Here is a 57,671-nt window from a genome sequence, read left to right as displayed (position 1 = left end):
TGTATATTACGTATCTCGTTTCTGCGTTTTCGCCAAAGAAACAAGGGATTCACGATTTCTTTGCGGACACTGCGGTTATCCATGAAAAACTGTATCGAAAAAAAGACTGAGTGTTTCAAACCCGGCTGCTAAAAGACAGCCGGGTTTTTTGCTGCCTGTGAATCGGCGGAATTCCGGCTATGTTTATTTTTCCAGTTTTCTTCCTATAATGCTTAGTATAAGAGGAAGTGAAATCATGATTTACATATGGATTGCGGGAGTTTTCATTCTTTTAGCAGCGTTGATGATGATGAAAATCCGCGTAGCGATCGAATATCTTCATTCAGACGATAACGACCAGCTGACCGTCAAAGTTCAAACAGCTTTTGGCCTTCTGCGCATCAAAAAAGAGATTCCTGTGATTAAAATCAACCAGGAGGATATGACCGTTGATGTGAAAGAACAGACGAATTCGGCTCAGAAAAAAGATAAAAAGAGGAGGAAAATCGGCTATCGGGAAGTGTTCGATAATACGAAGCAAATCAAAAAATTGGTGGAGCAGGTCATCAATATGCAGCCAATCATCCGCCGGTTTATGAAGCGGATTCACGTCACGAAGCTTGAATGGATCTCGGTTCTCGGCTTTCCTGACGCCGCTTTAACCGGAATCGTCACGGGAGGCGCCTGGTCTTTGAAAGCCGGCACGATGGCTCTCTTACATCAGCTTTTTTGCTTTGACAGCCAGCCGGAATACGAGGTGATTCCAGCCTTTAACAGTCGTTCCTCCAAAACACATCTGACATGTATATTCCATTTCCGGGTTGGACATGCTATAACCGCAGCTTTCAGAATCGTGATGAACTGGAAAGGGAAAATGCGCGGCTTATTTAAGCTGCCAAAAAATCTGTCAGGTTCAACAAAGAATGATTCATCAGTATAGGAGGAATAGAATATGGCTGAACATCCAATTCAAGGTTTGATGAAAACCGCGATGGAAAATTTAAAAGAAATGATCGATGTCAATACCATTATCGGAGATCCTGTAGAAACACCTGACGGCAGCGTCATCCTAACCGTCTCCAGAGTGGGGTTCGGTTTTGCAGCTGGCGGGAGTGAGTTCGGCGGAAATAAACCGGCCGAATCAAAAGCGAGCGATGGAGATCGCGAACGAAAAGAACCGAAGCTCCCGTTTGGCGGGGGAAGCGGGGGAGGCGTATCGATTACGCCGATTGCTTTTTTGATTGTCGGATCATCAGGCGTTAAAATCCTGCATTTGGATGAAAACACGCACGTCATCGATAAGATTTTAGACTCAGCTCCGCAAACGATCGAACGGATTCAGCATATGTTTAAGAAAAACGATAAGCAGAAGCAAAATATGAATGGTCAAAACCAGACGCCTCCATTTTAAAAGCTTTGGCTTTCCGGTAACAGAGCCACAAAAGTTAACTGTTCCTGCAGCAGTTAACTTTTTTTGTCTAGGGCCGGACTTAAGCTTTGCAGTTTGTCCTAAACTCTTTTATAGTAGAGTCATACATAAATGAAGGAGGAATGATGATGGCTTCAATTACATTTAAAGGAAACCCGGTGACACTGGTGGGTTCAGAAGTGAAAGTCGGAGACCAGGCGCCTGATTTCACGGTTTTATCCAATTCGCTTGAGGAAGTCACACTTCAAGACATCAAAGGCCAACCGGCGGTTATTTCGGTGATTCCGTCTATCGATACAGGTGTTTGTGATGCACAGACCCGCCGCTTTAACGAAGAAGCCGCAGGCCTCGGTTCAGTGAAAGTGTATACGATCAGCGCTGATCTGCCGTTTGCACAGGCGCGCTGGTGCGGAGCAAACGGAATTGAAAATGTGGAAACATTGTCAGATCACAGGGAGATGTCTTTTGGGGAAGCATTCGGGGTTTACATTAAAGAATTGAGATTGCTTGCCCGCGCCGTATTTGTATTAGATGAAAACGGAAAAGTCGTCTACACTGAATACGTCAGCGAAGCGACAAACCATCCGGACTACGACAAAGCCATCGAAGCTGCCAAATTACTCGTTAAGTAAATTCAACTCAACTCATAAAAGGGCTCCAGGTGATCATCTTGCCGGAGCTCTTTTCATGGCTTTGATTTTTTGATAAGGAGAGACATCATCATGCAAAACTATCCAGTCGAAACGATTTATGAATGGCTTGACAAAGGAGCGGAAGTCATCGCTCGCGACCGGCAGATCCCTTATATAGAAGGATTGGCGGAAGCCGGAGAGGCATTCTTTACAGGTTCTGCGGACCGCGGTCTTTCCGAAAAAGCCGAACAGAAGGTGAAAGATCTGATCGATCGTGCACGCTTTTCAGAATGCAGCCATGAGGCGATACGGAAAGCCTTCCAGCTTGCCATACTGAAAGGCCAGAAAGATATTCCCCATCCGAACAGGCAGATGACACCCGATACGATCGGTTTATTTATCGGATATCTTGTGAACAAATTTATGGGACCCAAAAAAGGATTGACGCTGTTTGATCCGGCGGTCGGCACTGGAAACCTGCTGCTTGCCGTCTTGAACCAGCTGGCTGAGGAAGCGGGAAAAGCGTTCGGCTCTGAGATTGATGACGTCCTGATCAAGCTCGCCTATGTCCAGGCAAACCTGCAGGAAAAGGAAATCGAGCTTTTTAACCAGGACAGCCTGCAGCCGATTTTTATGGAACCTGCCGATGCGGTCATCTGCGATCTTCCCGTCGGCTATTATCCTGATGACGAAAGTGCGCGCGCTTTCGAATTAAAGGCAGATGAAGGCCACTCTTTTTCACACCATTTGTTTATTGAACAAAGCTTGAGCTATACAAAACCGGGCGGCTATTTATTTTTTATGATTCCAAACCAATTGTTTGAAAGCAGCCAAAGCGAAAAGCTGCGCACCTTTTTAAAGGACAATGCGCATATGAATGCAGTGCTTCAGCTTCCGCTGTCCATTTTCAAAGATGAAGCACACGCAAAGAGCATTTTGGTTTTACAAAAGCATGGTGAACAGGCGAAAGCGCCTAAACAGGTCTTGCTCGCGCAAGTTCCGTCATTCGCCAATCAGGATGCGATGCTGAACATGACAGCCAAACTTGACAACTGGTTCAAGGCTGAAAAAAGATAAGCAGATCAGAGAAGATATATTCTCTGATCTATTTTTATATTCAGAAAATAATAATTTCTTTGTGAAAGCGTTAACATGTCGGATCGCGACTTGAAATGCACTCTTTTGAGTGTTTAAATGAGAAAGGCAGATATTTTTTGAATTTACTAAGAACGATTTTATACATATTTTTTATGATCCGGGTTGAACATAATGTCACCGGACTATAGGTAAAAAGGAGCGTCATTTTATGTCCAAAATTATTGCAATCAATGCTGGAAGCTCATCACTAAAATTTCAACTGTTCGAAATGCCCAGCGAAAAAGTATTAACAAAAGGCCTTGTTGAGCGAATCGGGCTGGATAACGGCATCTTCACGATTTCCGTCAACGACGAAAAAAAGACTGAAACAACGGATATTCCGGATCATTCCGTTGCCGTAAAAATGCTGCTGGATAAACTGACAAAATTCGGCATTATCAAAGATTTAAATGAAATCGACGGAATCGGACACCGCGTCGTACACGGCGGAGAAAAGTTCAGCGACTCTGTTTTATTGACGGATGATATGATCCATGAGATCGAAGAGATTTCAGAACTTGCACCGCTTCATAATCCGGCCAATATTGTCGGAATTAAAGCGTTTAAAGAAGTTCTTCCGAATGTTCCTGCCGTGGCCGTTTTTGATACGGCATTCCATCAAACGATGCCGGAACAATCTTATCTATACAGTCTGCCATATGAATATTATGAGAAATTCGGCATCCGTAAATACGGTTTCCATGGCACATCTCATAAATATGTGACTGAACGTGCGGCAGAGTTGCTTGGCCGTCCGATTGAAGAACTTCGCCTGATTTCCTGCCACCTTGGAAACGGAGCAAGCATCGCAGCTGTTGAAGGCGGCAAATCAATCGATACATCAATGGGCTTCACACCGCTTGCAGGTGTAGCGATGGGTACTCGTTCAGGAAACATCGATCCTGCGCTTATCCCGTTCATTATGGAAAAAACGGGTCAAACAGCTGACGAAGTCCTGAACACGCTCAATAAAAAGAGCGGCCTTTTAGGTATTTCTGGATTCTCAAGCGATTTGCGCGATATCGTTGAAGCAACTAAAGAAGGCAATGAGCGTGCAGAAACAGCCCTTGAAGTATTCGCAAGTAGAATTCATAAATACATCGGTTCTTATGCAGCGAGAATGAGCGGAGTAGACGCGATCATTTTCACTGCCGGCATCGGGGAAAACAGCGTCGAAGTCAGAGAGCGCGTGCTGCATGGTTTGGAATTCATGGGTGTCTATTGGGACCCTGCGTTGAATAATGTCCGCGGACAAGAAGCGTTTATCAGCTATCCGCATTCACCTGTGAAAGTCATCGTCATCCCGACGAATGAAGAAGTGATGATTGCAAGAGACGTCGTCAGACTGGCTCACTAAAAATAAAAAAACAGCCTTCTCTTTACAAGGAGGGCTGTTTTTTTATGCATCTTCCCCTTTATAATGAAAAAAGACTGTATAAAGGAGGCTGTATAGCCATGAGCGTTGAAGAGCATAAAAAAGAAGCGCCTGACCGCGTCAACTGCAAAGTCATTACCGTCAGCGATACAAGAACGGAAGACACAGATAAAAGCGGCCGGCTCATGAAAGAGTTTTTAGCGGAAGCCGGTCATGAGATCGTTTCTTATGAGATTGTAAAGGACGAAAAGGAAATGATTCAAAAAGCTGTGCTGGAAGGCTGTCTCGATAACCGGATCGATGCCATCCTATTAAACGGAGGGACGGGCATTGCCTCAAGAGATGTAACAATCGAGTCGATCGTTCCTCTTTTTTCGAAAGAAATTCCGGGGTTCGGAGAGATATTCCGCATGCTGAGTTATACCGAGGATATCGGGGCGGCTGCGATCCTCTCAAGGGCTGCAGCAGGTGTTATTCAAAACAAAGCCGTGTTTGCAACACCCGGTTCAAGCGGTGCCGTAAAGCTTGCAATGTCAAAGCTGATTGTGCCTGAGCTTGCCCATGTCATCAGAGAACTGAGAAAAGATATGAAAAAGTAAGGCGGAAAGCCCTCCGGCCGAACGCTGAATATGCACTGAACTTCATTCATAAAAAATGAATGAAGTTTTTTTTATAAAAAGGTTGAAAAAACCAGACTTCCTTGTTAAAGTGTATACATATTAAATGTATTTTTATTAAATAAAACTTATTTTTATACAAAAAGAGCACCGAGATGAGAGGAGTTTTTCAAAATGACGCAAAAGAAAAAAGTGGTTTTAGCATATTCAGGAGGACTTGATACTTCTGTCGCGATAAAGTGGCTGCAGGAACAGGGATATGATGTAGTGGCCTGCTGCCTTGACGTCGGGGAGGGAAAGGACCTCGCATTTGTTCAGCAAAAAGCGCTTCAAGTCGGGGCCTCTAATTCATATGTTATCGATGCAAAAGAAGAATTTGCGAAAGAGTTTGCGCTGACCGCCCTCCAGGCTCATACGCTTTATGAAGGAAAGTACCCGCTCGTATCAGCCCTGTCCAGACCGCTGATCGCCAAAAAGCTCGTCGAAGTGGCTGAGAAAGAAAACGCGCAAGCCGTGGCTCACGGCTGCACAGGCAAAGGAAATGACCAAGTGCGCTTCGAGGTGTCCATTAAATCGCTCAATCCGGATTTGGAGGTGCTGGCACCTGTGCGCGAATGGAAATGGTCGCGCGACGAAGAGATCGCGTATGCAGAAAAGCACGGCATTCCGATTCCGATCAATCTTGACAGCCCGTATTCCATCGACCAGAACCTGTGGGGCAGAAGCAATGAATGCGGAGTCCTGGAAGATCCATGGGCGGCGCCTCCAGAAGGGGCTTATGATTTGACGAAGCCGCTTGAAAAAACACCGGATACCCCTGATGTGATCGAAATCGCTTTTGAAGAAGGCGTTCCGGTATCCATTGACGGCGCTCACTACCCGCTGTCAGACTTGATTTTAAAGCTGAATGAACTGGCAGGCGCGCATGGAGTGGGGCGCATCGACCATGTTGAAAACCGCCTTGTCGGCATCAAATCACGTGAAGTGTACGAATGCCCGGGTGCGATGACTTTGATTAAGGCGCACAAAGAGCTTGAAGATTTGACATTAGTAAAAGAAGTGGCGCATTTCAAACCTCTGATCGAACAAAAAATGGCTGAAGTGATCTATAACGGCCTGTGGTTTTCTCCGCTTAAAGACGCGCTTTCCGGTTTCCTGAAAGAAACGCAGAAACATGTCACAGGCGTCGTCCGCGTCAAACTGTTCAAAGGCCATGCGATCGTTGAAGGGCGTAAATCCGAATACTCTCTGTATGATGAAAAACTGGCGACGTATACAAAAGACGATGCATTTGATCATCACGCTGCCGTCGGTTTTATCGAGCTGTGGGGACTGCCGACGAAAGTAAACAGCATCGTCCAAAAAAAGGAGCAGATTAAAGCATGAAAAAGCTGTGGGGAGGCCGGTTCCAAAAAACACCGGAAAAATGGGTCGATGAGTTCGGCGCATCGATCCACTTTGACAAAACGCTCGTGAAAGAAGATATCGCAGGGTCTCTCGCTCATGCTTCCATGCTTGAAAAATGCGGCATTTTAACCGAAGCAGAAGCGGTCAAAATAAAAGAAGGCCTGACATCTCTTTTGCATAAAGCTGAAAAAAACGAACTCGATTTTTCAGTCGATTACGAAGATATTCACCTCAACCTTGAAAAAATGCTCATTGACGAAATCGGACCTCTCGGCGGAAAGCTTCATACGGCCAGAAGCCGAAACGACCAGGTAGCGACGGATATGCACCTGTATTTAAAAGGGCACACTGAGCACATCATCGGGCTGATTACGGCTTTTCAACACGTACTTATCGAAAAAGCGGAAGAACACGTGGAGACGATACTGCCGGGATACACCCATTTGCAGCGGGCCCAGCCGATCTCGTTCGCGCACCATTTGCTGGCTTACTTCTGGATGCTGGAGCGCGATAAAGAACGCTATCATGATTCATTCAAGCGGATTAACAAGTCTCCTCTCGGATGCGGGGCGCTCGCCGGAACGACATTTCCGATCGACCGTGAATATTCCGCAGGCTTGCTCGGCTTTGATTCGATATATGAAAACAGCTTGGACGGCGTCAGCGACAGGGATTTCATCCTTGAATTTTTAAGCGCGAGCAGCATTCTGATGATGCATCTGTCAAGATTCTCCGAAGAAATCATTCTTTGGTGCTCACAGGAATTTAAATTCATTGAGCTTGATGACACCTATGCTACGGGAAGCAGCATGATGCCGCAAAAGAAAAACCCGGACATGGCGGAGCTCATCCGCGGGAAAACCGGACGCGTATACGGTGATCTGATCGGCCTCCTGACGTTGATGAAAGGGCTCCCGTTAGCATACAATAAAGATTTGCAGGAAGACAAAGAAGGTATGTTTGATACTGTGAAAACGGTCGAAGGCAGCCTTGAGATTTTTGCCGGCATGATTAAAACGATGACAGTGAACAAAAATATGATGAAAAAAGCAACGGAGCAGGATTTTTCAAATGCAACTGAACTTGCCGACTACCTGGCGAAAAAGGGCATGCCGTTCAGAGAGGCGCACGAAGTCGTCGGAAAACTTGTCTACACCTGTATCGAAAAAGGCATTTATCTCAGCGGCCTGCCGTTTGAAGAGTTCAAAAAGGCAAGCGGGCTGTTTGAAGAAGACGTCTACATCGTGCTCGACCCGCACCATGCCGTCGAAAAAAGAATGAGTGAAGGCGGGACGGGATTCAAAAAAGTAGAAGAAGCCATTCAAAAGGCGAAGCATTGTTTGAACAATTTTTAACACTTCCCGATTCGATTCATAACTGTGCGGCTTCATACGCAAAATATATTTGTGAATCGAAAAGGGGTGTGGCAATGAAACAAGATCAGTCAAAACACGCATTTATGTATGATGCCGACGGGGATAAAGAAACCGTTCAGCAAATCTCTGATGCTTATTTCAGCGGGTTTGTCGCGCATGATGACGCACAGCCGTTAGCTGATGCAGATAAACAATAGAAAGCTGGAGCCCGTAACAGCGGGCTCCAGCTTTCTTCTGTCTGCCGATTGTTTTCGAGCAGCGATTGACACTTCCCGATGCTCCAAATGTGATATCCTAAGGGTTTTGTAGTAAAGTATAGGTAGATTCATGCAATCATTTGCGAATACCGAGAACCAATGCCTGGGAGGGAAAGATGTGCGCCATGCGTTAATTACTGCCGGTTCAAAAGGTTTAGGGCGTAAAGTGACGGAAGCCCTACTTGAAAAAGGCTACTCAGTGACGGTGAATTACAGGCAGGACGAAGAAGCTGTCAGCCGCCTCAAAGAAAAATGGCGGTCATCCCTTGACCGTTTGCAGTTTGTAAAGGGAGATGTCACAAGGAAAGAAGACCTGCTCCGGATGGTGAATGCCGCTCTTGAACGGTTTGGAAAAATTGATCTTCTGATCAATAATGCCGGCCCATACATATTTGAACGAAAAAAGCTCGCAGATTATACTGATGATGAATGGTATGACATGCTTGAAGGCAACTTAAGCTCTGTCTTCCATCTGTTTAAAGCGGTTGTTCCGGTCATGAGGCGCCAGCGGTTCGGCCGCATCATCACATACGGGTTCCAGGGGGCAGACCATGCGCCGGGCTGGCTGCATCGTTCCGCTTTTGGAGCGGCAAAAGTAGGGCTGGCTTCTTTAACAAAAACGATCGCCATTGAAGAAGCGGGCTCAGGCATTACAGCCAACATGGTCTGTCCAGGCAACATCGTCGGGGATATGAAAGAGGCCTCGATTTCAGAAGCGAGGGCGTCACTTGATGAGGAAACGCCGATCGGCAGGTCGGGAACCGGTGAAGATATCGCAAGGATCATCACTTTTCTGTGCGATGAACATTCCGACTACATTACGGGAACAGTCATTGAAGCGACAGGCGGCTTGAATGTGATTAACCGTCATTCTCTCTAGATGTGCGAAATTAAAAAACAGGGGTGGATATGATGAAAGTGACATATCATGGTCATTCAGTGGTAACAGTTGATACGGGAAATCATCAGTTGATCTTCGATCCGTTTATTACAGGAAATTCTTTAACCGATTTAAAGCCGGAAGAGGTCAAAGCGGATGTCATCTTGCTGACCCACGGTCATAACGATCATGTCGGCGATACCGTCGAAATCGCCAAGCGAAACAATTCTCTCGTTGTAGCTCCGAATGAACTCGCGGTCTATCTAGGGTGGAAAGGCCTGAATGTACATCCGATGCATATCGGCGGCTCCCATCAGTTCGATTTTGGCAAAGTCAAGCTGACACAGGCTTTCCACGGATCGGCTTATACGGAAGAAGACAGCCAAAAGATCGTCTATACCGGCATGCCGGCGGGGATCCTGCTGACTGTGGAAGGAAGGACGATTTTTCATGCCGGCGACACAGGGCTTTTCTCAGATATGAAGCTGATCGGTGAATTAAATCATATCGACCTCGCCTTCTTGCCGATCGGCGATAATTTTACGATGGGCCCGGAGGACGCCAAACTGGCCGCAGAATGGCTCAGGGCGAAACAGGTTGTCCCGGTTCACTATTCGACGTTCCCCGTCATCGAACAGGATCCGCATGCATTTGCGGACAGCCTTCCTGGCGGAGTCGGAAAAGTGCTTGAGGTCGGTGAATCAATCGAATTTAAATAAACTTGTTTTTAGAGGGCCCGAATCCGGGTCCTTTTTTCGGTTGAACCGGTTATGTGTCTATCAATACATGTCAACCATGATATAATGTAGGAATCGGATTCATCTTGGAGGGTGATTATGAGGGTATTGAAATACGCGATTTTGGGGCTCCTTGATCACGGGAGTTTAAGCGGCTACGATATGACAAGCCGCTTTAAAGCCGAATTGGGCCAATTTTGGAGCGCCAAACACAGCCAGATTTATCCCGAGCTGAAAAAGCTGACGGATGAAGGATTTATCGAATATGAAACGGTAATCCAAGGCTCAAAGCTAGAAAAGAAAATGTATTCCATCACAGAAGCCGGAAAGCGTGAACTTCACGGGTGGCTTACGGAATTCAAGCCGGCCCCCGATACGGTAAAAGATGAATTTATGCTGAAAGCTTATTTTATCTCTTCGATGGAACCTGATGAAGCGAAAAGACTTTTTGCCGATCAGCTTCAAAAGCGGCAGGAGAAAGCTGCTTTTTTAAAAACCAAGCTCGAAGAATTGAAGCGTGAAGCGGGTGAATCGATAACTTTCCGCTCGCCTCATTTCGGCCATTACCTTGTACTGACCCGGGCGCTTGAGAGGGAAAACGGCTATTGTTCATGGCTTGAAAAAGCGCTTCTCCTGATGGAGAATGATCAGTCTTAGGCGGCCATGATGTTACGAAGGCGGATTGCGGTTCAATCGCACAACGATTTATAATAAACATATCTAGCAGTCAGAGGATGAAGGTGAAACGATTGGCGACAAAACACGAACAGATTTTAAAATATATTGATTCTTTGTCCGTTGGCGAAAAAATCTCCGTCAGGCGGATTGCCAAAGAAATGAAAGTCAGTGAAGGAACTGCTTACAGAGCGATAAAAGAAGCTGAGAATAAGGGATTTGTCAGCACGATCGAAAGGGTCGGAACGATCAGGATCGAGCAAAAGAAAAAAGAGAATATTGAAAAGCTGACATACGCTGAAGTGGTCAATGTCATTGACGGCCATGTGCTTGGCGGAAAAGCAGGGCTTCATAAAACGCTCAACAAATTCGTCATCGGAGCGATGAAGCTTGATGCGATGATGAGATATACCGGAGCGGGCAACCTGCTGATTGTCGGCAACCGGATCGATGCGCACCGCCAGGCTCTGGAAGCGGGTGCTGCCGTGCTGGTGACGGGCGGTTTTGACACGGAGCCGGAGATTATTGAGCTTGCCGACAGGCTCGAGCTCCCGGTCATTTCTACAAGCTATGATACGTTTACTGTAGCGGCGATGATCAACAGGGCGATTTATGACCAGCTCATCAAAAAAGAAGTTGTGCTTGTTGAGGATATTTTGACCCCTTTGGAAAAAACAGTCTGCTTATCACCTCATGAAAAGCTCGAAAGATGGTATGAGAAAAACTTTGAAACGGGGCACGGACGCTTTCCCATCGTTGACGAGCAGATGAAAATTCACGGCATTTTAACTTCGAAAGATGTTGCCGGATATGACCGCTCTGTATTGATTGAAAAAGTCATGACGAAAAACCCGATTACAGTGATCGGCAAAACGTCTGTCGCTTCAGCGGCGCAGATGATGGTCTGGGAAGGGATCGAAGTGCTTCCTGTCGTTGACGAGCGGCAGAAGCTGATCGGCATGATCAGCAGGCAGGATGTATTAAAGGCGCTTCAAATGATTCAGAAACAGCCCCAGGTCGGCGAAAAACTCGACGACATCGTGACCGGCGGTTTCAAAGAATCAGACAATGACAAAAATAAGCCGGCTCCGGTCTATCAATACGAAGTAACACCGCAGATGACAAACCACTTGGGGACGATTTCCTACGGCGTGTTTACGACGATTTTGACCGAAGCGGCAAACCGCTTTTTGCGATCGCGCAAAAAAGGCGAACTCGTGATTGAGAGCATGACGATTTATTTTTTAAAGCCTGTGCAAATGGAGTCTGTCATTGAAATAAAACCGAACATTCTCGAAGCCGGGAGAAAGTTCGGAAAAATGGATATAGAAGTTTTTCACCAGGGTGCTCTCGTCGGTAAAGCGATGATGATGGTTCAGCTGATGGAAAGAAGCTAAGGGACGCGGTCAGTGTCCCTCTTTTTGCTTATGCGTTCTCCCGTTCGTTTTCTTTCGCAAGCAAAGGGACATAGTGCTTATAGGCTTTGTAGCCGGCCCACATGCTCCCGAGCCCGGTCAGCATAAAAATAACGCCGATGACGACAGCCAGTGTGCCGCGGTTTAAAAGCAGCTGATTGGCGCCAAAAAACATGATAAACAGGCCCAGACTCATGCTTGACTTGGCCGAATAGTATTCCCGTTCAACCGCTTTTTTGGTGCGCACATACCTTACTTTGAAATACACATAAGCTATCGCTGAAACCACAATGAAAAAAACAAAAAACGGCATAATCGACATCCTCCATTGTAAGTTTTACAAACCCATTGTATACATAATCGGGTTCGCTTTCTACAATAAAAAGTCATAACTTTCACTTTCCACCAACAACAGATTATGATTTAATGGTTAAAAACAAAGTAAAGAAGGGGCGCGCGTCATGAAAAAAGAAATCATCAGAACCATATCATTATATGACACGATCATTATACATAGACATGTGAGACCGGATCCTGATGCCTACGGATCTCAATGCGGTCTTACGGAAATCCTGAGGGCAACCTATCCCGAAAAAAATATTTTCGCGGTCGGAGCGCCTGAGCCTTCCCTCGCTTTTTTGTATACCCCCGATGTAATTGAAGATCAGGTGTATGAAAATGCACTTGTCATCGTCTGTGACACGGCCAATCAAGCGAGAATTTCCGATTCTCGCTACAACCTGGGCGACAAGCTGATCAAAATCGACCATCATCCGAATGAAGACCAATACGGCGACCTTTTATGGGTGGATACGAGTGCGAGCTCGACGAGCGAGATGATTTACGAACTGTATTTAGCGGGTAAAGAACAAGCGGGATGGACGCTTCCGACAAAGGGTGCCGAACTGATCTATGCCGGCATTGTGGGGGATACAGGGCGCTTCCTATTTCCGAACACAACAAAAAAGACATTGAAATATGCCGGAGAGCTGATTGAGTATCCTTTTTCTTCACAGGCGCTTTTTGATCAATTATATGAGACGAAATTAAATGTTGTGAGGCTGAACGGCTATATTTACCAGAATGTTTCTCTGTCTGAAAACGGTGTTGCGTCGGTTTTCATCACCCGTGACATTTTACATCAATACAATATTACGCCGTCTGAAGCTTCACAGCTTGTCAGCACGCTCGGCAATATTTCAGGGATCAAAGCATGGGTGTTTTTTGTGGAGGAAGCCGATCAAATCAGGGTAAGGCTTCGTTCAAAGGGGCCGATTGTCAATGAAGTCGCTAAAAAATACAACGGCGGGGGACATCCGCTCGCAGCCGGAGCGTCCATCTATGACTGGAAAGACGCTGATCTTGTCATCGCTGACTTGGAGCACATATGCAAAGAAAACAAATAAGAGGGGGAAATCCCTCTTTTTTTGTGCAGTTCAACTGCAAGCGTTTGCATAATATCTTGCGAAAAAGTAAACAGCAGCAAAGTGTAAGCGGATCATTTTACGCACGACAGCTGCTGTTTATTCAGGTATAAACCATGATCCGATATCTGTTACATCCTCATAAACATGGATGTTTTGGGCTTTTAACTCTCTTTTGATAAGGGACGCGAGACTTTCGGTTTCCGCATAAGCCGAGTAGCCCAGCTTGATCCGGTTGACTTTATCTCTTGCCAGCTGATGGTAACTGTAAATGTACATTCTGCTTTCCTCCCTTTTTAAAAAAACTTACATATCACTTACTGTCAGTTTAAATTAAAATATGGAAAAAAGCGACGAATGCATGTAAATCGTAAAAAAAAATCCATAATTTTTATTCGGAAAAAGAGATTTTGATTTCAACGGAAAGCCGCGTATAAATCGTCAGTTCGGTGACTTTCGCCTTGTACTTTTTATCGTTTATCGTATACTCTTTATTTTCAATTGTCCGCTTTAAAAGCTCCTTCGTCCGGTGGACGCTTTCGATATCCTTTGTGATGACATCCGAAATGTTATCCCGGATATGCTCTTCAAAGTTCATCATGTCGGGCTGTGACAGCTTGTATTGCTTGCCGTTGATCAGCTTGACATCGACGCTTTGAATCAGCAGTTTTCTTTTATTATCTTCATTCAGCTTATGAAGGTCCTCCCGGTAAATGGTGATCTGGTCATTTAAATCATTGATGCGCTCTTTCTGTTCCCTTATCAAGACGACTTGCTTCTCCTGAAAGGTGCCGTATGTAAACAGGAACACGAACCAGCTGATGATGGCTCCGCACATCATTCCCGCAAAAAAACGCTGCCACCCCGGCTTTTTATAATAAGGAGGGATTCTCATGAGGAAAGATGCTCCTGTGTGAGCCAGTTGATGATCAGATAACCGGTCTGCGCTCCTCCCATCGCCGAAAGAATCAGGAGAAGCTGCTTTACGATGTCTCTCGTATTGCCTTCAATAATGCCCCTCTCAAAGCTGTAGACCGCATCAAACGTGCCGCCGATTGCCGCAACCAGCGCCCAGATTTTCAGGCGGTTTGCGAGGCTTGTAATGATCGTTAAAGGGGGCTGCCCCGACAGATAGGCGCCGATCCCCCCGATTAAGCAACCGCCGAGAAGCACGCCAAGCGCAATAAAATAACAGCTGATAAAGTTTGGGAAAAAGGGCTGTTCAGGATCCATTCCGATCACCTCACCTTATCACACTATATGGATAAAGAGAGACAAGTATGATTGTTGATCAAAGAAAGAACATTTGTTTCTCATTCGATCCCATCATATAATGAAAAGAGACGGCTCGAAAAAGGAAGGGGTGACAGAAATGCCTTTTGTTCACCTGCAAGTACACAGCGGTTACAGCTTATTAAACAGCGCCGCTTCCGTAGAGGATCTCACGGCCAAAGCCAAAGAGCTGGGCTACAGCGCAATGGCGCTGACGGATGACGAGGTCATGTACGGGGCGGTGGAATTTTATAAATCATGCAAAAAACGCGGCATCAAGCCGATTATCGGGCTGACGGCTTCTGTTTTAACGGATGAAAAAGAAGAGCTTTCATATCCGCTCGTTCTTTTGGCGAAAACAAACAAAGGCTACCAAAACCTGCTGAAAATCAGCAGCGTGTTGCAGTCAAAATCCAAAACCGGCATCAAGGAAAAATGGCTCAAAAGCTATCATGAAGGTCTCATCGCGCTGACAACGGGCGGGACAAGCCATGTTGAAGCGCTGTTGAAAGAAGGGCTGATCGAAGAGGCGAAGGACGCCGCCCTCCGCTGCCTTTCGATCTTCGGAGAGGGCAGCTTCTATTTGTCGTATCAGCCGTACAAGGGCGATCCGCTTCTTTCTGAACGCATTCTTGAGCTCAGCGAACATACGGGGATTCCGATTGCCGCAACCGGCGATGTACGCTACATCGAAAAAGAGGACGCGGCAGCTTATACGTGTTTAAAGGCGATTAAAGCGGGTGAGAAGCTGAACGAAGACATGAAGGCCGAAGGAGATCTGCATCTTGAGCTTAAGCCGCCCGCTGAAATGCTGGACGTTTACAGGGATCGTCCGGACGCGTTGGAGAATACAGTCAAAATCGCGGACCGCTGCCGGGTGGACCTAAGCCTTGGCCAGACGCGCCTGCCGAAATATCCGGCGCCTTCCGGCAAGAATGCCGACGATTATTTGGCCGAGCTTTGCTTTCTCGGATTGGAAAAACGGTTCGATGCCGCTCCAAGGGAGTATGTCGAACGGCTTGAGTATGAGCTGAAAGTGATTCGCGACATGGCGTTCAGCGATTATTTTTTGATCGTCTGGGATTTCATGAAGTTCGCCCACGATAACGGCATTATTACAGGGCCGGGGCGCGGGTCGGCGGCCGGTTCTCTCGTCGCTTATACGCTGTTTATAACCGATGTTGATCCGATCAAGCACAAATTGCTGTTTGAACGGTTTTTAAATCCGGAACGCATCAGCATGCCCGATATCGATATCGATTTTCCCGATACGAGAAGGGATGAAGTCATCCAGTATGTGAAAAATAAATACGGGGCACTGCACGTAGCACAAATTATCACGTTCGGTACATTGGCTGCAAAAGCTGCGCTCCGGGACGTCGGCAGGGTGATGGGCATCAGTCCGAAAGAAGCTGACCAGCTGGCGAAACTGATTCCGTCCAAACCCGGAGTGACGCTGAAAGAGGCGAGAGCTCTTTCTCCTGAACTGGGCAAGCGCCTAAACGGGTCAAAAAAGCTTCAGGACATATTTAAAACGGCGCAGAAAATCGAAGGGCTGCCGCGGCATACGTCTATTCATGCGGCGGGCGTCGTGTTGAGCGAGGAGCCGCTGACGAATATCATACCGATACAGGAAGGACATGACGGCGTATATTTAACGCAATATTCGATGGGCTATCTTGAAGACTTGGGACTATTGAAAATGGATTTTCTCGGCTTGCGCAATTTAACGCTCATTGAATCGATCAAAACGCTGATCGAAAAAAGCGAGCGGGTCACCATCGATTTCTCGGCGATTCCCTATGAAGATGAACAGACGTTTAAGCTGCTGTCTGAAGGAGATACGACAGGTATTTTCCAGCTCGAATCAGCCGGCATGAGAAACGTTTTAAAAAGGCTCGAGCCATCGAGTCTTGAAGACATTGTCGCCGTCAATGCCTTGTACCGCCCGGGCCCGATGGAAAACATCCCGCTGTATATCGAAAGAAAGCATGGACGGGTTCCTGTGTCTTATCCGCACGAGGATTTGGCCGATATTCTGAAAGATACGTACGGGGTTATCGTTTATCAGGAACAGATCATGATGATCGCATCCCGGATGGCGGGTTTCAGGCTTGGAGAAGCCGACCTTTTGCGAAGGGCGGTCGGCAAAAAAAACAAGGAAATTCTCGATACAGAGAGAAATCATTTTATTAGTGGATGCTTGAAAAAAGGGTATTCCGAACAAGCGGCTAATGAGGTATACGATCTGATTGTAAAATTCGCCAATTACGGTTTTAACCGGAGCCATGCGGTTGCATACAGCATGATCGGCTACCAGCTCGCTTATTTAAAAGCGCATTACCCCCTCTACTTTATGTGCGGCCTCTTGACGAGTGCGATCGGAAATGAGGAAAAGCTTGCTCAGTACATCTATGAAGCAAAAGGGAAAGGGCTGAATGTTTTAGGACCTTCAATCAATAAGAGCGGCTATCCGTTCGTCGTGGAAAACGGGGCGCTGCGCTACAGTTTAAGGGCTGTTAAAGGCGTCGGGATATCGGCTGTAAAAGAGGTCTACAGGGCGAGAAAAGAAAAGCCGTTCGCAGATTTGTTTGACTTTTGTGTCAGGACTTCTGTGAAAAGCGTAAATCGGAAAACGATTGAAGCTTTAATTTTTGCCGGAGCAATGGATGAATTCGGTGAAAACCGGGCTACTTTGCTCGCTTCTGTCGATGTCGCGCTGGAGCATGCCGAATTGTTTGCGGGAGACAATGATCAGCTCGGCTTCTTTCTCGATGAAGGCTTGACGATCAAGCCGAAGTACGCCGAGACGGAAGAAATGCCGCTCGTCGACCTGCTGGCACACGAGAAGGAAACGCTCGGCATTTACTTTTCTGACCATCCGCTGAGCGTCCACCGCAAGAAACTGGACCATGCAGGTGCGCTGCCGATTATTCAGCTGCTCGCCTCCAGCCGTAAAAAGGCGGCTTTGGGCGGACTTTTGACGAAGATGAAGACGATCCGTACAAAAACGGGACAGACGATGGCTTTTCTGGAGCTGAGCGATGAAAGCGGGGAAATGGAGGCGGTTGTTTTTCCTGAACAGTTCAGGCAGCTTTCCCCGATCCTTGAAGAAGGCGTATCGCTTTTTGCAGAAGGACGCCTTGAGACAAGGAATGAAAAGCGCCAGCTGATCATTGCCGCGGCATCGCTCGTCGAATCGCTTCATGCAAAAAAGCAGCCGTCCGTCTATATTAAAGTGGAGGAAAGCCAGCACACCCACGATATCTTCAAGAAGATCAGCAGCATTCTGCTTGAACACAAAGGGGAAACGCCGGTCTGCGTCTATTATGAAAAACGGAAGCAAACGGTGCAGCTGCCGGAAAGCTACAATATCAAGGCTGATCACGCTGCCCTCTACAGGCTTAAAAGCGTTGTAGGTGAGAAAAATGTCGTGCTCAGATAACAGGTATCCTGAGCATTTTTGATCAAAAAAGCGGTCAACTGTGTTATCATTTTTAAGATTCTAGGGTTCGTCTTACAAGAATCTTAAGCAGAAAACGAAGCAAAGTTTTTGGCAAAATTCCCTTGAAGGAGTGTTTGTTAACATGTCATTGAAAGAAAAAGCGCTGCATATGCACAAAGTAAACCAGGGCAAATTGGAATCAAAATCAAAAGTGCAGGTTCGCAATGCGGACGATTTAAGCCTTGCATATTCTCCGGGTGTGGCTGAACCCTGCAAAGCGATTTACGATGATAACAGCAAAGTATATGATTATACAATGAAGGGAAACATGGTAGCAGTCGTCTCGGACGGAACGGCTGTGCTCGGCCTCGGCAATATCGGCCCTGAAGCCGCCCTCCCTGTTATGGAAGGAAAAGCGGTTCTTTTCAAAAGTTTCGCCGGTGTGGACGCTTTCCCAATCTGTTTAAATACATCTGATGTCGACAAAATTGTTGAGACGGTCAAGCTGCTTGAGCCGACATTCGGCGGCGTCAACCTTGAAGACATTGCAGCGCCGAACTGTTTTGTTATTGAAGAACGTCTCAAAAAAGAAACGAAAATTCCGGTGTTTCACGATGACCAGCACGGTACAGCAATCGTAACGGTAGCAGGTCTCGTCAATGCGCTTAAGCTGTCCGGCAAAACGATGTCTTCCGTCAAAGTTGTGGCGAACGGAGCTGGCGCAGCGGGAATTGCCATCATTAAGCTTCTTTATCATTTCGGCGTGCGCGACATCATCATGTGCGACACGAAAGGCGCGATTTACGAAGGCCGTCCGAACGGTATGAATGCTGTTAAAGAAGAAGTTGCAAAATATACGAACAAAAACCGTATAGACGGATCGCTCAAAGACGTGATCAAAGACGCCGATGTCTTTATCGGGGTTTCCGTCGAAGGCGCTCTGACAAAAGAAATGGTCGAAAGCATGGCTGACAAACCGATCATCTTCGCCATGGCGAATCCAAATCCCGAAATCATGCCTGCTGAAGCGCATGAAGCCGGAGCAAGCGTCGTTGGAACGGGACGTTCTGACTTCCCTAACCAAGTGAACAACGTTCTCGCATTCCCCGGCATCTTCCGCGGGGCGCTCGACGTCCGCGCGACACATATCAACGAAGAGATGAAAATCGCTGCGGTTGAGGCGATCGCATCACTCGTTTCCGATGAAGAGCTGAGCCCCGAATATGTCATTCCGGCTCCGTTCGATCCAAGGGTCGCACCGGCCGTTGCCAAAGCGGTAGCCAAAGCCGCGATGGAAACAGGCGTTGCACGAATCGATGTCGATCCTGAAGAAGTCGCTGAAAAAACAAGAAAGCTTGCAGTGATTGAAGGGAAATAAAAGTCCATTTTTTGATCAGCGCGTGATTGCTCTGGCCTAAAGAGCCGTCACGCGCTGTTTATCGAATATGATGTTCGGTTTTTCCTCTTATTGGGGACACTTGTAAGGGAATATGCGGGTTGTGAAAATTTTTTTCAAATCGCTTTTCCGGACTTTTGTATCCGCTCTCAAGGCTGATATATCAATTTGTCAGTCTCTAACCGCATAAAGTGCGATTCGGCTGTTTGCCGGTCAAAAATGTCGAATTGAGGATGACACCGTTTGACAAAAAAAGTACAATAGTTTCGGTATAGTGATGTTCTAGTCTATAAACAGGACAGGCATACATGAAGAAAACCCTTCAGAAAAGGGAGGTAATCTTTTGTTAAAAGATATATTCAGCAAAAAGAAAAAAAAATACGCTTCCGTTCCCGCGGAATCAGCGAAGCAAGATGTACCGGAAGGGATCATGACAAAATGCCCGGATTGCAAAAAAATCATGCTCACAAAAGAGCTGGATAAAAACTTAAGGGTCTGCATGAACTGTGGTTACCATCTTCAAATGAACGCGAAGCAGCGTATAAAAAGCCTGCTGGACAATGGCTCCTTTGAAGAATTCAATCAGGATATGATGTCTGAAAACCCGCTGGAATTCCCGGGATACCTTGAAAAACTGCAAAAAGACCGGGAAAAAACGTCGCTGAATGAAGCGGTTGTCACCGGAAAAGGGACGATTGACGGATCTCCGGCAGTCGTGGCCGTAATGGATTCATCTTTCAGAATGGGAAGCATGGGATCTGTCGTTGGCGAAAAAATTACGCTTGCAATCGAAAAGGCAAGAGAAGAAAAAGTGCCTTTCATCATTTTTACCGCATCAGGCGGCGCAAGAATGCAGGAAGGCCTTCTCAGCTTGATGCAAATGGCTAAAACAAGCTCCGCTTTGAAGCTGTTCAGCGAAGAGCAGGGCTTGATCATTTCAGTGATGACGCATCCGACAACCGGCGGTGTATCCGCAAGCTTCGCATCCCTCGGTGACTACAACCTTGCCGAGCCGGGCGCGCTGATCGGCTTTGCCGGCAGAAGAATTATCGAACAAACCATCCGTGAAGAACTGCCTGAGGATTTTCAGACTGCGGAATTTCTGTTAAAGCATGGCCAGCTTGATTCCGTCGTTCACAGAGCTGACATGAAAAAAACGCTCGGCAGCATTTTGAAAATGCACCAAACTGGAGGTGATCTCGAGTGGCTGGAGAATTAGAATTTGAAAAACCGGTGGTCGAACTGCGTGAAAAGATCGCCGAATTGAAAAGGTTCACACAGGATTCCGATATGGATTTAAGCTCTGAAATTACGAAGCTTGAAGCTCGTCTTGAAAGGCTTGAAGAAGACATTTATACAAATCTGAAAGCCTGGGACAGAGTCCAGATTGCAAGGCATCCGAACCGTCCGACAACGCTCGATTATATCGAACATCTCTTTACCGATTTTTTTGAGTGCCACGGAGATCGTTATTTCGGTGATGATGAAGCGATTGTCGGCGGAATTGCCAAGTTCCGGGGCCTTCCTGTGACAGTGATCGGTCAACAGCGCGGCAAGGATACAAAAGAAAACATCCGCCGCAACTTCGGAATGCCGCATCCGGAAGGCTACCGCAAAGCGCTCAGGCTGATGAAGCAGGCCGATAAATTTAACAGGCCGATCATCTGCTTTATTGATACAAAAGGAGCATACCCGGGAAAAGCAGCTGAAGAGCGGGGGCAAAGTGAAGCAATTGCCAAAAACCTTTTTGAAATGGCCGGACTCTCTGTGCCGGTCATCTCGATCGTCATCGGAGAAGGCGGCAGCGGGGGAGCGCTTGCGCTCGGCGTCGCAAACCGCTTATTGATGCTGGAAAACTCAACTTATTCGGTGATCTCTCCCGAGGGAGCGGCTGCTATCCTCTGGAAGGATTCAGGACTCGCGAAAAAAGCGGCAGAAACAATGAAAATCACCGCTCCGGACCTTAAAGAATTGGATATTATAGATCATGTTATAAAAGAAGTAAGAGGCGGAGCACACCGCGATGTGGAGCAGCAGGCTGCCTACATCGACGAAGCGCTGAAAGGCGAGCTCAAATCCCTGCTGAAGCTGGATAAGAACGAGCTGATCCAACAAAGATATAACAAGTATAAATCAATTGGAAAAATTTCGACTGAAAACCAATATGTTGGGATAAAATAAATAAACGTGAGGCCTTTGGCTCACGTTTATTTTTTATGGGCAAAGGTGAAAAGTGAAAGGATTGTGTCTGTCACCCGCGATTTTTCAAAGAGTTTGCTTAAAATTTATTTAAAAACTTTTTGTTTAATTGTATAATGAGTAAGGTTTTATAGGGATTTTCGGAAAATTTTCATCCCTTTTTCATTGTTTTAGCGGCAATGAACGTGTTAAGGTAAATTATATATGTTTTAGAGGTGAAAAAGATGAAACGTATCGGAGTATTGACGAGCGGCGGAGATTCCCCGGGAATGAACGCGGCGGTCCGCGCGGTTGTCAGGAAAGCGATCTACCATGACGTAGAAGTATACGGAATTTACAACGGGTATTCAGGTTTAATCAGCGGGAAAATAGAAAAGCTTGAAATCGGTTCTGTCGGAGATATCATTCACCGCGGAGGAACGAAGCTATATACAGCAAGGTGTCCTGAGTTTAAAACGGTAGAAGGACGGGAAAAAGGAATAGCGAATTTAAAAAAATATGGTATAGAAGGATTAGTCGTCATTGGCGGCGACGGTTCTTATATGGGAGCCAAAAAGCTGACAGAACACGGTTTTCCTTGTGTGGGAGTACCGGGAACGATCGACAATGACATCCCTGGAACTGATTTGACGATCGGATTTGATACGGCATTAAATACCGTTATCGATGCCATCGATAAAATCAGGGATACAGCTACATCCCATGAACGTACATACGTGATTGAAGTAATGGGCCGCCATGCCGGGGACATTGCTTTATGGTCAGGTTTGGCCGGAGGCGCGGAATCCATTTTGATTCCTGAGGCTGACTACGATATGGAAGAAATTATTGCGAGGCTGAAAAGAGGGCATGAGCGCGGCAAGAAACACAGCATCATCATTGTGGCGGAAGGCGTCGGAAGCGGCGTTGAATTCGGTAAAAGAATTGAGGAAGCCACAAATCTCGAAACTAGAGTATCGGTACTTGGACATATCCAGCGCGGCGGTTCTCCGACTGCAGCAGACCGCGTATTGGCAAGCCGTCTAGGGGCATTTGCGGTTGAACTGCTTCTTGAAGGAAAAGGCGGACGCTGTGTCGGAATTCAAAATAACCAGCTTGTGCATCATGATATCATTGAAATACTCGAGCAAAAACATACAATTGATCAAAGCATGTACCGCTTGTCTCAAGAACTGTCAATCTAGTGTAAAACCCGAGGAGGAAGCAATATGAGAAAGACTAAAATAGTTTGTACAATTGGACCGGCCAGCGAAAGTGTCGAAAAGCTCACCCAGCTGATGGAGGCCGGAATGAACGTGGCGCGCCTGAACTTTTCCCATGGAGATTTTGAAGAGCACGGCGCAAGAATTAAAAACATTCGCGAAGCAGCCGGCAAGCTGGGAAAAGATATCGGTATCCTTCTTGATACGAAAGGGCCGGAAATCCGCACGCACACTATGGAAGGCGGTTCAATCGAACTGGATGCTGGTTCCCAGCTGATCGTTTCAATGGACGAAGTCATCGGTACGCCTGCCAAAATCTCAGTTACATATGATGGGCTGATTCACGATGTGTCAATTGGTTCAACGGTTTTGCTTGACGATGGATTGATCGGACTTGAAGTCACAGACATAAACAAGGACAAGCGTGAAATCGTCACGAAAGTGATGAACAGCGGAACGCTGAAAAACAAAAAAGGCGTGAATGTGCCGGGCGTCAGCGTCAATCTTCCGGGAATTACGGAAAAAGACGCAAACGACATCGTGTTCGGTATCGAGCAGGGCGTTGATTTCATCGCGGCATCTTTTGTACGCCGTCCGTCGGATGTCCTTGAAATCCGCGAACTTCTTGAAGAGCACAATGCGGCAGATATTCAAATCATTCCAAAAATCGAAAACCAGGAAGGCGTTGACAACATCGATGCCATTCTTGAAGTATCAGACGGTCTGATGGTTGCACGTGGAGACCTGGGTGTAGAAATCCCTGCCGAAGAAGTGCCGCTCGTTCAAAAAGAACTGATCAAAAAATGCAATGCACTTGGCAAGCCTGTCATCACGGCTACCCAAATGCTTGACAGCATGCAGCGCAATCCGCGTCCGACACGCGCGGAAGCGAGCGACGTCGCCAATGCGATCTTTGACGGAACTGACGCGATCATGCTTTCAGGTGAAACGGCTGCGGGAAATTATCCTGTTGAAGCCGTTCAGACGATGCACAATATCGCTTCCCGTTCAGAAGAAGCGCTCAACCATAAAAAGATCCTTTCCGCACGAAGCAAGCAAGTCAGCATGTCAATTACAGATGCGATCGGCCAGTCTGTGGCGCATACGGCAATCAACCTTGATGTGAATGCCATCGTCACACCGACAGAAAGCGGCCATACGGCGAGAATGATTTCCAAATATCGCCCGCAGGCGCCGATTGTCGCAGTTACTGTAAACGATGCGGTTTCAAGAAAGCTGTCTCTTGTCTTCGGCGTTTTTGCAACAAGCGGACAAAACCACAGCTCCACTGACGAAATGCTTGAAAAAGCGGTGCAAAAATCTCTTGATACAGGCATCGTACGCCACGGCGACTTGATCGTTATCACGGCTGGAGCTGTCGGTGAAGCCGGTACAACAAACTTGATGAAAGTGTATGTTGTCGGAGACGTGGTCGCAAAAGGCCAGGGAATCGGACGCAAATCTGCGTTTGGTGAAGTTGTCATCGCTCAAAATGCACAAGAAGCGGACAAAAAAATGAAAGATGGCGCCGTTTTGGTTACAAAAAGCACGGATCGTGACATGATGGCATCCCTTGAAAAAGCGGCTGCACTGATTACGGAAGAAGGCGGTTTAACAAGCCACGCGGCAGTCGTAGGCTTAAGCCTCGGCATTCCTGTCATCGTCGGAATGGAAAATGCGACTTCCATTCTGAAAGAGGGAGAAGACATTACGGTCGACTCTGCCCGCGGAGCTGTTTACAAAGGACGTGCAAGCGTACTTTAATCGCTTATTGAGAAGAAGGGAATCTTTCCCTTCTTTCAGATTGATGACAAAATCCTAAAACGTTTTTCAGTTTTAGGATTTTGTCATCCTTTAATACAGCGTGATTGAAAACCCTTGCAGTCTAGGAAGGCCGAGCATCGGAGCGGAGCGAATGTTTGAATTCGTGAGCACCGACGCGCAAGCCTGACAACGAATGCGAGGGTTTGACAATACGCTGGAAGAAGGGAAGCTTTTCCCTTCTTTTTTTGCAGGCGGCACAAGCAAAATAGGGCGGCCGTTCGCTTCCATTTTAGAATTATGAGGTGAAGACAATGAAGTTTTTCTTATTATTTCTCGTCATTTTTCCAGCGAGTGAAATCGGTCTGTTCCTCTTGTCCGCTAATTGGATCGGTGTACTGCCGACCGTTTTGCTGATCATTTTGACGGGATTTCTCGGGGCCGCTCTCGCCAAAAAACAAGGAATCGAAGTCTACTACAAAGTTCAGCGCGATCTTCAGTACGGAAAGATGCCGGGAGATGCGATTTTGGACGGGCTTTGTATTTTCATAGGCGGCATGCTGCTTTTGCTGCCCGGTTTTTTATCGGATATCATCGGTTTACTGCTGCTGCTGCCGGCAACGCGCAGCCGTTTCAAACCGTTCATATCCCGCAAGCTGAAGAGGATGTCTGAAGGCAGGCGGATCAACATCATCAAATAACCCGATAAGCGGCATCCCGCATGGAAAATGCAGGATGCCGCTTATTTTTCATTTCCTTTAATAAACAGCCATATGTCTTTAAAAATACCTGTTGTAAAGAGAGCCTGAATGAGAACGAGAAGGGCGGGGCCCATGATCAATCCGAGAAAGCCAAACAATTTGAAACCGGCAAACAGCGCGATCAATGTTCCCAAAGGGTGAAGTCCGATTGACCGGCTCAAAATCTTCGGTTCGGCAAGCTGCCTGAAGACGAGCACGACGATGTACAGAACTCCGAGGCCGATCGCGAGCGGCAGCTGCTTTGACGCTGCTAGATAGACAATCCACGGGACAAATACAGATCCTGCTCCCAAATACGGCAGCAGGTCGACCAGCCCGATGAGAAAAGCGATGGCCACAGCATGATTGACCTTCAACACGGAAAGCCCGATCAACACGAGCACCATCGTCATCGACACAAGGGTAAGCTGGGCCTTCACAAAGCCTGCCAGCGCTCTTTTCAATTCTGCATAGACAGCCGCTGTACCCGAGATCAGCCGATCAGGAAGAACAGACCGCGCCTTGTTTTGTATTTTATGCAGATCTTTGCTGATAAAAAAAGTGGCCAGGAGCGAAAAGATCAGCACGGCTGCCGTATTCGGCAGAATGGCGAAAAAAAGGGGCACCATCTCAAGAATTTTTGAAAGAAACAAAGCGGTGCCTGAAGCGAGTTCACTGCCCAAATTTTGGACCTGTGTAATGATCGATTCCTGCTGGGCGGCTTCAAGCCCGTCAAAAAAAGCGGCCAGCTGATTATACAGCGGCATGATTTGATTCGTAAAAAACGATTCGATATAAAGAGCGGCTTTATTAAACTGGACGGGGAGTATTTTAGCTAAATAAGCCGTTCCAGAGACGATCTCGGCAACGACCAGTGTCAAAAAGCCCGCGCCGGCGATCAAAAAGCCGCACAGCACAATGCCGACATTGACGCCTCTCGGGAACCCGGTCCGCTTATCGAGCCATTCCACAAAAGGGTTGATCATGACGGCGAGAATAAGCGCAATCACAAAAGGATAGGTTAACGGAAAAGAGTAGTAGCCGACCGCTCCGCAAGCAGCGGCCAAAAACAACACATACACGGCCCGAAGCGCAGCTGTGAGATAGGATTGGTTCAATTCGCATCCTCCTGATATTAGAAAGCATGTCCTTATTTCATTTTATTCTTGAGTCCTGTTATTATGAGAAAGGTCATAAAAAAATGGAGTTGAATACAGCATGTTTACTCAAGCCAATTTATTTTTGATCCTGCTTTTGGCCATCGCTTTAATCGCGAAAAATCAGTCGTTGATTATCGCCGTATCCGTACTGCTTTTAATCAAGCTGATCGGCCTCGATCAAAAGCTGTTTCCGGCCATCCAATCCAAAGGGATCAACTGGGGTGTTACCGTCATTACAATAGCGGTCCTTGTGCCGATTGCGACAGGAGAGATCGGCTTTAAACAGCTTGGCGAAGCGATGAAATCATATTACGCATGGATCGCACTCGGAGCGGGCATTCTCGTAGCATTGATCGCCAAAAACGGGATCACATTGCTTGCAGAAGACCCGCATATCACGACCGCTCTTGTATTTGGAACGATTTTAGCGGTCGCTTTATTCAAAGGCGTTGCCGTCGGTCCGCTGATCGGTGCCGGGATCGCCTATCTTGTCATGCAAGCCGTCCAGCATTTCACATCTTAGAAATGTGCGCGGTCCCCCCTGTTTCAGGGGGTTTTTAGTTTGAAAAAAACTTTCACAACTAAAAATAAACATAAATAACGCAGTTAAAGCTACTAAAAATCTGTAAATAGAAGTCAGCTGGTGCAAAAAAATAAGGCCCTCTATAAAAAGAGGGCTCAGTTTGTCGAAAATCCGTGTGGGTAAATATGACAATTTATTTCAAATTTGTAGGTTTTGATTTGTGGAGACTTCAGCAGGTAAGCTTGGATAAAAAGAAAAAATGATCTATCGTCTCTTTCGGGCTGAAACGCTTGCATCAGTTATTGCATCCTTTATTATGATGGCTGTCGACTGCGAGTGCTGTTCAGCGCCGGAGAATCTATTTTTTTCTGCTAAACAAGAGACGCCGGATATGAAGATGTCACTTTAACAAAAGAAAGAGAACTAAAGAATCAAATAAAAGCAAACCCAGTCATATGAATAAAAGAGGGCTGACATCATCTCGATAAGATTCGTATAAAAGACTATTCATACCAACAACTTCTCATTACAATCATAAGAGCCTGGTTATGATATTGAGGCAGCAGGCTCTTATCATATTTGACATTATTTCTTTGTATAACGCACCCAGTCGTAATGAGCGTATAGGGGTGTTACACCATTGTAGGAACCGAGCCAGTCATCAACACCAATACCATTCCACAAGTTCATCATGATCTTTCCTGGCGTAGTCGGAATTTGGCTCGTCGCGGTATGTTTTAATTGCCCATCGACATACCATTTAATCGACTTTGGCTGCCAATCGAACGCATACGTATGATAGGCATTGGCTGCATCAAATCCGAGATCCACAAGCTTCTCATGGTTTCCTACACCATTCGTATAATAGTTAAATTCAACCTTTGTTGTATCTTTTCCTAAAAATTCGATATCAATCTCATCCCAAGGCGTTCCATCCGTTGGACCTGTGTAAGTGAAGAACGATGAAACGATCCCTACGTTTTTAGCTGGTTTCATTCTGACTTCATAAAGTCCATATCCATATATTTGAACAGAGCGATTTTCCCCGCAGTCAAACTTGTTATGAGATGGACTTGTTAACCCCAAACGCATTTCACCTAATGATGTCATTGATACGTTATTTGCACGCCACGTGCAGTTGAACACATCTCCATTCGAATAACCATTTGCTTTTTGCCATAAACCGGAGTTATAGCTGTTAAAAGGGTCATAAAACGATCCGCCTGCTTGAGCCGAGGCAGTAGAAGTGACTGCATACAAACTCAAAAACAATCCAGTGACAAGAAGCAACAACACTCGTTTCATACGAAAAGGCATGTTGGCATTCCCCTTTCTTCAAAAGCGTTTTCTTTACCGATCATACCTGATTCTTTTAAAAGGGCACATCGGTCAAAATAATGATAATAACTTTTCATTAATAAAGCCCTCCCGTTTGTTTTAAAACGAACGAAGGGGATTTTCTATGAAGTAACAAGCTAAAAGATTTTTATCGCCTTTTCTTTTGTTTATAAATTTATTATAGGTGAAAATCATAAACCGATTAGTATGAAAGAACTGGAGGAATACGTCTGTCCACTTTTAATAAAAATCCCTCCCCAAAACCTCCCCCAAATAGATACAGAAGAATACATGATTCTACAAAGCTGTCGATTGATAATAAATAACTACGAACCCTTGATTTATAAGGCTTTAAAAGCATTTTTGATCAAAAACCTACAAATTTATCAGATTATTGTTTATAATATAAATATGCTTAATCTTTATTGAGCATATCGGAGTATCGAACGGTATATAGAAACGCACGATTGTTTTATTCGAAAAACGATTTAATGTAAGCATTTTCTTTTTGGATTAAAGAAGATGTATACATCATGCGTTGTTTTTGCTCCTGGGTTTTGGTTTAATTTTAAAAGGGGAAATTTTTAAAAAAGGGAGAGATGAGTATGACAGCAACACGCGGCCTTGAAGGGGTAGTCGCCACTACATCATCAGTAAGTTCAATTATTGATGATACTCTTACATATGTAGGGTATAACATCGATGATTTGACAGAAAAAGCTAGCTTTGAAGAAGTTGTTTATCTGCTTTGGCATTTAAAGCTGCCGAACAAAGAGGAGCTTGCCGAGCTTAAAAAACAGCTTTCTGAAAATGCCGGTATCCCCACAGAAGTCATTGACCATTTCAAATCCTACTCGAATGGAAAAGTCCACCCGATGGCAGCTCTTCGGACAGCCGTTTCTTTACTCGGACTGTTTGACGAAGAAGCAGATCAAATGGATGCGGAAGCAAACTACAGAAAAGCGGTGCGTCTCCAAGCGAAGATGCCTGCGCTTGTCGCTGCTTTTTCAAGAATCCGCAAAGGGCTCGAGCCGATTGAGCCAAATCCGGAACTCGGTTTTGCCGCCAACTTTCTCTACATGCTGAATGGAAAAGAACCTTCACCTGTTGAAGTGGAAGCGTTTGACAAAGCTTTAATTCTGCATGCGGATCATGAGCTGAACGCATCTACCTTCACAGCCAGAGTATGCGTCGCGACGCTTTCAGACGTCTACTCAGGGATAACGGCCGCAATCGGGGCCTTGAAAGGTCCGCTTCACGGCGGAGCAAACGAAGCAGTTATGAAAATGCTTTCAGAGATTGGCGAGGTCGAAAACGTAGATTCATATATTCACGCCAAGCTTGAAAAGAAAGAAAAGATCATGGGATTCGGCCACCGCGTATACCGTCAGGGCGATCCCCGCGCAAAACATTTGAAGGAAATGAGCAGACGTTTGACGAATTTAACGGGTGAAAGCAAATGGTATGAGATTTCAGAGCGGACTGAGGAAATCGTCACGTCTCAGAAAAAGCTGCCGCCAAACGTAGACTTTTATTCTGCGTCGGTTTATCATAGCTTAGGAATCGACCATGATCTGTTTACACCGATTTTTGCGATCAGCAGGGTATCAGGCTGGCTTGCTCACATTCTTGAACAGTATGAAAATAACCGCCTGATTCGTCCGCGGGCTGACTATACCGGCCCTGACATGCAGACGTTCATTCCGATTGAAGAAAGAAGCTGATCGTTTGAAAAGAGGCTGCTCGAGCTTCGTTCGGCCGGCCTCTTAACGGCTTTTCTAAGGAAACAATGAATTCATGAATCTATGAAAAAACATGTTTGTCCCCCGCCAAACGGGGGAAACAAATGTTTTTCTATATTGAAGAATTACATATTATGGGAGGTTTTATTGTGGCACAAGGCGAAAAAATTACAGTCTCCGGCGGAGTATTAAACGTTCCAAACAACCCGGTTATCCCGTTTATTGAAGGGGACGGAACAGGTCCTGATATTTGGAGAGCAGCTTCCAGGGTTCTTGAAGCGGCTGTGGAGAAAGCGTATAACGGCGAAAAGGAAATCACTTGGAAAGAAGTCTACGCCGGGGAAAAAGCGTACAACAAAACAGGCGAATGGCTTCCTGAAGAAACGCTTGATACGATCCGCGAATACCTGATCGCGATTAAAGGTCCTTTAACAACTCCTGTAGGCGGCGGAATCCGTTCACTGAACGTCGCGCTCAGACAAGAGCTTGACTTGTTTACATGCCTGCGTCCTGTCCGCTATTTCACAGGCGTTCCTTCACCGGTTAAGCGCCCTGAAGATACGGATATGGTGATCTTCCGTGAAAATACTGAAGATATCTACGCCGGTATCGAGTACGCGAAAGGCTCTGAAGAAGTTGAGAAGCTGATTTCATTCCTGAAAAACGAGCTTGGCGTCAACAAAATCCGCTTCCCTGAAACATCGGGCATCGGCATCAAACCGGTTTCTGAAGAAGGAACATCAAGGCTTGTCAGAGCGGCGATCGAGTACGCGATTGAGCACGGCCGCAAGTCTGTAACGCTCGTACACAAAGGAAACATTATGAAGTTCACGGAAGGCGCCTTTAAAAACTGGGGCTATGAAGTGGCTGAAAAAGAATTCGGCGATAAAGTGTTCACATGGGCCGAATACGACCGCATCGTCGAAAAAGACGGCAAAGACGCTGCAAACAAAGCGCAAAGCGAAGCTGAAGCGGCCGGCAAAATCATCATCAAAGACAGCATCGCTGACATCTTCCTGCAGCAGATTCTGACCCGCCCTGCCGAGTTTGACGTTGTGGCGACAATGAACCTGAATGGGGACTACATTTCAGATGCGCTTGCTGCCCAAGTCGGCGGAATCGGCATCGCACCTGGAGCAAACATCAACTATGAGACTGGACATGCCATCTTTGAGGCGACACATGGTACAGCTCCTAAATATGCCGGCCTTGACAAAGTAAATCCGTCTTCAGTCATTCTATCCGGCGTGCTGCTTCTTGAGCATTTGGGCTGGAATGAAGCTGCCGACCTTGTGATTAAATCAATGGAGAAAACAATTGCATCCAAAGTCGTCACATACGATTTCGCTCGTTTGATGGACGGCGCGACTGAAGTCAAATGCTCTGAATTCGGTGATGAGCTTATCAAAAACATGTCTTAAACGGCTGTTTTGGGGTAAAACAAACAACAATTAAAAGGGGTAGAAAAAATGGGAAAGAAGCGAAATAAAGTATCTGTCATCGGAGCGGGTTTTACAGGTGCAACAACTGCGTTTTTAACGGCTCAAAAAGAATTGGCCGACGTCGTATTAGTCGACATTCCGCAGCTTGAAAACCCTACAAAAGGGAAAGCGCTCGATATGCTGGAAGCGAGCCCTGTCCAAGGATTTGACGCGAATATTACAGGAACGGCAAACTATGAAGATACGGCCGGCTCAGATATCGTCGTCATCACGGCGGGAATCGCGAGAAAGCCGGGAATGAGCCGGGACGACCTCGTGGCTACAAATGAAAAGATCATGAGGAGCGTAACGAAAGAAGTTGTTAAATACTCACCTGATTGTATCATCGTCGTTCTGACAAACCCTGTGGATGCGATGACATACGCCGTCTATAAAGAATCGGGCTTCCCGAAAGAGCGGGTCATCGGCCAGTCGGGAGTTTTGGATACGGCAAGATTCAGAACGTTTGTCGCTCAGGAGCTAAACCTTTCCGTCAAAGACATTACAGGTTTTGTACTGGGCGGACACGGGGACGATATGGTTCCGCTCGTTCGCTACTCTTATGCAGGCGGCATTCCGCTTGAAACGCTTCTTCCGAAAGACCGGATCGATGCGATTGTTGAAAGAACGAGAAAAGGCGGGGGAGAAATTGTCAATCTGTTAGGAAACGGAAGCGCGTACTATGCGCCGGCCGCTTCCCTGACAGAAATGGTTGAAGCGATCTTAAAAGACCAGCGCCGCGTGCTGCCGACCATTGCCTACCTTGAAGGCGAATACGGCTATGAAGGTATTTATCTCGGCGTTCCGACGATTATCGGCGGAAACGGTCTTGAACAGATCATTGAACTTGAACTGACTGAAACCGAAAGAAGTCAGCTTGATCGATCCGTAGAATCAGTCAAAAACGTCATGAAAGTATTATCATAATGAAAACGTCAGGAAGGCTTTAGACAAGCCTTCCTGTTTTTGAATGCGAACCTTTTTACATAAGACCATATGAAAATCAAGACATAAACACGGGCTGTCAGCATATACCTAATCATAATCATCTGCCCGGACATTTTCATTCTTTTTGATGGAAGCATTCCATCGCTTAAAACAGCGGCTTATGGCCGAAAAAGAGAGATTTTATGCAAAACACTGAAAAATCAAATTGTCGAACGGATAGGCTTTCGTTAAAATAGGAGTGAAAACGTTTATTTAACAAAAGATAGAGAAAGAGATGTCGGGGAAATCTGAAGCCTGGAGGCATGTCATGAGCAAAAAGATATTAGTTGTAGATGATGAGGAATCGATTGTTACCCTTCTAAAATATAACCTTGAACGGTCGGGCTATCATGTGGTGACGGCCATGGACGGAGAGGCCGGCTTATTAAAGGCGATTGAAGAGAAGCCGGATCTGATCGTGCTCGATCTGATGCTCCCAAAAATGGACGGCATTGAAGTATGCAAGGAACTCAGACAGAAGAAGCTGATGTATCCGATTTTGATGCTGACCGCAAAGGATGATGAATTCGATAAAGTGCTCGGTCTCGAGCTGGGTGCCGATGACTATATGACGAAGCCGTTCAGCCCGAGAGAGGTGACGGCAAGGGTCAAAGCGATTTTAAGAAGAACACAGACGCTGTCCGTTCAGCCGGAGGAAACGGAAGAACCGGATGCAGGCGAGCTGATTATAGGCGAACTTAAAATACTGCCTGAACATTATGAGGTTTACTTTCAAAACGAACGCCTCGAGCTAACGCCGAAGGAATTCGAACTCCTTTTATATTTGGGAAGGCATAAAGGGAGGGTGCTGACGAGAGATCTTCTCCTCAATGCTGTCTGGAACTACGACTTTGCAGGCGATACTCGCATCGTCGATGTCCATATCAGCCACCTTCGCGATAAGATCGAAAAAAATACAAAAAAACCGGAATACATTAAAACAATCAGAGGTCTTGGTTACAAAATGGAGGAGCCGAAACTGAATGATTAAATTCCGGACCCGGCTTTTAGCTGCCCTGCTGACGCTTTTGATTCTCGTATTTGCTTCACTCGGTTTTCTGCTCGTTCACTTGTTTCACTCCTCTTACGATGCCAAACTGAGCAGCCATATTGAAAAAGAGGCCGCTTTGGTCGCTTCATTGGCAAATCGTGAAAACATGAAGTCTTCGGAGCAAGGAGCCATTTTAGAGAAGGCAAGCCGTGAACTGGACAGTCATGTATCGCTGGTTGATACAAAAGGTCAGGTTCTTTTTCATTTTGGGGGCCGCGCCGAAGATCAGTCCGTTATCAAAGAAGCGCTTGAGTCGGATTTAAACGGTGAAGGAGGAGGCTTCAGAATCAACCCTGATAACGAGTCCGTTTACCGTTACGTTCAGCCCCTGAAAGAAGACGGGAATGTGAAAGGATATATTCTGATCAGCGCTCCTGCCGATTCACTGCAAGACATCAATCAAAAGATCTGGATTCTCCTCGGCGTGAGCCTTGGAACGGCCTTTTTAATCATCGCCGGGCTTGGGGCGAGAATTACCTCTCAATATACGAATCCGATTGAGTCTGCGACACAAGTGGCGATTGAGCTTGCCAAAGGAAACTATAAAGCAAGGACATTCAACGAAGATGAAACGATGCTGAGCCAGTCCATCAATATGCTGGCGCAGAACCTGCAGGACATGACAAGAGCCCAGGAAATGCAGCGCGACCGTCTGCAAACCGTCATTGAAAATATCGATTCCGGTCTGATTTTAATCGACGGAAAGGGTTATATTCACCTTGTGAACCGCGCTTATCAAAAGCAATTTCACGTAGAAGCCGATCAGCTTCTTTACCATTTCTATCACGAAGTGCTCGAACACGAAGAGATCATTAATCTCATTGAAGAAATTTTTATGACGGAAACAAAGGTCCGTAAAATGTTTAAGCTGCCGATCAAAATCGAAAGAAGGTATTTTGAAGTCGACGGGGTTCCGATTATCGGCATCAATGATGAGTGGAAAGGCATTGTTCTCGTTTTCCATGACATGACGGAAAGAAAGCAGCTTGAAGAAATGAGGAAGGACTTTGTCGCCAATGTCTCCCATGAGCTGAAAACACCGATTACGTCAATTAAAGGGTTCACCGAAACGCTTTTGGACGGAGCGATGAATGAACGGGAGACGCTGTTGCAGTTTCTATCGATCATCTTAAAAGAGAGCAGCCGTCTGCAAACCTTGATCCAGGACTTGTTGGATCTGTCGAAAATCGAACAGCAAAACTTCACCCTGAATATTCAAAATTGCAATATCGGTGAAATCCTCGCTGAAATTGAGATGCTTTTGAAGAATAAAGCGGAGGAAAAAGGAATCACCTTGACCCTGGAAAAACCGGATAAGCTGGCCGTTGCTTCCGGAGACCCGCACAGACTAAAGCAGATCTTTTTGAATTTGGTGAACAATGCGCTCACATATACGCCTGAAGACGGAAACGTGACGATTTCGGCTGATGTTCTGGAAGATGCAGTGCAAGTTCAAGTGAAGGATACGGGCATCGGGATCAAGCGGTCCGAAATCCCGAGGATATTCGAACGGTTCTACCGGATCGATAAAGACAGGAGCAGAAATTCAGGAGGAACCGGTCTCGGCCTTGCGATCGTCAAGCATTTAGTCGAGGCCCACGACGGTGAAATCGACGTCGAAAGCGAGCGGGGAAAAGGCACCGAATTCACGGTCCGCTTAAAACGCGCATCCGAGTAGCTTCATTTAGCAAACTTTACAAAGGCTTAACAACTTTTATATACATGGTTAAAACTTGGCTGATAGGATCATTAGTGAACCCCTTCATCCAAGGAGCCATATGGACGGACGCGATCAACAGCGCGTCCCTTTTTTTATTTTCTGCAAAATCACTCTCATTTTCCTTTCAAAATGAACTTTGCTAAAATAAAATAAGCAAATATGATCACGAAGTTGAATGGAAGCTGACGAATCGGCTCCTTAGGAGGATAAAGATGACTGAAAGAAAAAAATTAGTATTGGTTGACGGAAACAGCCTGGCTTACCGTGCGTTTTTCGCTCTGCCTCTTCTCAGCAATGAAAAAGGGATACATACAAACGCTGTGTACGGATTTACCACGATCTTAATGAAGATGCTTGAAGAAGAAAAACCGACCCACATGCTCGTTGCTTTTGATGCGGGGAAAACGACATTCAGGCATAAAACGTTTAAAGAATATAAAGGCGGCAGACAAAAAACGCCGCCCGAGCTGTCCGAGCAGCTGCCGTTTATCCGCGAGCTCCTCGATGCCTATCAAATCTCAAGGTATGAGCTTGAAAACTATGAGGCCGATGACATTATCGGCACCCTTGCCAAATCAGCGGAAAAAGACGGATTTGAAGTGAAGATTTTTTCCGGCGACAAGGACCTGACACAGTTGGCTACAGAAGGAACAACGGTCGCCATCACGAAAAAGGGCATTACAGATGTCGAATACTATACGCCTGAACATGTCCGGGAAAAATACGGACTTACCCCTGAACAGATCATTGATATGAAAGGGCTGATGGGAGACTCATCAGACAATATTCCAGGCGTGCCGGGCGTCGGCGAAAAGACGGCGATCAAGCTTTTGAAACAGTTCCATACAGTAGAGGAGCTGCTGTCGTCAATAGACGAAGTTAGCGGGAAAAAGCTGAAAGAAAAGCTTGAAGAATTTAAAGAACAGGCTTTAATGAGCAAAGAGCTTGCGACGATTACGACAGAAGCGCCGCTTGAAGTCACTCTCGATTCCCTCGGATACGAAGGTTTTGACAGGGAAGCGGTCGTCCAGCTTTTTAAAGATCTTGGCTTTAACTCTTTGCTCGAAAGGATTGGCGAAGAGCCGGGAGAAAAAGAAGAAGAACAGTTTGAAGAGCTCAACGTCAAGATCAAGACAGACATCACAGATGACTTGTTTGCGTCACCGGCTTCACTCGTTGTCGAACAGCTCGGCGACAATTATCACGAGGCGCCGATCCTCGGATTTTCGATCGTCAACGAACACGGCGCTTTTTTCATTCCGGAAGAGACGGCTGTTCAGTCGGACCGTTTTAAAGAATGGGCCGAAGATGAGTCGAAAAAGAAATGGGTGTTTGATGCAAAACGCGCGGCGGTCGCTTTGCGCTGGCGGGGCATCGAACTGAAAGGCGCAGAATTTGACGTTCTCCTTGCGGCCTATATCATCAATCCGGGACACTCCTACGATGATGTGGCAAGCGTTGCGAAAGAACATCAATTACACATCGTTGCAGCAGATGAAGCGGTCTACGGAAAAGGAGCAAAACAGGCGGTGCCGACTGAGAAGGAGCTTGCCGACCATTTAGCCAGAAAAGCGAAGGCGATATCGCTGCTGCGCGAAAAACTCCTTGATGAATTGGAGAAAAACGAGCAGCTCGATCTGTTTGAAGCGCTCGAAATGCCACTCGCTCACATTCTCGGTGAGATGGAATCGATCGGTGTCCAAGTCGATGTCGACAGATTGAAAAAAATGGGTGAGGAACTGTCCGCCAAATTAGCGGAATACGAGAAAAAAATCCACGAGTCAGCAGGTGAAACCTTCAACATCAATTCACCAAAGCAGCTCGGTGTGATTTTGTTTGAAAAGCTCGGGCTGCCTGCCGTCAAAAAAACAAAAACGGGCTATTCGACTTCAGCCGATGTGCTGGAAAAATTGCGCGACAAACACGTCATTATCGAAGATATCCTGCACTACAGACAGATTGGCAAGCTCCAGTCCACATATGTTGAAGGGCTTTTAAAAGTGATCAAAAAAGACAGCCATAAAGTGCATACCCGCTTTAATCAAGCTTTAACACAGACGGGAAGGCTCAGCTCAACCGATCCGAATCTGCAAAATATACCGATCCGCCTTGAGGAAGGCCGCAAGATCCGCCAGGCGTTTGTCCCTTCACAAAAAGGCTGGCTCATATTTGCGGCGGATTACTCCCAGATTGAACTGAGGGTTCTCGCCCATATTTCAAAGGATAAAAATTTGATTGAAGCATTCACGAACGATATGGACGTTCACACGAAAACGGCGATGGATGTTTTTCATGTATCAGAAGAAGAAGTCACCCCTGCGATGAGAAGGCAGGCGAAAGCCGTCAATTTCGGAATTGTCTACGGAATCAGCGACTACGGCTTGTCGCAAAACCTGGGAATTACAAGAAAGGAAGCGGCCGCGTTTATTGAGCGCTATTTCCACAGCTTCCAGGGAGTCAAAGAATATATGGAAGAGACCGTTCAAGAAGCGAAACAGCGGGGCTATGTAACGACTCTTTTAAGCCGGAGGCGGTATATCCCGGAATTGACGAGCCGGAATTTCAATCTGCGCAGCTTTGCCGAACGGACGGCAATGAACACACCGATCCAGGGAAGCGCCGCAGATATCATTAAAAAAGCGATGATCGACATGGCGGACAAGCTGAAAGAAAAAAATCTCCAGGCCAAACTGCTGCTGCAGGTTCATGACGAATTGATTTTTGAAGCGCCTGAAGACGAAATCAAAGTGCTTGAAAAACTGGTTCCTGAAGTAATGGAACATGCATTGGAGCTCGACGTTCCGCTGAAAGTGGACTGCTCTTCAGGGCCTTCATGGTACGATGCAAAATAGAGAAAAGGAAGTGATGATGTGCCGGAATTACCAGAAGTCGAAACGGTCCGGCGCACTCTTACCGGACTTGTAAGAGGGAAAACGATCGATGCGGTTGAGATTAGATGGACAAATATCATTAAACGGCCGGCGGAGCCAGAGGAATTCGCAAGGCTCCTGACCGGTCAGACGATTCAGTCGATCGGAAGAAGGGGAAAATTCCTGTTGTTTCATCTTGATGACTGTGTCATGGTTTCCCATTTGAGAATGGAAGGAAAGTACGGGCTTCATCAAAACGATGAACCGCTTGATAAACATGTGCACGTCATTTTCAGGTTCACGGACGGCAGCGAGCTGCGCTACCGGGATGTCAGAAAGTTCGGCACGATGCATTTGTTTAAGCCGGGAGAGGAACTGACGGAGCTGCCTCTCAGGCAGCTCGGCCCCGAGCCTTTCAACAGCGAATTTACAGCAGGTTATTTAAGAGAGCGCCTGAAGAAAACAAACCGCTCGGTGAAAACCGCACTGCTCGATCAGCGGACAGTGGTCGGACTGGGCAATATTTATGTCGACGAAGCTTTGTTCAGAGCCGGTATCCATCCCGAGACAACAGCGAACAAGCTCACAAAAAAACAGACGGTTCTTCTCCATGAAGAGATCGTTCAAACGTTAAAGGAAGCTGTTGAAGCAGGAGGAAGCACAGTCAGATCTTACATCAATTCACAAGGTGAAATCGGCATGTTCCAGCTCAAACTTTTCGTTTACGGCCGGAAAGATGAACCTTGTAAAAAGTGCGGATCTCCAATTGAAAAAACAGTCGTTGGCGGAAGGGGCACGCATTTTTGCATAAAGTGCCAGAAAAAATGACAATCGCATAAAGGGACAAAAGCAAGCCGTATCATGGTTCAAGCTGTCGGTGCATACGCTCCATATAGCTGTTAAAAGCAAGCTTTAAGGTGTGATGTTTCTTTTTCAGGTGAACAACACACGGATGGTTTTCTTCTTTCATATATATAAGAAGCCTAGAAAGCTGCCTTTAGGCTGCATGACTTACACTGCTCGCATCAACAGAAAGGAAGAGCCTGATATGATGTTTGCATCTTTCTTGCTGCTGGCATTTGCCGTCAGCTTGGACAGTTTTTCAGTCGGATTTACTTACGGATTGCGAAAGCTGAAAATCCCATTTAAAGCGATTTTGATTATTGCTTTTTGTTCTGGTGCCGTGATGTATATTGCCATGATGATCGGAACCCTTTTGGCGAAATTCCTGCCCGTTGTCGTAACAGAAAGGCTCGGAGCCGTCATATTGATGGGGATCGGCGCATGGGTGCTGTATCAGTTTTTCAGGCCGGAGAAAGAACAGGATCTCGTCTTCTCTGAAAAAACGCTCATTAACCTTGAATTGAAATCGCTCGGAATCGTGATACACATTTTAAGAAAACCGACAAGCGCCGACATTGATAAATCAGGAATCATTACCGGTATAGAAGCTTTCCTTCTCGGTTTCGCCCTCTCTATTGACGCGTTCGGCGCAGGGATCGGCGCGGCCGCGCTCGGCTTTCCCCCTGTACCGATGAGCATTACGGTAGGCATCATGAGCTCATTGTTCGTATTTTGCGGAATACAGGCAGGCCGATTTTTATCGAAATGGAACTGGATGGATAAACTAACCTTTCTTCCCGGTATATTGCTGATTATGATCGGCATCTGGAAACTGTAAGAAGGAGGTGCAGGCCTTTGACATTGGTCATCGGATTAACCGGAGGGATTGCCAGCGGCAAAAGTACTGTCGCGCAAATGTTCCAGCAGTGCGGCATCACGGTCGTCGATGCGGACGTGATCGCAAAAGAGGCGGTTGAACAAGGGATGCCCGCTTATCAGAAAATCGCTGAGACATTTGGTCAAGGCGTGCTGCTTGAAACAGGCGATATCGACCGGAGAAAACTTGGAGAAATTGTTTTTGCTAACGAAGAAAAGAGGCTGCAGTTAAATGCGATCGTCCATCCCGAAGTGAGAAAAATGATGATCAAGCAGCGCGACGAAGCCATCCGGGCCGGTGAACGGTTTGTTGTTCTTGATATTCCGCTTTTGTACGAAAGCGGGCTTGAACATTTGACAGATAAAGTGATCGTTGTCTGGGTGCCGCTGGAGCTTCAGCTTGAGCGGCTGATGAAAAGAAACCAGCTCAATGAAGACGAGGCGCTGAACAGAATTCACACCCAGCATTCTCTAGACGAAAAAAAGAAAAGGGCAGACGCGGTCATCGATAACAGCGGAAGTTTGAAAGATACAGAAGCGCAGCTTCATCAGCTGCTTGATACATGGTCAAATACTGAAAAGTGAGCGCAATGTCGCGCTCACTTTTTTTATTAGTCATTTTTAAACTGGCTGTAATTTGCATAATACAGAGCGGTGCGTTGTGCACCTGCATACCGTTCGGCGAAAGCTTTGGCATTGCCGGCCTTCATCGTCCGATAGCTGTAGTTGGATGAAGGTCTCCAGCTTGTCTCAGGCGATTTCTGCCCCTTTATCGCCGGATATGACCCGACATCTTTAAACGCGCCGTCTCCATAATCATCCAGTATGCCTTTCTCGTTGCCCGTGCCGAAGTAATTGGCTTCAGAATATATTTTCGCCAATGTCGTAATCGTGAAGCCAAGATGGTAATTGTTAATATAATTGTTTTTCGCGTGAAAATAGCCGTAACGCATCAACCCTGGCGCCCTGACGTAGAGATTCTCAAAGTGATTGTGGCTGATCGTCATCCGCGGATATCCATTATATATACTGTGGTATTGCTTGTCATCTTGAGGCCAGCCGAGAATCAGGCCGTACCTGTGGTCTGTGAATGTGCTCTGAGACAGTGTAATGTAATCAGCTTTAGCGCCGACGTATAACAGCTTGTCAAGATCGTGGCCGTTTGCCGAATAGCTGTGGCCTTGGAATGTGACATGGTCAATCCAGTAGTTTCTCGAATCGGTAATATAAACAGGGATGTCATTGTTTTCATTTATGGATGCATCATGTGCAATGACCAGATTTTTGAAAATCACGTTGCCAGAGTCAGCTTTTGTTTTAAAGTAAACGTTGTTCAGCTTATGTTTTTCATACGAGCCGATGATTGTTTTATTGGCGCCAACCGTTAATACCGTTTTGGCTGAAGCGCCGATATTGCTGGAGACAACAATGGTGCGGGGCGTTGAATCTTCAATATTGGCCTTCAGTTCGCTCAGGTTATTGACATAGACGACTTTTCCAAGCAGGCCGCCGCTTGTGCCTGTTTTCTGCTTGCCGTTCGTTTCCTTTGCATAGCCGGCGAAACCTTCGAGCCCGTCGCTTGGAAGCTTCCACTTTTGGAGGGAGCTGCCGGTATATTTGGCAAGCTTCACTCCGCTGCCGTCCAGTGTCAGTGCAAGGCTGTTGTTTTGTGCACTGACGATTTTATACGTGATAAAATCTCCGTTTCCGTCTTTGTCAGCCCCGATGATTTTCCACAACTCTTCCTTCCGTGAATTGTCATAGTAGACCACAGCCGGATTATTGTCTGACAGTGCGTAATGGGCAGGGATGATAATTTTACCGCTATCCATATTTCTGATCTTGAATTGTTTGCCGTCAGACGTATCCAGCCTCCATCTTTCTTCTTTTTCCCCGCTCGTCTGTTTTGTTGTTAGCGGTGCGTTGTCTTGATTCCCGGCGGGCGTAATGTTTAAGCCTGATGAGCTTTCCAGCCTGATCATCTGTTTCGGATAATCTTCGTTTGCCGCAGAAGCAGCGACTGTACCTAATAAAAAATAAATGCCGGCCGCAGCCAAAAAAGTAAAGATAAAAGATGCGTTTTTGATCAGTTTCATGGTTGTCCTTCCTTGAAGACATGCCTTCTGTTGTGTGAAAATTTAGCGCTGTTGCAAATTGTAGCACTAAAGATGTATTTGAAATATATGCTTCAGGGAGGATTTTTTTTAGTCTTTTGTTCACGATTTCACAAAAGTGCGTAAATTTGCTGTAAAAGAAATAAATGGTATGGCTAATTAAAAATAATGTGTTATACTTATTTTGAATAAATCATGATGTGGAATGACATAAAATAAGGGGTGCATATTTGATGAAAGTGAAAGTTGCGATAAACGGATTCGGCCGAATCGGCAGAATGGTGTTTAGAAAAGCGATGCTTGATGAACAGATTGACATTGCGGTGATCAATGCGAGCTACCCTCCGGAAACGCTCGCTCATTTAATAAAGTATGACACAAATCACGGCCGTTATGAGCTTGATGTAAAGGCTGGAGACGACTGTCTGTTCGTTAACGGTAAAAAGGTCATGCTGACCAATCAGAGGGACCCGAAGCTTCTTCCGTGGGCACAATATGGGATCGACATCGTCGTAGAAGCGACGGGAAAATTTAACTCGAAGGAAAAAGCGGAAGCCCATATTGAAGCCGGCGCGAAAAAAGTTATTTTGACAGCGCCGGGCAAAAATGAAGACATCACAATCGTGATGGGCGTCAACGAACGCGAATTTGATGCGGAGTGTCATACAATTATTTCAAACGCTTCCTGTACGACGAATTGTCTCGCTCCTGTCGCAAAAGTGCTTGATGATGCATTTGGCATTGAAAACGGCCTGGTGACAACCGTTCACGCTTTTACAAATGATCAAAAAAATATTGATAATCCGCACAAAGACTTGAGAAGGGCACGCGCCTGCGGGTCTTCGATCATTCCGACAACGACAGGCGCCGCGAAAGCGCTGTCACTTGTCATGCCCCATTTAAAAGGAAGAATGCACGGCCTGGCCCTGCGCGTTCCTGTTTCAAATGTGTCACTCGTTGACCTTGTGGCTGATTTAAAAAGCGATGTGACGGCAGAGGATATTAATGAGGCGTTCCGAATGGCGGCCGCAGGCTCTATGTCCGGGATCATCGATGTATGCGATGAACCGCTCGTCTCATCCGATTTTAATACGAATCCATACTCGGCGGTGATCGACAGCCTTTCAACAATGGTGCTTGAAAACAGAAAGGTGAAAGTGCTCGCATGGTATGACAATGAATGGGGATATTCGTGCAGGGTTGTCGATTTGATCAGATATGCGGCTTCAAGAATGAAACACCCTTCAACTGTATAAAATAAGAGCATGGACGGATAAAAAAATAAATACCCCTTAACCATCAATTGATAAAACCGCCTTGCAAAAAATATTCAAACAAAGTATACTATTTTTCGTGAACTTCTAGTTCGTGAGCGCTTCGGCATTACTTAAAGGGTTAGGACCTCTCCGGACTAACTTTCCCCCGTGGTAATTGACCGGTTCAGTTGCTTGGAAATTCACTTTTTTAATTCTTGTTAAGGGGGGTCCATGCTATGGAAACAATGGGGCGTCACGTTATCTCCGAACTGTGGGGATGCGATTTTGATAAGCTGAATGACATGGATTTTATTGAAAAAACGTTTGTAAATGCGGCACTGAAGTCAGGTGCTGAGGTACGTGAGGTAGCCTTTCATAAGTTTGCACCTCAAGGTGTAAGCGGGGTCGTGATTATTTCTGAATCTCACTTGACCATTCACAGTTTTCCTGAACACGGATATGCCAGCATTGATGTTTATACTTGCGGAGATTTAGATCCGAACGTAGCTGCCGATTATATCGCAGAAGAGTTAAGAGCGGAAACAAGAGAGAACATTGAAATACCGAGAGGCATGGGACCTGTTCAGGTGAAACAGGCCAAAGCCAAAGCACAGGCACTTTAATGCCGATAGAGGAGCTGGATGAAAAGCGGACACCGCTTTTAAAATCCGCTCCTTTTTCTTTCCTCCCGCGACAATCCCCGAAACATATTCCCCGGCATTCTCTTGCCCTAATTTGTTTTCCCTTGGAAATCAACCATTTTTTTAATAAAATATAGAGAAGAAAGACAAAGGGGACAGGGGATATGAGTCTTTTTCAAAACATTCAACGGTTTTTTTCTACACACGCCGAAACGTCTGACCGCCATCCTTCGGACGAGCTGAAGAGCCGCTACTATAAAGCGGCGTCAAAAGAAGCGCTCAATGCTGTAAAGGAAGTGCTGGAAGGGCTTGAAGGCTGCAAGGTGACATCGGTGTCGGAAGAAAGAGGAGAAATCAGCGCCGAGGTTAAAAAAACGAGAAAAGCTTTTGTGGTGGCGACAGTCGTTTCGATTCGCCCTTTTGATACAGCAGTGGATTTTAATGTGTCAACGGAAACGTTTTTGCCGACCGATTTTGGCTACAGCCGCGGGCTTGTCTCGACGCTATACAGCGAACTGGACGGAAAGCTGCAGGAATCTGTACATTCAAACAATTGAATAGGGAGCTGAAAAAATGAAATGTCCAGCATGTCAGCATAACGGGACGAGGGTTTTGGACTCCCGTCCCGTTGACGAAAGCAGATCGATTCGCAGAAGACGCGAATGCGAATCGTGCAATTATCGATTTACTACATTTGAAAAAGTGGAAGAAATTCCGCTCATCGTCGTAAAAAAAGAAGGGATCCGGGAAGAATTTAGCCGAGAGAAGATGCTCCGCGGCTTGATCAAAGCGTGCGAAAAGCGCCCTGTCGCCTTAAAGCAGCTTGAGGATATTTGCTTTGAAATTGAAAAAGAGCTTAGAAATCAAGGCGTTGCTGAAGTGAAAAGCGACATGATCGGAGAAATGGTGATGGACAGGCTTGCAAAAATCGACGAAGTCGCATATGTCCGGTTTGCTTCAGTATACCGCCAATTTAAAGATATTAACGTATTTATCGACGAGCTGAAAGACTTAATAAAGAAGGAACGGTAAAGAGCTGTCAATTGATCCAGCTCTTTTCTCATGATAAAAACACAGTCGTGTGACATGAAGGCCTGAAAAAGGTGTAAAATGAGGACAAGAAACAAAGTGGAAGGTTGACAAAAGATATGAGTAATTATTGGAAAGATTTGCTTCCTGTCGATCCGTACGTTGTCAAAAGCTACGGATTGCTGCAGGACTTGGACCGGCAAATTGTCACGCTATTGTATCAGCCTTTAATCGGCTCTTTTTCGTTCAGCTTGTTTCTCACGCTGTGGGGAGAGCTGGAGCAAAACAGAGTCTGGGGAAAAAGCTCGACTCACAGACAGCTGATGGCGGCGATGCAGACCAACCTGAAGACGATTCACTCAGAAAAGGAAAAGCTTGAGGGGATCGGACTGTTGAAAACTTATATGAAAGAAACGGAACACGAACGTTTGTTTATATATGAATTGATTCCGCCGCTCAGACCGGACGAGTTCTTTCAGGACGGCATGCTGAATGTCTTCTTGTACAACCGTGTCGGAAAAGCGAGGTTTCAGCAGCTGAAAGAATACTTCTCCCACCCGTCTGTCCCTGAAGAAGCACAGGATATCACCCGTTCTTTCAACGAAGTTTTTGCATCTGTCCAGCCGAGCGAATGGAAGATGTCTGACGATATGATCGAAGCGATGGAGCTTCGCGAAGATCATGAATGGATGAAAGAAGGGACCAGCAAACCGGCAGCAGTTACAGACGACGCCTTTGACTTTCAACTGTTTCTCGCCGGTTTATCTGACACGCTTATCCCGAGAAAAGCGCTGACAGATCAAGTGAAGGAAACGATTAAAAAATTGGCCTTTGTTTACGGTATCGAACCGCTTCAGATGCAAAACGTCGTCATGTCAGCCGTTGACGAACACGATACGATTACGACAGAAGCGCTCAGAAAAGCGGCGAGCGACTGGTATCAGATCGAGCGCAGCGGCCCGCTTCCGGAACTCGTCGACAAAGTGCAGCCGATGAATCTCCGCGAACAGCCGAATCAACAGGCCTCAACAAATGCCAAGGAAGACAATTTGATCGCTTTGCTTGAGCAGGTATCGCCAAGAAAGCTGCTGCAGGATATCGGCGGCGGAGCGGAACCATCCAAAGCCGATCTGAAAATTATAGAAGAAATGATGCTTGACCAAAAATTAGAGCCCGGCGTCATCAATGTTCTGATTTATTATGTCATGCTGAAAACCGATATGAAGCTTTCGAAAAATTACACCCAAAAAATCGCTTCTCACTGGGCCAGAAAAAACGTTCGCACGGTTAGAGAGGCCATGAAGCTTGCGAAAGAAGAAAACCGTCAATATCTTGAATGGGCGGAAGGGAAGAAAAAACCTTCCCGGAACAAGAAAGTCATCAGGGAAGAAAAGCTGCCTGATTGGCTTCGGGAAAGTGATGAAGCTGACAGCAAACCGCTGGAAACAGAGCCGGCAGGTTCTGCAAATAGAGAAGGCTTTGACCAGCAGAAACAGAAGCTGCTCGAAGAAGTAAAAAAACTGAAAAACCATTCCGCTCTTTAATGTGAGGTGACAAGATGATGGAGCCGATTAAACGCGCTTTACAAGGCGTGACGACGAGACCCGATTTTCAAAAACGCCTTGAAGATATGAAAGAAAAAGTGCTCTCTGACAAGGACGTTCAGGAGTTTTTAAACAGCCGTCAGTCAGAAGTGGATCAAGGGATGATCGACAGGAGCCTAAACAAGCTTTATGAATTTACACAGCAAAGCAAAGCATGCCAAGACTGCCCGAGTCTGAATGAATGCAAAAACCTGATTCAAGGTTATCATCCAAAGCTTGTGCTGAACGGAAAAACGATCGATGTTCAATATGATAAGTGTCCGGAAAAAAAGAAAGCGGACGAGAGGGAAAGACAGCGGTCGCTGATTAAAAGCATCTATATTCAACAGGATCTCTTGGATGCTACGTTTGCCGATATTGACGGAGATGACCCGAGCAGATTGAAGGTCCTTCAGCTTGTGACGGGATTCTTGCATGACTATAACGAAACGGGAAAGGGAAAAGGCATTTACGTCTACGGGAAGTTCGGGGTCGGAAAGACCTTTATGCTGGCCGCCATTGCCAATGAGCTTGCCGCAAAGGATCATCCATCCATTCTCGTCTATGTCCCTGAATTTGTCAGGGAACTGAAAAATGCGATACATGATCAGTCGCTTGAGGAGAAGCTTGATATGGTCAAGTCTACGCCGATTCTGATGCTCGATGATATCGGTGCGGAATCCATGTCAAGCTGGGTGAGGGATGAGGTGCTCGGCGCCATCCTTCAGCACAGAATGTCCCAGCAGCTGCCGACGTTTTTCTCTTCAAACTTTGACCCTGATGAACTGAAACACCATTTCACCTATTCGCAAAGGGGCGAAAAAGAAGAAGTAAAAGCGGCAAGGCTGATGGAAAGGGTGCTGTATTTAGCGACGCCTGTCCGGCTGGACGGGAAAAACCGGCGTCAGTAATCACATGACCCCGAGCTTCAATCACGGAGATGAAGAAGATGCGAAAAAGAACCTTGGCCAAATGGGCGGCTATCGCCGTAATCGCGGCGGCCGGACTATGGCTGAATGCGAAATACCTGAATCTGAGCCCCGCTCATATAAGAGAAGGCGTCTTATCCTTCGGGATTTTCGCCCCGCTGATCTATATCGGATTATTGATGATCCGGCCGTTTTTACTGCTTCCTGCTTCCGTTTTCGCCGTCAGCGGCGGCCTAGCATTCGGTCCGCTGTTTGGCTCTTTGTATTCTTTTATCGGTGCGGCAGGCGGTGCGTTTTTATCATTCGCTGTTGCATACAGGCTCGGCGGAAACTTTCAGCACATGCCGCTGAAGCTTGACAGCCTGCGGGCGCTTTTGCGGAAAAACGGCTTTTTCTGCATTCTGCTCTTGAGGCTGGCGCCGATACATTTTGACGCGGTCAGCTATGCGGCAGGCGTTTCCAAAGTGAAGCCTCTGTCGTTTGCCCTGGCGACGGCCGCGGGTATCATTCCGGGCACCATTATTTTAAATGTGCTCGGGTCAAGCCTCTTGACCGGCGACATCATAGCGATTGCGGTTACAGCCGCAATTTACTTGATATTCATTACCGTGCCTCTTTTGTTCAGAAAAAAAGTGCAGGCGCTCCTCGATTAAGGGCTCATCCTTTTTTTACGTCTATTTTATTTGTCACCCCCATATACATGTATCAGATGTTGTTAGGGGGGACAAACATGCTTGAAATTACATTTGAAGATGATTATGATACAGCCGCGTTTTTGCATCTCCTTCGCAATGCGGATGCGAACAGGCATATCAAGATTCACGAAGCGCCAGGGAAGATCGGAATTGAAAAGACCCATTCCTCTGTCAGTATTCAGGCCTATATTGAGCCGGTTCTGACGAGATTCTTTACAGAATGCAAAGAAGACGAATACATGCTTTCGGTCATTGAAGGCGATTATTACTTTTTGGACCGGGATGAACAGCAGCAGATTCTTCAATTGGCCCACAGCATTATGGAGGGCGAACTTGAAGGGCTTCCTCTCAACAAGGACGACACCCCTCGCGAACATTACATCATTCAGGAGCTCCAAACGATCTGTCTTGAGGAAAACGTCTTTTCCATTCGGTCCTTTATGACGTTTCGTCTCGGGAAGTATTATGAACGCCTCAGGTCTTATGTGGAGGCGGCGATCGACGAGTATAAAATGGAGCAGGAATACCAGACATTCATTCAATCGCTGAGAGACTACGTCATGTCGAAAGAGCCGATGCTTGACCATGTCCACATTGTGCACGACGGTTATTTTGTATTGTGGGAATTAAAGTATATTTCTGAACGGGAACAAAAAAAATACATAGACAGGCGGTTCGTAAGAGAACACCCAATGTATATTGATTCCCATCTCCTGGCTCCGCTCGTATCAATTGCGCCGGAAAAAATAGACCTCTATACGGAAGACCGGGAACACGCCATGGTTCAGACCATTCAAAATATTTTTCAGGAGCGCGTGCGGATTCTTTCGCTTGACGCCTTTCATCCGCGGGAAAACATTTTGGAAGAGCATTCTTGATTTTGCGTGAAAAACGATTTATAATACGATATAAACTTAAAGATATCATGTATTGATAAGGACATGGAAAGATGAACACCGGTTTGACAGAGAGGGAGACCAGGGCTGAAAGTCTCTTATGCCAAGGATCATTTTTTTACCGCCTTTGAACATCAGTTGTGAACGGCAGTTTGTCTAGTAATGACTGACGGGACTTCCCGTTACAGAACCGAAAGCCGAGAGCGTGACGGGTTTTTTGCGCTTTTCGGGAAAAAGGGTGGAACCACGAATTCCGTTTATTAATCCTCGTCCCTTTCTTAGGGGGACGGGGATTTTTTATTTTGTAAAAAAAAGGAGTGACTAGGATGTCAGATATGGTAAAAATCAAATTTCCTGACGGAGCGGTTAAGGAGTTTGCAAAAGCGACGACAACAGAAGATATCGCGGCATCAATCAGTCCCGGCTTAAAGAAAAAAGCGCTGGCGGGGAAATTAAACAGCAAAGAAATCGATCTGCGTGCACCGATCCTTGAGGACGGCGCCATCGAAATCATTACAGAAGGCAGCGAAGAAGCGCTTGAAATCATGCGCCACAGTACTGCACACTTAATGGCCCAGGCGATCAAGCGATTGTATAAAAACGTGAAGCTCGGCGTGGGTCCGGTCATCGAAAACGGCTTCTACTATGATGTGGATCTGGAAGAAGCGCTGACTCCGGAAGATCTTCCGAAGATTGAGAAGGAAATGAAAAAAATCGTCGGGGAAAATCTGCCGATCGTAAGAAAAGAAGTCAGCCGTGAGGAAGCCAGAGCCCGGTTTGCCGAAATCGGCGATGATTTAAAATTGGAACTGCTTGATGCGATTCCGGAAGGCGAAACGGTATCGATTTATGAGCAAGGCGAATTCTTCGATCTATGCCGCGGTGTTCACGTTCCTTCGACAGGCAAAATCAAAGAGTTCAAGCTGCTGAGCCTTGCGGGGGCATACTGGCGCGGAGACAGCAACAACAAGATGCTCCAGCGCATTTACGGTACGGCTTTCTTCAAAAAAGCGGAGCTTGAAGAGCATCTTCACCTCCTTGAGGAAGCAAAAGAACGCGACCACAGAAAGCTCGGCAAAGAACTGAAGCTGTTCGCCAATTCGCAAAAAGTCGGTCAGGGTCTGCCGCTTTGGCTGCCAAAGGGTGCGACCATCAGACGCGTCATTGAGCGCTATATCGTTGACAAAGAGCTTGCGCTTGGCTATGAGCACGTGTATACCCCTGTCCTCGGCAGCAAAGACCTGTATGAAACATCAGGCCATTGGGATCATTATCAAGACGGTATGTTCCCGCCGATGGAGATGGACAATGAAACACTTGTGCTTCGTCCGATGAACTGTCCGCACCATATGATGATTTATAAAAACGACATTCACAGCTACCGTGAACTGCCGATCCGGATCGCCGAGCTCGGAACGATGCACCGCTATGAAATGTCAGGCGCTCTTTCAGGTCTGCAGCGTGTTCGCGGAATGACCCTGAATGATGCTCACATTTTCGTCCGTCCAGATCAAATCAAAGACGAGTTCATTCGAACTGTCCGCCTGATTCAGGATGTATACGAAGACTTCGGACTGGAAGAGTATTCATTCCGCTTGTCCTACCGCGACCCTGAAGATACAGAGAAATATTACGATGACGATGAAATGTGGAACAAAGCGCAATCGATGCTGAAGGAAGCGATGGACGAGATCGGCCATGATTATTACGAAGCTGAAGGGGAAGCGGCGTTCTACGGACCGAAGCTTGACGTTCAAGTCAAAACTGCAATCGGCAAAGAGGAAACACTGTCAACCGTACAGCTGGACTTCCTTCTTCCTGAAAAATTTGACTTGACATATGTCGGTGAAGACGGAAAACCTCATCGTCCGGTCGTCATTCACAGAGGTGTCGTATCGACAATGGAACGCTTTGTCGCTTTCTTAATTGAGGAGCATAAAGGCGCATTGCCGACATGGCTTGCCCCTGTTCAGTTCCAAGTCATCCCTGTATCGCCGTCCGTGCATCTTGACTATGCCAAAAAAGTTCAAGATCGCCTGCAGCGTGAAGGGCTTCGCGTTGAAGTCGATACGCGCGACGAGAAAATCGGCTATAAAATCCGTGAAGCACAGATGCAAAAAATCCCGTACATGCTTGTCGTCGGTGACCAGGAAGTTGAAAACGAAGCCGTCAACGTCCGCAAATACGGAGAGCAAAAATCAGAAACGGTTGCAATTGCAGACTTCATTAAAAAAGCCGTTGCTGAAGCAAAGAAATAAACAAGAAAAAAGCATGATTCCCGCTCGGGAATCATGCTTTTTTGCTTAGCTTGTCCGCTGCTTTTCCGCGGAGGATATCGAACAGTTCGCTTAAATGGCTGATTTCGTGATCAGGTGTAACGTCAGTTTCATTCTTTTTGCCTTTGCGGTTGACCCAGACGGTTTGAATGCCTGCTCTGGAAGCCCCGAGAATGTCGGTGTTCAAGTTGTCTCCGACCATCACGACGTCATCCTTTGTCATGCCGAGGAGGCTGAGGCAGTGTTCAAATATGCTTGGATCAGGCTTTCCTTTTCCGAATGCACCGGAAATGACGATTTCATTAAAATAAGGAGCAAGTTCCGGTACGCCTGCCAATTTTTCTTTCTGCAGGCTCGGGTCGCCGTTTGTCAGCAAAAGAAGTTCTACTTTTCCTTTTAGCTCATCTAAAACGGCAAATGTTTCTTCATACACAAAAGGACTCTTTCGGCGCACTGCCGCAAAATATTCGCCGAGTTCTTCCCCGAAGGCGGGATCGTCGATGCCAAACGCCTTCAATCCGTTTGTCCATGCGTTTTTTCTGTATTCAGGAACAATTTTGTTCAGTTTTTGAAACCCTTCGCTGATCGGCTCGCTGAAGTTTGACCACAGGCCTTCAAATGGGTTGATGCCGATCATGACGGTGTATGGATATGTTTCATAAGACGTGTAAAGCTTTCGCGCTGCTTCGCGGACGGCGGCTTCAAATTCTTCCGCATGGATTCCGTATTTTTCTTCAGCTTTAAGACACGTTTTGGAAAATGCTGTGCTGACGCTTTTTTCATCCCAGAGCAATGTATCGTCTAAATCAAAAAATACGGCTTTCATGATCTTCTCCTCTGCCATTAATTTATAGAATTCTCTCATTTATTTTACAATAGATCAAAAGGATGTGAAAGAAATGAATTTAAGAATGTGATGTAATGCAGTATCAAAGTGTGAAAGCTTCTCGGATATGATAAAATGAAATTCTATTGTTTGGAAAACAAGGGGATTTCTAAGATCCATTATGATCATGATGTTGGCCTATATGCGGGCGGAAGAAGCGGATTCAGTGTAACAAAATGATATAGTTGTAGAAATGGAAGGAATGGTTTTGTGAAAAAACGATGGGTATTTTGGTGGATTTGCAACATATTTTGGATGGCTATTTTTGTAATAGGGGCAGCTGTTGTTTGGCTGAGAGATGTTGATGGTGCAGGTGTTGCTCAAACACCTGAACTTAAATTAATAGCATTTATCGTTTTATTGATTGCATTTATATTGCCATTCATGATTCAAGTTGTGTGGCTGATTGTTAATTTGAAAATGGGAAGTAACAAATAAGCAAACGGCGGCAAACAATTGCTGCCTTTTTTATTTTGTTCATGAAGTGGCTTTGTCTGTTAAAAAGATGTTAAAGCCATGATGTGTCAAAGTGTGAATAATGAGAGGTATGATAGAATAAGAGCAGATTCCGATTCAGAAAGAAAGCAAGGGGAAGTACATGATCCAACTCATGATCATGATGCTGGAGAGAGTGGGGATCATCGTCATTCTGGGCTTTATGTTGGCCCATATGAAGGTGTTCCGTCAGCACCTTCAGCATCCGGAAGGGTATAAGGGAAAGGGAGTTCTCATCTTCATTTTTTCCTTGTTCAGCATCATCAGCAACTATACAGGCATTGAAATCCGGGAACACGAGATTTTGAACAATGATTGGATTTTTGCGATCGACCCGTCAAGCTCGATTGCCAATACGAGAATTCTCGGTGTCGAAATCGGCGGACTGATCGGAGGGCCGTTTGTCGGAGCAGGTGTCGGGCTGCTGTCAGGCATTCACCGTTTTTCACTGGGAGGGACGACGGCTTTGAGCTGTGCGGTTTCTTCACTGCTGGCTGGCGTCATCGCAGGTTATATCGGCAGCTTTTTCAGGAAACGGCACCAGATGGTGACACCGCGGGTAGCCGCTCTTGCGGGTATTTGTATGGAGGGCCTGCAGATGCTTATGATTCTCGTGCTTGCAAAACCGCACGCTGAGGCTCTGGCGCTCGTTCAGATGATCGGCATTCCGATGATGATTGTCAACGGGACGGGTAGCTTTATTTTTCTATCGATCATTCAGTCTATTATCCGCAAAGAGGAACAGGCGCGGGCCGTCCAGACCCATAAGGTATTTTCGATAGCGGATCAGACGCTTCCTTTTTTCCGCCGGGGACTGAATGAGGATTCCTGCAAAAGCGCCGCTCTCATTATTCACCGGATGACGGGGACGGATGCCGTATCGATTACGGACAGAGAGAACATTCTCGCTCATGTCGGAGAAGGAGCCGATCATCATATTCCTTCAAAAAATCTGATTACCGGTTTATCGAAAAAAGTCATTCACACCGGTAAGGTCATGAAAGTGAAGTCGCGCGATGAAATCGAATGTACGCACCGTTCTTGTCCGCTGCAGGCGGCGATCGTACTGCCGCTCTTCTCCAATCGCGAAACGATCGGCACGCTGAAGCTGTATTTTAAGCACCCGTCCGGTCTTAACCGCGTGACGGAAGAACTCGCCGAAGGGCTTGCCATGCTTTTTTCCACCCAGCTTGAGCTCGGTGAAGCGGAGCTGCAAAGCAAGCTCTTGAAAGATGCCGAAATCAAAGCGCTTCAGGCGCAGGTCAATCCGCACTTTTTATTTAATGCCATCCATACGATTTCTGCTCTGTGCAGGACAGATCCGGAAAAAACGCGGAGACTCCTCTTACAGTTGAGCGTTTATTTTCGTTCCAATCTGCAGGGAGCAAGGCAGCTGATGATTCCTCTCTCAAAAGAGCTGAACCACCTGGAAGCCTATTTATCATTGGAGCAGGCCCGATTCCCGGGCAAGTATCATATTGATTTTCATATCGAGGACGGCCTTGAAAGCATGGAAATCCCTCCTTTTATCTTGCAGCTGCTCGTTGAAAACGCGCTTCGCCATGCATTCTCGAGAAAACAAAAGATATGCACGGTAAAAGTATGCGCTGTGAAAGAGCAGGACGGCGTTTTGATGAAAGTGTCAGACAACGGCAGGGGAATTGATCCGGAGATGCTTGGACAGCTGGGACAGGCGCCCGCACCTTCAAAAGAAGGGAATGGGACGGCGCTTTACAATGTGAATCAGCGGCTCACCGGTTTGTTCGGGCACCAGGCTGCCCTGCAGCTTGCCAGCGAACCTGATAAAGGAACAGAGATATCCTTCAAGATTCCTTTTCACACAGAAAGAGAGGGGAACAGAGATGCTCAAGGTATTAATCGTGGATGATGAAATGTTTGCGCGAGACGAGCTGAGATATTTATTAGAGCAGACCGAAGAAGTGGATGCGATCGATGAGGCTGAACATATCGAAGAAGCGTTTGACAAAATGGCGGATCACAAACCCGATATCCTCTTCTTGGATATCGATTTGTCCGGGGAGAACGGTTTTGACATTGCGAAGCGGCTGAAAAAAATGTCGGCTCCTCCGGCTGTCGTTTTTGCGACCGCTTATGATGAATATGCGCTGAAAGCATTTGAAGTGGATGCGATCGATTATTTGACAAAGCCGTTTGATGAGGAGCGAATCAGACAAACGATCCAAAAATATAAAAGGATGCGTCCCGGCCATCAGGAGGGACAGCAGCTTGCGGCTCACCATAGGCTGGCTCTCAGCATCGACGAATCGATCGTTGTGCTCGATCCGGACGAAATCGTATACGCCGGATTAGAAGACGGACACGTCATAGTGAAAACCTTTGATCAGGCCTACACGGTTCACGATACATTAGTCGTACTCGAACAAAAGCTTTCACAGACGGCATTGATCAGAGTGCACAGAAGCTTTCTCGCAAATATGGATCATATTAAAGAGGTCAAACCCTGGTTCAATTCGACATACAACCTCCTGATGAAAGACGGCTCCACGATTCCTGTCAGCCGTACATACGCGAAAGAGCTAAAAAAACGGCTGTATATGGTGTGAAAAATGATCAGCGGCGGTGAAAGACTGACTCGTCATTCACCGCCGTTTTTTAGCTAAACCATGCGCTGGAGCCCGGGTCGTCCCGCTTCAACGGCGAACTTGGCATAAGTTGAGACTGGAGCGCCGGGCCGTGTGATATAAGGAAGAACCTGAAAGTCGGCTTCGAGCTGCCGGGGCGTCAAGCGGCAGCGAACATAGCCGCGCTGCGCATTGTACAGTTTGACATGCGGATTACCGAGCCAGATCGGCGCCAATGAATCGGTTTCACTGCCGTCAGCGTCTGAAGATATCGAAGTTGTGATCAGCTCGGTTCCGATTGTCGCTGAACCAACATCGTCGAAGTCCGCCTTTAAGTCGGCGGCAGCATGTCTGTGAATGTCCCCTGTCAGCACAACGGGGTTTTGGATGCCGTATGCCTTGTAAGCGGAAAAAAGCCTGTCGCGGCAAGCGGGGAAACCGTCCCACTGGTCTGTGCTGTACTCAACTCCAGGGCCTGTGTCGCGGTCGATTTGAGCCAGCACGACTTGCTGGACTAAAAAGTTCCACACCGTGTCAGACCGGCTCAAGCCGTGAAAAAGCCAGCGCTCCTGGTCAAATCCGAGTATGGAACGGGATGGCTCAAGCCGTTCAGCCTCATTTGCCGGAAAATTATTGCGGTACTGCCGGGTGTCCAGAACATTGAATTCTGCCAGGTTTCCATAGCGGAACCGTCTGTACATCAGCATGTCAGGCCCAGTTGGAATCGATGTGCTGCGGATCGGGATATTTTCGTAGAAAGCTTGGTACGCTGCTGCGCGCTGCCGGAGAAAATCGTCCGGAGAAGTGTTGTATTGCGAATGGATACCGGCATAATTGTTTTCGACCTCATGGTCATCCATTGTCACAACCCAGGGAGCCAGCGCATGAATGGCCTGGAGATCCGGATCTGTCTTGAAAAGAGAATATCTGAGTCTGTACTGGCTGAGCGTGACGGTTTTTGCGTTATGGGCAGCGGATAAAGTCACATCGCGGAAAAGATTTTTAGCGTTAATGGCATATTCGTAAATATAGTCTCCGAGGAAAAAAACAACGTCCGGATGGTCTTCGGCCATATGCCGGTAAGCCGTAAAATATCCGTGGTACCAAGCTTGGCACGAGGCGAGGGTGAACGACATTCCCTTGATGTCGGCGTGCGGGGAAGGCGCGGTTTTTGTACGGCCTGTCCGGCTGATTTCCCGGCCCGCTTTAAACCTGTACCAATAATAGCTTCCCGGCTTTAAACCGTGCACTTCAACATGAACGGAGTGGGCGAGCTCAGCGAGCGCAGAGGCCGTCCCGCGTTTCACCACTTTGTGAAAATGTTCATCTTCAGCTACTTCCCATTGTACAGGGACGGCTCTGTCGGGCATTCCCCCTAAACCGTCTTCGGCAAGCGGATCAGGGGCAAGCCTCGTCCAGATGACAAACCCGTCGGGATACGGGTCACCCGAAGCCACTCCAAGTTTGAATGGATAATCTGCAAATCGGGGCGCGCCGGCGGCAATCGAAGCGTCTTCAGGCATCAGGCCGCGTCTTGCCAAAGATGCGAATTCGTCAGCCGGAACAAAGCGGCCTCCTCTTGAATGGTCCATGGGTCAGGCCTCCTCATCAATTTCTCATTAACCACTATACGATCTGTTTTGCTCCATTAGCACATTCTGGAATTTAAATAATTGTGAAGAATTTGCAAAGCCGGAAGAGTGATTTGCATTTCAGCGTCCCATTTCTGCAATTGAAGGGCCGTATCCGGCAAGTTATTTTGAAAACGCTTTTTTAGGGAGGCTCTTTTTATATAATGAACCCAACACAGCCAAAGAGGTGAACGAAATGAAGGGTAAAAAAGAATATGGTTTTTTAACTCAGGCATTTATTTTTGCTGTTATGATGTTTGTTTCAAACGGAATCGCCGCGATTCTGCCCATCCCGATTCCTCCGTCTGTCATCGGTTTGGTGCTGTTGTTTACATTGCTGTGTGCGAAGGTGCTGAAGCTTGAACAAGTCGAATCGCTCGGCACGGCGCTCACTTCACTGATCGGTTTTTTATTCGTTCCGTCGGGAATATCAGTGATAAATTCGCTCGGCGTCATGGAGAAATACGGATTGCCGATCGTCCTCGTGATTTTCCTGGCCACCGTCATTCTGCTTGCAGCGACAGGATTGTTTTCACAGTTCATTTTGTCTGTCGGCAAAAAGAACCGTCAGGACACACGGGTTGAACCAGCCAAAAAAACAGCTTCTTGAATCAATAGGAGGTTCTTTACGCTATGACACCTTATTTCGGTATCGTCGTTTCACTGGCCGCATTTGGCATCGGCACGTTTT

General features: G+C 46.6%; 55 protein-coding genes and 1 pseudogene (2 of these 56 cut by a window edge). 47 read left to right on the top strand and 9 right to left on the bottom strand.

What is annotated here, in order from left to right; genetic code table 11:
• The 14 genes from BTA31_RS16680 to BTA31_RS16615 form a co-directional block, all read left to right on the top strand.
• Positions 1–110, top strand: partial view of an RDD family protein gene (locus BTA31_RS16680; RefSeq protein ID WP_076793220.1) — the 3' portion only. It extends 409 nt beyond the left edge of the window; only the last 110 of its 519 coding nucleotides appear in the window; its start codon lies beyond the left edge, outside the window; it ends in the stop codon at positions 108–110.
• Between the two features lie 125 nt (positions 111–235).
• Positions 236–919, top strand: coding sequence for a DUF2953 domain-containing protein (locus BTA31_RS16675; protein WP_076793219.1), 684 nt, complete (start codon positions 236–238; stop codon positions 917–919).
• A gap of 12 nt (positions 920–931) precedes the next feature.
• Complete coding sequence (gene ytfJ / locus BTA31_RS16670; RefSeq protein ID WP_043928658.1) at positions 932–1,390, top strand: GerW family sporulation protein; 459 nt, start codon at positions 932–934, stop codon at positions 1,388–1,390.
• A 146-nt stretch (positions 1,391–1,536) separates the two neighbouring features.
• Positions 1,537–2,040, top strand: a complete 504-nt coding sequence (gene tpx, locus BTA31_RS16665; protein ID WP_076793218.1) for a thiol peroxidase — start codon at positions 1,537–1,539, stop codon at positions 2,038–2,040.
• Positions 2,041–2,130: 90 nt separating this feature from the next.
• Positions 2,131–3,117: a class I SAM-dependent methyltransferase gene (locus tag BTA31_RS16660; RefSeq protein ID WP_043928660.1), complete on the top strand. Its 987-nt coding sequence runs from the start codon at positions 2,131–2,133 to the stop codon at positions 3,115–3,117.
• Between the two features lie 229 nt (positions 3,118–3,346).
• On the top strand, positions 3,347–4,534 hold the full coding sequence (locus BTA31_RS16655) for an acetate kinase (RefSeq protein ID WP_043928661.1): 1,188 nt from the start codon (positions 3,347–3,349) through the stop codon (positions 4,532–4,534).
• A 98-nt stretch (positions 4,535–4,632) separates the two neighbouring features.
• Positions 4,633–5,151 carry a MogA/MoaB family molybdenum cofactor biosynthesis protein gene (locus BTA31_RS16650; protein ID WP_076793232.1) on the top strand — a complete coding sequence of 173 codons (519 nt, stop codon included), beginning with the start codon at positions 4,633–4,635 and terminating at the stop codon, positions 5,149–5,151.
• Positions 5,152–5,343: 192 nt separating this feature from the next.
• Complete coding sequence (locus tag BTA31_RS16645; protein WP_075751951.1) at positions 5,344–6,555, top strand: argininosuccinate synthase; 1,212 nt, start codon at positions 5,344–5,346, stop codon at positions 6,553–6,555.
• Positions 6,552–7,931, top strand: coding sequence for an argininosuccinate lyase (gene argH, locus BTA31_RS16640; protein ID WP_043928663.1), 1,380 nt, complete (start codon positions 6,552–6,554; stop codon positions 7,929–7,931). Before BTA31_RS16645 ends, argH begins: the two co-directional genes overlap by 4 nt.
• A gap of 74 nt (positions 7,932–8,005) precedes the next feature.
• Complete coding sequence (locus BTA31_RS23075; protein ID WP_165569726.1) at positions 8,006–8,149, top strand: hypothetical protein; 144 nt, start codon at positions 8,006–8,008, stop codon at positions 8,147–8,149.
• A 178-nt stretch (positions 8,150–8,327) separates the two neighbouring features.
• A complete protein-coding gene (locus BTA31_RS16630; protein ID WP_075751953.1) occupies positions 8,328–9,089 on the top strand; it encodes an SDR family oxidoreductase in 762 nt (253 codons plus the stop codon).
• Positions 9,090–9,121: 32 nt separating this feature from the next.
• Positions 9,122–9,808, top strand: a complete 687-nt coding sequence (locus tag BTA31_RS16625; RefSeq protein WP_043928665.1) for a metal-dependent hydrolase — start codon at positions 9,122–9,124, stop codon at positions 9,806–9,808.
• A 117-nt stretch (positions 9,809–9,925) separates the two neighbouring features.
• On the top strand, positions 9,926–10,483 hold the full coding sequence (locus tag BTA31_RS16620; RefSeq protein ID WP_076793216.1) for a PadR family transcriptional regulator: 558 nt from the start codon (positions 9,926–9,928) through the stop codon (positions 10,481–10,483).
• 92 nt (positions 10,484–10,575) lie between these two features.
• A complete protein-coding gene (locus tag BTA31_RS16615; protein ID WP_025807568.1) occupies positions 10,576–11,898 on the top strand; it encodes a CBS domain-containing protein in 1,323 nt (440 codons plus the stop codon).
• 28 nt (positions 11,899–11,926) lie between these two features.
• Here the strand turns inward: BTA31_RS16615 and BTA31_RS16610 are convergent, their stop codons facing one another.
• Complete coding sequence (locus BTA31_RS16610) at positions 11,927–12,229, bottom strand: YtpI family protein (protein WP_076793215.1); 303 nt, start codon at positions 12,227–12,229, stop codon at positions 11,927–11,929.
• A 148-nt stretch (positions 12,230–12,377) separates the two neighbouring features.
• On the opposite strand from BTA31_RS16610, the gene BTA31_RS16605 reads away from it, so the two are divergent.
• Positions 12,378–13,322: a DHH family phosphoesterase gene (locus BTA31_RS16605; protein WP_076793214.1), complete on the top strand. Its 945-nt coding sequence runs from the start codon at positions 12,378–12,380 to the stop codon at positions 13,320–13,322.
• A gap of 117 nt (positions 13,323–13,439) precedes the next feature.
• Here the strand turns inward: BTA31_RS16605 and BTA31_RS16600 are convergent, their stop codons facing one another.
• The 3 genes from BTA31_RS16600 to ytrH all read right to left on the bottom strand — a co-directional run bounded on the left by BTA31_RS16600 (position 13,440) and on the right by ytrH (position 14,573).
• A complete protein-coding gene (locus BTA31_RS16600; protein WP_043928670.1) occupies positions 13,440–13,619 on the bottom strand; it encodes a YtzJ family protein in 180 nt (59 codons plus the stop codon).
• A gap of 112 nt (positions 13,620–13,731) precedes the next feature.
• On the bottom strand, positions 13,732–14,235 hold the full coding sequence (gene ytrI / locus BTA31_RS16595) for a sporulation membrane protein YtrI (protein WP_043928671.1): 504 nt from the start codon (positions 14,233–14,235) through the stop codon (positions 13,732–13,734).
• The gene (gene ytrH, locus BTA31_RS16590; RefSeq protein WP_043928672.1) at positions 14,232–14,573 is read right to left on the bottom strand and encodes a sporulation membrane protein YtrH; all 342 of its coding nucleotides are present in this window, start codon (positions 14,571–14,573) and stop codon (positions 14,232–14,234) included. The genes ytrI and ytrH overlap by 4 nt, the downstream gene beginning before the upstream one ends.
• Positions 14,574–14,712: 139 nt before the next feature.
• On the opposite strand from ytrH, the gene dnaE reads away from it, so the two are divergent.
• The 7 genes from dnaE (at position 14,713) to BTA31_RS16555 (ending at position 25,316) form a co-directional block, all read left to right on the top strand.
• Positions 14,713–18,057 carry a DNA polymerase III subunit alpha gene (gene dnaE / locus BTA31_RS16585; protein WP_076793231.1) on the top strand — a complete coding sequence of 1,115 codons (3,345 nt, stop codon included), beginning with the start codon at positions 14,713–14,715 and terminating at the stop codon, positions 18,055–18,057.
• A 142-nt stretch (positions 18,058–18,199) separates the two neighbouring features.
• On the top strand, positions 18,200–19,435 hold the full coding sequence (gene ystJ, locus BTA31_RS16580) for an NADP-dependent malic enzyme (protein WP_076793213.1): 1,236 nt from the start codon (positions 18,200–18,202) through the stop codon (positions 19,433–19,435).
• 361 nt (positions 19,436–19,796) lie between these two features.
• Positions 19,797–20,672 (top strand): acetyl-CoA carboxylase, carboxyltransferase subunit beta, encoded by an 876-nt coding sequence (gene accD, locus BTA31_RS16575; protein ID WP_076793212.1) that lies wholly within the window; start codon positions 19,797–19,799, stop codon positions 20,670–20,672.
• Positions 20,657–21,634 (top strand): acetyl-CoA carboxylase carboxyl transferase subunit alpha, encoded by a 978-nt coding sequence (accA, locus tag BTA31_RS16570; RefSeq protein WP_043928673.1) that lies wholly within the window; start codon positions 20,657–20,659, stop codon positions 21,632–21,634. The genes accD and accA overlap by 16 nt, the downstream gene beginning before the upstream one ends.
• Positions 21,635–21,876: 242 nt before the next feature.
• Positions 21,877–22,836 (top strand): 6-phosphofructokinase, encoded by a 960-nt coding sequence (pfkA, locus tag BTA31_RS16565; RefSeq protein WP_003184332.1) that lies wholly within the window; start codon positions 21,877–21,879, stop codon positions 22,834–22,836.
• Between the two features lie 24 nt (positions 22,837–22,860).
• A complete protein-coding gene (gene pyk / locus BTA31_RS16560) occupies positions 22,861–24,618 on the top strand; it encodes a pyruvate kinase (RefSeq protein ID WP_076793211.1) in 1,758 nt (585 codons plus the stop codon).
• Positions 24,619–24,929: 311 nt separating this feature from the next.
• Entirely contained in the window at positions 24,930–25,316 is a 387-nt protein-coding gene (locus BTA31_RS16555) for an FxsA family protein (protein WP_020452559.1), read from the top strand.
• A gap of 41 nt (positions 25,317–25,357) precedes the next feature.
• Here the strand turns inward: BTA31_RS16555 and ytvI are convergent, their stop codons facing one another.
• Positions 25,358–26,473 carry a sporulation integral membrane protein YtvI gene (gene ytvI / locus BTA31_RS16550; protein ID WP_043926581.1) on the bottom strand — a complete coding sequence of 372 codons (1,116 nt, stop codon included), beginning with the start codon at positions 26,471–26,473 and terminating at the stop codon, positions 25,358–25,360.
• A gap of 100 nt (positions 26,474–26,573) precedes the next feature.
• On the opposite strand from ytvI, the gene BTA31_RS16545 reads away from it, so the two are divergent.
• Both BTA31_RS16545 and BTA31_RS23735 read left to right on the top strand, forming a co-directional pair.
• Complete coding sequence (locus tag BTA31_RS16545; RefSeq protein WP_003184322.1) at positions 26,574–27,038, top strand: DUF441 domain-containing protein; 465 nt, start codon at positions 26,574–26,576, stop codon at positions 27,036–27,038.
• Between the two features lie 265 nt (positions 27,039–27,303).
• Positions 27,304–27,432, top strand: a pseudogene (locus BTA31_RS23735) (transporter); the annotation flags it as partial.
• A 191-nt stretch (positions 27,433–27,623) separates the two neighbouring features.
• Here the strand turns inward: BTA31_RS23735 and bglS are convergent.
• On the bottom strand, positions 27,624–28,355 hold the full coding sequence (bglS, locus tag BTA31_RS16540) for a beta-glucanase (RefSeq protein ID WP_076793210.1): 732 nt from the start codon (positions 28,353–28,355) through the stop codon (positions 27,624–27,626).
• 626 nt (positions 28,356–28,981) lie between these two features.
• On the opposite strand from bglS, the gene citZ reads away from it, so the two are divergent.
• The 9 genes from citZ to coaE all read left to right on the top strand — a co-directional run bounded on the left by citZ (position 28,982) and on the right by coaE (position 40,531).
• Entirely contained in the window at positions 28,982–30,100 is a 1,119-nt protein-coding gene (citZ, locus tag BTA31_RS16530; protein ID WP_043926584.1) for a citrate synthase, read from the top strand.
• Positions 30,101–30,267: 167 nt separating this feature from the next.
• A complete protein-coding gene (gene icd / locus BTA31_RS16525; protein ID WP_043926625.1) occupies positions 30,268–31,539 on the top strand; it encodes an NADP-dependent isocitrate dehydrogenase in 1,272 nt (423 codons plus the stop codon).
• Positions 31,540–31,587: 48 nt separating this feature from the next.
• Positions 31,588–32,526 (top strand): malate dehydrogenase, encoded by a 939-nt coding sequence (gene mdh / locus BTA31_RS16520; protein ID WP_020452553.1) that lies wholly within the window; start codon positions 31,588–31,590, stop codon positions 32,524–32,526.
• 328 nt (positions 32,527–32,854) lie between these two features.
• Entirely contained in the window at positions 32,855–33,577 is a 723-nt protein-coding gene (locus BTA31_RS16515) for a response regulator transcription factor (RefSeq protein ID WP_009329363.1), read from the top strand.
• Entirely contained in the window at positions 33,570–35,315 is a 1,746-nt protein-coding gene (pnpS, locus tag BTA31_RS16510; RefSeq protein WP_076793208.1) for a two-component system histidine kinase PnpS, read from the top strand. Before BTA31_RS16515 ends, pnpS begins: the two co-directional genes overlap by 8 nt.
• Before the next feature lie 254 nt (positions 35,316–35,569).
• Positions 35,570–38,209, top strand: a complete 2,640-nt coding sequence (polA, locus tag BTA31_RS16505; protein WP_076793207.1) for a DNA polymerase I — start codon at positions 35,570–35,572, stop codon at positions 38,207–38,209.
• A gap of 18 nt (positions 38,210–38,227) precedes the next feature.
• Positions 38,228–39,055 (top strand): DNA-formamidopyrimidine glycosylase, encoded by an 828-nt coding sequence (gene mutM, locus BTA31_RS16500; RefSeq protein WP_076793206.1) that lies wholly within the window; start codon positions 38,228–38,230, stop codon positions 39,053–39,055.
• 178 nt (positions 39,056–39,233) lie between these two features.
• Positions 39,234–39,908, top strand: coding sequence for a sporulation membrane protein YtaF (gene ytaF, locus BTA31_RS16495; RefSeq protein ID WP_268295685.1), 675 nt, complete (start codon positions 39,234–39,236; stop codon positions 39,906–39,908).
• 17 nt (positions 39,909–39,925) lie between these two features.
• Complete coding sequence (gene coaE / locus BTA31_RS16490) at positions 39,926–40,531, top strand: dephospho-CoA kinase (RefSeq protein WP_076793205.1); 606 nt, start codon at positions 39,926–39,928, stop codon at positions 40,529–40,531.
• A gap of 26 nt (positions 40,532–40,557) precedes the next feature.
• Here the strand turns inward: coaE and BTA31_RS16485 are convergent, their stop codons facing one another.
• On the bottom strand, positions 40,558–41,778 hold the full coding sequence (locus BTA31_RS16485) for a pectate lyase family protein (protein WP_239693227.1): 1,221 nt from the start codon (positions 41,776–41,778) through the stop codon (positions 40,558–40,560).
• A 515-nt stretch (positions 41,779–42,293) separates the two neighbouring features.
• Here BTA31_RS16485 and BTA31_RS16480 point away from each other — a divergent pair.
• The 9 genes from BTA31_RS16480 (at position 42,294) to thrS (ending at position 51,347) form a co-directional block, all read left to right on the top strand.
• Complete coding sequence (locus BTA31_RS16480; RefSeq protein ID WP_043926589.1) at positions 42,294–43,316, top strand: glyceraldehyde-3-phosphate dehydrogenase; 1,023 nt, start codon at positions 42,294–42,296, stop codon at positions 43,314–43,316.
• Between the two features lie 236 nt (positions 43,317–43,552).
• Entirely contained in the window at positions 43,553–43,939 is a 387-nt protein-coding gene (gene speD / locus BTA31_RS16475) for an adenosylmethionine decarboxylase (RefSeq protein ID WP_003184296.1), read from the top strand.
• Positions 43,940–44,121: 182 nt separating this feature from the next.
• Complete coding sequence (locus BTA31_RS16465; protein ID WP_043926590.1) at positions 44,122–44,514, top strand: hypothetical protein; 393 nt, start codon at positions 44,122–44,124, stop codon at positions 44,512–44,514.
• Positions 44,515–44,530: 16 nt separating this feature from the next.
• Positions 44,531–44,989 (top strand): transcriptional regulator NrdR, encoded by a 459-nt coding sequence (nrdR, locus tag BTA31_RS16460; protein WP_043926591.1) that lies wholly within the window; start codon positions 44,531–44,533, stop codon positions 44,987–44,989.
• 116 nt (positions 44,990–45,105) lie between these two features.
• On the top strand, positions 45,106–46,530 hold the full coding sequence (dnaB, locus tag BTA31_RS16455; protein WP_043926627.1) for a replicative helicase loading/DNA remodeling protein DnaB: 1,425 nt from the start codon (positions 45,106–45,108) through the stop codon (positions 46,528–46,530).
• A 17-nt stretch (positions 46,531–46,547) separates the two neighbouring features.
• On the top strand, positions 46,548–47,480 hold the full coding sequence (dnaI, locus tag BTA31_RS16450; protein WP_043926592.1) for a primosomal protein DnaI: 933 nt from the start codon (positions 46,548–46,550) through the stop codon (positions 47,478–47,480).
• Between the two features lie 38 nt (positions 47,481–47,518).
• Positions 47,519–48,151, top strand: a complete 633-nt coding sequence (locus tag BTA31_RS16445; protein WP_076793204.1) for a TVP38/TMEM64 family protein — start codon at positions 47,519–47,521, stop codon at positions 48,149–48,151.
• A gap of 77 nt (positions 48,152–48,228) precedes the next feature.
• On the top strand, positions 48,229–49,071 hold the full coding sequence (gene ytxC / locus BTA31_RS16440; protein ID WP_043926594.1) for a putative sporulation protein YtxC: 843 nt from the start codon (positions 48,229–48,231) through the stop codon (positions 49,069–49,071).
• A gap of 344 nt (positions 49,072–49,415) precedes the next feature.
• Entirely contained in the window at positions 49,416–51,347 is a 1,932-nt protein-coding gene (gene thrS / locus BTA31_RS16435) for a threonine--tRNA ligase (RefSeq protein ID WP_076793203.1), read from the top strand.
• A 31-nt stretch (positions 51,348–51,378) separates the two neighbouring features.
• Here thrS and BTA31_RS16430 read toward each other — a convergent pair whose 3' ends face one another.
• Complete coding sequence (locus tag BTA31_RS16430; protein ID WP_076793202.1) at positions 51,379–52,191, bottom strand: HAD family hydrolase; 813 nt, start codon at positions 52,189–52,191, stop codon at positions 51,379–51,381.
• Positions 52,192–52,461: 270 nt separating this feature from the next.
• On the opposite strand from BTA31_RS16430, the gene BTA31_RS16425 reads away from it, so the two are divergent.
• The 3 genes from BTA31_RS16425 (at position 52,462) to BTA31_RS16415 (ending at position 55,331) form a co-directional block, all read left to right on the top strand.
• Positions 52,462–52,689, top strand: coding sequence for a DUF3923 family protein (locus BTA31_RS16425; RefSeq protein ID WP_076793201.1), 228 nt, complete (start codon positions 52,462–52,464; stop codon positions 52,687–52,689).
• Positions 52,690–52,849: 160 nt separating this feature from the next.
• Positions 52,850–54,634: a sensor histidine kinase gene (locus BTA31_RS16420; protein WP_076793200.1), complete on the top strand. Its 1,785-nt coding sequence runs from the start codon at positions 52,850–52,852 to the stop codon at positions 54,632–54,634.
• Entirely contained in the window at positions 54,609–55,331 is a 723-nt protein-coding gene (locus BTA31_RS16415; RefSeq protein WP_076793199.1) for a LytR/AlgR family response regulator transcription factor, read from the top strand. The genes BTA31_RS16420 and BTA31_RS16415 overlap by 26 nt, the downstream gene beginning before the upstream one ends.
• Before the next feature lie 53 nt (positions 55,332–55,384).
• Here BTA31_RS16415 and BTA31_RS16410 read toward each other — a convergent pair whose 3' ends face one another.
• The gene (locus BTA31_RS16410) at positions 55,385–56,941 is read right to left on the bottom strand and encodes an alkaline phosphatase D family protein (RefSeq protein ID WP_043926600.1); all 1,557 of its coding nucleotides are present in this window, start codon (positions 56,939–56,941) and stop codon (positions 55,385–55,387) included.
• Between the two features lie 235 nt (positions 56,942–57,176).
• Between BTA31_RS16410 and lrgA the strand changes: the two genes are divergently transcribed.
• Both lrgA and lrgB read left to right on the top strand, forming a co-directional pair.
• Positions 57,177–57,590, top strand: a complete 414-nt coding sequence (gene lrgA, locus BTA31_RS16405; RefSeq protein ID WP_043926601.1) for an antiholin-like murein hydrolase modulator LrgA — start codon at positions 57,177–57,179, stop codon at positions 57,588–57,590.
• A 23-nt stretch (positions 57,591–57,613) separates the two neighbouring features.
• A protein-coding gene (gene lrgB / locus BTA31_RS16400) for an antiholin-like protein LrgB (protein ID WP_043926602.1) crosses the window boundary here: on the top strand, positions 57,614–57,671 show its beginning. Its footprint extends 626 nt past the window's final position; 58 of the gene's 684 nt are visible here — the first part of the coding sequence; it begins with the start codon at positions 57,614–57,616; its stop codon lies off the right edge, out of view.

The sequence above is a fragment of the Bacillus haynesii genome, assembly GCF_001969855.1.
Taxonomy (GTDB): Bacteria; Bacillota; Bacilli; order Bacillales; family Bacillaceae; genus Bacillus; species Bacillus haynesii.
Note: the sequence above shows the minus strand (reverse complement) of the source record. Positions and strands in the feature narration are given on the sequence as shown.

Coding starts and splice junctions, on each gene's coding strand:
- BTA31_RS16675 (WP_076793219.1), top strand. CDS start 236: ATGATTTACATATGGATTGCGGGAGTTTTCATTCTTTTAGCAGCGTTG.
- ytfJ (WP_043928658.1), top strand. CDS start 932: ATGGCTGAACATCCAATTCAAGGTTTGATGAAAACCGCGATGGAAAAT.
- tpx (WP_076793218.1), top strand. CDS start 1,537: ATGGCTTCAATTACATTTAAAGGAAACCCGGTGACACTGGTGGGTTCA.
- BTA31_RS16660 (WP_043928660.1), top strand. CDS start 2,131: ATGCAAAACTATCCAGTCGAAACGATTTATGAATGGCTTGACAAAGGA.
- BTA31_RS16655 (WP_043928661.1), top strand. CDS start 3,347: ATGTCCAAAATTATTGCAATCAATGCTGGAAGCTCATCACTAAAATTT.
- BTA31_RS16650 (WP_076793232.1), top strand. CDS start 4,633: ATGAGCGTTGAAGAGCATAAAAAAGAAGCGCCTGACCGCGTCAACTGC.
- BTA31_RS16645 (WP_075751951.1), top strand. CDS start 5,344: ATGACGCAAAAGAAAAAAGTGGTTTTAGCATATTCAGGAGGACTTGAT.
- argH (WP_043928663.1), top strand. CDS start 6,552: ATGAAAAAGCTGTGGGGAGGCCGGTTCCAAAAAACACCGGAAAAATGG.
- BTA31_RS23075 (WP_165569726.1), top strand. CDS start 8,006: ATGAAACAAGATCAGTCAAAACACGCATTTATGTATGATGCCGACGGG.
- BTA31_RS16625 (WP_043928665.1), top strand. CDS start 9,122: ATGAAAGTGACATATCATGGTCATTCAGTGGTAACAGTTGATACGGGA.
- BTA31_RS16620 (WP_076793216.1), top strand. CDS start 9,926: ATGAGGGTATTGAAATACGCGATTTTGGGGCTCCTTGATCACGGGAGT.
- BTA31_RS16610 (WP_076793215.1), bottom strand. CDS start 12,229: ATGCCGTTTTTTGTTTTTTTCATTGTGGTTTCAGCGATAGCTTATGTG.
- BTA31_RS16605 (WP_076793214.1), top strand. CDS start 12,378: ATGAAAAAAGAAATCATCAGAACCATATCATTATATGACACGATCATT.
- BTA31_RS16600 (WP_043928670.1), bottom strand. CDS start 13,619: ATGTACATTTACAGTTACCATCAGCTGGCAAGAGATAAAGTCAACCGG.
- ytrI (WP_043928671.1), bottom strand. CDS start 14,235: ATGAGAATCCCTCCTTATTATAAAAAGCCGGGGTGGCAGCGTTTTTTT.
- ytrH (WP_043928672.1), bottom strand. CDS start 14,573: ATGGATCCTGAACAGCCCTTTTTCCCAAACTTTATCAGCTGTTATTTT.
- dnaE (WP_076793231.1), top strand. CDS start 14,713: ATGCCTTTTGTTCACCTGCAAGTACACAGCGGTTACAGCTTATTAAAC.
- ystJ (WP_076793213.1), top strand. CDS start 18,200: ATGTCATTGAAAGAAAAAGCGCTGCATATGCACAAAGTAAACCAGGGC.
- pfkA (WP_003184332.1), top strand. CDS start 21,877: ATGAAACGTATCGGAGTATTGACGAGCGGCGGAGATTCCCCGGGAATG.
- pyk (WP_076793211.1), top strand. CDS start 22,861: ATGAGAAAGACTAAAATAGTTTGTACAATTGGACCGGCCAGCGAAAGT.
- BTA31_RS16555 (WP_020452559.1), top strand. CDS start 24,930: ATGAAGTTTTTCTTATTATTTCTCGTCATTTTTCCAGCGAGTGAAATC.
- BTA31_RS16545 (WP_003184322.1), top strand. CDS start 26,574: ATGTTTACTCAAGCCAATTTATTTTTGATCCTGCTTTTGGCCATCGCT.
- bglS (WP_076793210.1), bottom strand. CDS start 28,355: ATGCCTTTTCGTATGAAACGAGTGTTGTTGCTTCTTGTCACTGGATTG.
- citZ (WP_043926584.1), top strand. CDS start 28,982: ATGACAGCAACACGCGGCCTTGAAGGGGTAGTCGCCACTACATCATCA.
- mdh (WP_020452553.1), top strand. CDS start 31,588: ATGGGAAAGAAGCGAAATAAAGTATCTGTCATCGGAGCGGGTTTTACA.
- BTA31_RS16515 (WP_009329363.1), top strand. CDS start 32,855: ATGAGCAAAAAGATATTAGTTGTAGATGATGAGGAATCGATTGTTACC.
- pnpS (WP_076793208.1), top strand. CDS start 33,570: ATGATTAAATTCCGGACCCGGCTTTTAGCTGCCCTGCTGACGCTTTTG.
- polA (WP_076793207.1), top strand. CDS start 35,570: ATGACTGAAAGAAAAAAATTAGTATTGGTTGACGGAAACAGCCTGGCT.
- ytaF (WP_268295685.1), top strand. CDS start 39,234: ATGACTTACACTGCTCGCATCAACAGAAAGGAAGAGCCTGATATGATG.
- BTA31_RS16485 (WP_239693227.1), bottom strand. CDS start 41,778: ATGGATAGCGGTAAAATTATCATCCCTGCCCATTACGCACTGTCAGAC.
- BTA31_RS16480 (WP_043926589.1), top strand. CDS start 42,294: ATGAAAGTGAAAGTTGCGATAAACGGATTCGGCCGAATCGGCAGAATG.
- speD (WP_003184296.1), top strand. CDS start 43,553: ATGGAAACAATGGGGCGTCACGTTATCTCCGAACTGTGGGGATGCGAT.
- BTA31_RS16465 (WP_043926590.1), top strand. CDS start 44,122: ATGAGTCTTTTTCAAAACATTCAACGGTTTTTTTCTACACACGCCGAA.
- nrdR (WP_043926591.1), top strand. CDS start 44,531: ATGAAATGTCCAGCATGTCAGCATAACGGGACGAGGGTTTTGGACTCC.
- dnaB (WP_043926627.1), top strand. CDS start 45,106: ATGAGTAATTATTGGAAAGATTTGCTTCCTGTCGATCCGTACGTTGTC.
- dnaI (WP_043926592.1), top strand. CDS start 46,548: ATGGAGCCGATTAAACGCGCTTTACAAGGCGTGACGACGAGACCCGAT.
- BTA31_RS16445 (WP_076793204.1), top strand. CDS start 47,519: ATGCGAAAAAGAACCTTGGCCAAATGGGCGGCTATCGCCGTAATCGCG.
- ytxC (WP_043926594.1), top strand. CDS start 48,229: ATGCTTGAAATTACATTTGAAGATGATTATGATACAGCCGCGTTTTTG.
- thrS (WP_076793203.1), top strand. CDS start 49,416: ATGTCAGATATGGTAAAAATCAAATTTCCTGACGGAGCGGTTAAGGAG.
- BTA31_RS16430 (WP_076793202.1), bottom strand. CDS start 52,191: ATGAAAGCCGTATTTTTTGATTTAGACGATACATTGCTCTGGGATGAA.
- BTA31_RS16420 (WP_076793200.1), top strand. CDS start 52,850: ATGATCCAACTCATGATCATGATGCTGGAGAGAGTGGGGATCATCGTC.
- BTA31_RS16415 (WP_076793199.1), top strand. CDS start 54,609: ATGCTCAAGGTATTAATCGTGGATGATGAAATGTTTGCGCGAGACGAG.
- BTA31_RS16410 (WP_043926600.1), bottom strand. CDS start 56,941: ATGGACCATTCAAGAGGAGGCCGCTTTGTTCCGGCTGACGAATTCGCA.
- lrgA (WP_043926601.1), top strand. CDS start 57,177: ATGAAGGGTAAAAAAGAATATGGTTTTTTAACTCAGGCATTTATTTTT.